This is a genomic window from Nocardia brasiliensis ATCC 700358 (genome assembly GCF_000250675.2).
GTDB lineage: Bacteria > Actinomycetota > Actinomycetes > Mycobacteriales > Mycobacteriaceae > Nocardia > Nocardia brasiliensis_B.
Genome location: NC_018681.1, coordinates 1,552,403 through 1,610,073, shown reverse-complemented (window position 1 = coordinate 1,610,073; position 57,671 = coordinate 1,552,403). Strand labels below are relative to the sequence as shown.

52 protein-coding genes and 1 pseudogene (2 of these 53 running past the window's edge) are annotated in these 57,671 nt (G+C 68.0%); 20 read left to right on the top strand and 33 right to left on the bottom strand.

What is annotated here, in order from left to right:
- Nucleotides 1-3 carry the 3' end of a pyridoxal phosphate-dependent decarboxylase family protein gene (locus O3I_RS07150; protein ID WP_014982230.1) on the top strand. It extends 1,389 nt beyond the left edge of the window, so the window shows 3 of its 1,392 coding nt (coding positions 1,390-1,392); the start codon falls outside the window, past its left edge; its stop codon occupies nt 1-3.
- 3 nt (nt 4-6) lie between these two features.
- Here the strand turns inward: O3I_RS07150 and O3I_RS07145 are convergent, their stop codons facing one another.
- Nucleotides 7-477, bottom strand: coding sequence for a winged helix-turn-helix transcriptional regulator (locus O3I_RS07145; RefSeq protein ID WP_014982229.1), 471 nt, complete (start codon nt 475-477; stop codon nt 7-9).
- Nucleotides 478-607: 130 nt separating this feature from the next.
- On the opposite strand from O3I_RS07145, the gene O3I_RS07140 reads away from it, so the two are divergent.
- On the top strand, nt 608-1,858 hold the full coding sequence (locus O3I_RS07140; protein ID WP_014982228.1) for a cytochrome P450: 1,251 nt from the start codon (nt 608-610) through the stop codon (nt 1,856-1,858).
- Between the two features lie 125 nt (nt 1,859-1,983).
- On the opposite strand, the gene O3I_RS07135 is transcribed toward O3I_RS07140, so the two are convergent.
- Entirely contained in the window at nt 1,984-2,637 is a 654-nt protein-coding gene (locus O3I_RS07135) for an SDR family NAD(P)-dependent oxidoreductase (RefSeq protein WP_041562461.1), read from the bottom strand.
- A gap of 726 nt (nt 2,638-3,363) precedes the next feature.
- Between O3I_RS07135 and O3I_RS07130 the strand changes: the two genes are divergently transcribed.
- Complete coding sequence (locus O3I_RS07130) at nt 3,364-4,890, top strand: LCP family protein (protein WP_041563477.1); 1,527 nt, start codon at nt 3,364-3,366, stop codon at nt 4,888-4,890.
- A gap of 1 nt (nt 4,891) precedes the next feature.
- Here the strand turns inward: O3I_RS07130 and O3I_RS07125 are convergent, their stop codons facing one another.
- Nucleotides 4,892-5,344: an SRPBCC family protein gene (locus O3I_RS07125; protein ID WP_014982225.1), complete on the bottom strand. Its 453-nt coding sequence runs from the start codon at nt 5,342-5,344 to the stop codon at nt 4,892-4,894.
- 31 nt (nt 5,345-5,375) lie between these two features.
- Nucleotides 5,376-7,034 (bottom strand): FUSC family protein, encoded by a 1,659-nt coding sequence (locus O3I_RS07120; protein WP_014982224.1) that lies wholly within the window; start codon nt 7,032-7,034, stop codon nt 5,376-5,378.
- A gap of 109 nt (nt 7,035-7,143) precedes the next feature.
- Here O3I_RS07120 and O3I_RS07115 point away from each other — a divergent pair, with 109 nt between their 5' ends.
- Entirely contained in the window at nt 7,144-8,553 is a 1,410-nt protein-coding gene (locus O3I_RS07115; RefSeq protein WP_014982223.1) for an amidase, read from the top strand.
- A 3-nt stretch (nt 8,554-8,556) separates the two neighbouring features.
- Here the strand turns inward: O3I_RS07115 and O3I_RS07110 are convergent, their stop codons facing one another.
- The 5 genes from O3I_RS07110 to O3I_RS07090 form a co-directional block, all read right to left on the bottom strand.
- Complete coding sequence (locus O3I_RS07110; RefSeq protein WP_424769576.1) at nt 8,557-9,576, bottom strand: cation diffusion facilitator family transporter; 1,020 nt, start codon at nt 9,574-9,576, stop codon at nt 8,557-8,559.
- Nucleotides 9,577-9,698: 122 nt separating this feature from the next.
- The gene (locus O3I_RS07105; RefSeq protein ID WP_424769566.1) at nt 9,699-10,751 is read right to left on the bottom strand and encodes an alpha/beta hydrolase; all 1,053 of its coding nucleotides are present in this window, start codon (nt 10,749-10,751) and stop codon (nt 9,699-9,701) included.
- Nucleotides 10,752-10,968: 217 nt separating this feature from the next.
- Nucleotides 10,969-12,183: a sugar ABC transporter permease gene (locus O3I_RS07100; RefSeq protein ID WP_041562460.1), complete on the bottom strand. Its 1,215-nt coding sequence runs from the start codon at nt 12,181-12,183 to the stop codon at nt 10,969-10,971.
- Nucleotides 12,184-12,255: 72 nt separating this feature from the next.
- On the bottom strand, nt 12,256-12,993 hold the full coding sequence (locus tag O3I_RS07095; protein ID WP_014982219.1) for an ATP-binding cassette domain-containing protein: 738 nt from the start codon (nt 12,991-12,993) through the stop codon (nt 12,256-12,258).
- Nucleotides 12,990-14,072: a sugar ABC transporter substrate-binding protein gene (locus O3I_RS07090; RefSeq protein ID WP_014982218.1), complete on the bottom strand. Its 1,083-nt coding sequence runs from the start codon at nt 14,070-14,072 to the stop codon at nt 12,990-12,992. The genes O3I_RS07095 and O3I_RS07090 overlap by 4 nt, the downstream gene beginning before the upstream one ends.
- 168 nt (nt 14,073-14,240) lie before the next feature.
- On the opposite strand from O3I_RS07090, the gene O3I_RS07085 reads away from it, so the two are divergent.
- On the top strand, nt 14,241-15,416 hold the full coding sequence (locus O3I_RS07085; protein ID WP_041563473.1) for an ROK family transcriptional regulator: 1,176 nt from the start codon (nt 14,241-14,243) through the stop codon (nt 15,414-15,416).
- A 288-nt stretch (nt 15,417-15,704) separates the two neighbouring features.
- Complete coding sequence (locus tag O3I_RS07080) at nt 15,705-16,304, top strand: DUF7691 family protein (RefSeq protein WP_014982216.1); 600 nt, start codon at nt 15,705-15,707, stop codon at nt 16,302-16,304.
- A gap of 260 nt (nt 16,305-16,564) precedes the next feature.
- On the opposite strand, the gene O3I_RS07075 is transcribed toward O3I_RS07080, so the two are convergent.
- Both O3I_RS07075 and O3I_RS07070 read right to left on the bottom strand, forming a co-directional pair.
- A complete protein-coding gene (locus O3I_RS07075) occupies nt 16,565-17,377 on the bottom strand; it encodes an NmrA family NAD(P)-binding protein (RefSeq protein ID WP_014982215.1) in 813 nt (270 codons plus the stop codon).
- Nucleotides 17,374-17,787, bottom strand: coding sequence for a nuclear transport factor 2 family protein (locus O3I_RS07070; protein WP_014982214.1), 414 nt, complete (start codon nt 17,785-17,787; stop codon nt 17,374-17,376). The genes O3I_RS07075 and O3I_RS07070 overlap by 4 nt, the downstream gene beginning before the upstream one ends.
- Before the next feature lie 94 nt (nt 17,788-17,881).
- On the opposite strand from O3I_RS07070, the gene O3I_RS07065 reads away from it, so the two are divergent.
- Nucleotides 17,882-18,421: a TetR/AcrR family transcriptional regulator gene (locus tag O3I_RS07065; protein WP_014982213.1), complete on the top strand. Its 540-nt coding sequence runs from the start codon at nt 17,882-17,884 to the stop codon at nt 18,419-18,421.
- 277 nt (nt 18,422-18,698) lie between these two features.
- Here O3I_RS07065 and O3I_RS07060 read toward each other — a convergent pair whose 3' ends face one another.
- The 6 genes from O3I_RS07060 to O3I_RS07035 all read right to left on the bottom strand — a co-directional run bounded on the left by O3I_RS07060 (nt 18,699) and on the right by O3I_RS07035 (nt 27,137).
- Nucleotides 18,699-19,286, bottom strand: a complete 588-nt coding sequence (locus O3I_RS07060; RefSeq protein WP_014982212.1) for a hypothetical protein — start codon at nt 19,284-19,286, stop codon at nt 18,699-18,701.
- On the bottom strand, nt 19,276-19,560 hold the full coding sequence (locus tag O3I_RS07055) for a hypothetical protein (RefSeq protein ID WP_014982211.1): 285 nt from the start codon (nt 19,558-19,560) through the stop codon (nt 19,276-19,278). The genes O3I_RS07060 and O3I_RS07055 overlap by 11 nt, the downstream gene beginning before the upstream one ends.
- 34 nt (nt 19,561-19,594) lie before the next feature.
- Entirely contained in the window at nt 19,595-20,125 is a 531-nt protein-coding gene (locus O3I_RS07050) for a hypothetical protein (protein WP_014982210.1), read from the bottom strand.
- Nucleotides 20,126-20,171: 46 nt separating this feature from the next.
- Complete coding sequence (locus O3I_RS07045) at nt 20,172-24,998, bottom strand: hypothetical protein (protein ID WP_141691688.1); 4,827 nt, start codon at nt 24,996-24,998, stop codon at nt 20,172-20,174.
- Between the two features lie 229 nt (nt 24,999-25,227).
- Nucleotides 25,228-25,563, bottom strand: coding sequence for a hypothetical protein (locus tag O3I_RS07040; RefSeq protein ID WP_141691687.1), 336 nt, complete (start codon nt 25,561-25,563; stop codon nt 25,228-25,230).
- Nucleotides 25,564-25,802: 239 nt separating this feature from the next.
- Nucleotides 25,803-27,137, bottom strand: coding sequence for a flavin monoamine oxidase family protein (locus tag O3I_RS07035; RefSeq protein ID WP_014982207.1), 1,335 nt, complete (start codon nt 27,135-27,137; stop codon nt 25,803-25,805).
- A 185-nt stretch (nt 27,138-27,322) separates the two neighbouring features.
- On the opposite strand from O3I_RS07035, the gene O3I_RS07030 reads away from it, so the two are divergent.
- Nucleotides 27,323-28,666: a DUF2252 domain-containing protein gene (locus tag O3I_RS07030; RefSeq protein ID WP_014982206.1), complete on the top strand. Its 1,344-nt coding sequence runs from the start codon at nt 27,323-27,325 to the stop codon at nt 28,664-28,666.
- 579 nt (nt 28,667-29,245) lie between these two features.
- On the opposite strand, the gene O3I_RS07025 is transcribed toward O3I_RS07030, so the two are convergent.
- On the bottom strand, nt 29,246-29,746 hold the full coding sequence (locus O3I_RS07025) for a CGNR zinc finger domain-containing protein (protein ID WP_014982205.1): 501 nt from the start codon (nt 29,744-29,746) through the stop codon (nt 29,246-29,248).
- 275 nt (nt 29,747-30,021) lie between these two features.
- Here O3I_RS07025 and O3I_RS07020 point away from each other — a divergent pair, with 275 nt between their 5' ends.
- The 4 genes from O3I_RS07020 to O3I_RS07005 all read left to right on the top strand — a co-directional run bounded on the left by O3I_RS07020 (nt 30,022) and on the right by O3I_RS07005 (nt 35,156).
- On the top strand, nt 30,022-31,272 hold the full coding sequence (locus tag O3I_RS07020) for a phthiocerol/phthiodiolone dimycocerosyl transferase family protein (RefSeq protein WP_014982204.1): 1,251 nt from the start codon (nt 30,022-30,024) through the stop codon (nt 31,270-31,272).
- Nucleotides 31,273-31,346: 74 nt separating this feature from the next.
- Nucleotides 31,347-32,495: a cytochrome P450 gene (locus tag O3I_RS07015; RefSeq protein ID WP_014982203.1), complete on the top strand. Its 1,149-nt coding sequence runs from the start codon at nt 31,347-31,349 to the stop codon at nt 32,493-32,495.
- Nucleotides 32,496-32,635: 140 nt separating this feature from the next.
- On the top strand, nt 32,636-33,889 hold the full coding sequence (locus O3I_RS07010) for a phthiocerol/phthiodiolone dimycocerosyl transferase family protein (RefSeq protein WP_014982202.1): 1,254 nt from the start codon (nt 32,636-32,638) through the stop codon (nt 33,887-33,889).
- A 361-nt stretch (nt 33,890-34,250) separates the two neighbouring features.
- Nucleotides 34,251-35,156 carry an AfsR/SARP family transcriptional regulator gene (locus O3I_RS07005; RefSeq protein WP_141691686.1) on the top strand — a complete coding sequence of 302 codons (906 nt, stop codon included), beginning with the start codon at nt 34,251-34,253 and terminating at the stop codon, nt 35,154-35,156.
- Nucleotides 35,157-35,293: 137 nt separating this feature from the next.
- Here the strand turns inward: O3I_RS07005 and O3I_RS07000 are convergent, their stop codons facing one another.
- The 3 genes from O3I_RS07000 to O3I_RS06990 form a co-directional block, all read right to left on the bottom strand.
- Entirely contained in the window at nt 35,294-36,385 is a 1,092-nt protein-coding gene (locus O3I_RS07000) for a CSLREA domain-containing protein (protein WP_014982200.1), read from the bottom strand.
- A 158-nt stretch (nt 36,386-36,543) separates the two neighbouring features.
- The gene (locus tag O3I_RS06995) at nt 36,544-37,269 is read right to left on the bottom strand and encodes an NIPSNAP family protein (RefSeq protein ID WP_014982199.1); all 726 of its coding nucleotides are present in this window, start codon (nt 37,267-37,269) and stop codon (nt 36,544-36,546) included.
- 31 nt (nt 37,270-37,300) lie between these two features.
- Nucleotides 37,301-37,621 carry a DUF4873 domain-containing protein gene (locus O3I_RS06990; RefSeq protein ID WP_014982198.1) on the bottom strand — a complete coding sequence of 107 codons (321 nt, stop codon included), beginning with the start codon at nt 37,619-37,621 and terminating at the stop codon, nt 37,301-37,303.
- Nucleotides 37,622-37,798: 177 nt separating this feature from the next.
- Between O3I_RS06990 and O3I_RS06985 the strand changes: the two genes are divergently transcribed.
- The 4 genes from O3I_RS06985 to O3I_RS06970 are packed head-to-tail and all read left to right on the top strand — an operon-like array spanning nt 37,799 to nt 41,194.
- The gene (locus tag O3I_RS06985) at nt 37,799-38,791 is read left to right on the top strand and encodes a diiron oxygenase (protein ID WP_014982197.1); all 993 of its coding nucleotides are present in this window, start codon (nt 37,799-37,801) and stop codon (nt 38,789-38,791) included.
- Nucleotides 38,788-39,777, top strand: a complete 990-nt coding sequence (locus O3I_RS06980) for an AurF N-oxygenase family protein (RefSeq protein WP_014982196.1) — start codon at nt 38,788-38,790, stop codon at nt 39,775-39,777. The genes O3I_RS06985 and O3I_RS06980 overlap by 4 nt, the downstream gene beginning before the upstream one ends.
- A gap of 2 nt (nt 39,778-39,779) precedes the next feature.
- A complete protein-coding gene (locus tag O3I_RS06975; protein WP_014982195.1) occupies nt 39,780-40,865 on the top strand; it encodes a ferredoxin--NADP reductase in 1,086 nt (361 codons plus the stop codon).
- 8 nt (nt 40,866-40,873) lie between these two features.
- Nucleotides 40,874-41,194, top strand: a complete 321-nt coding sequence (locus tag O3I_RS06970) for a DUF4873 domain-containing protein (RefSeq protein WP_014982194.1) — start codon at nt 40,874-40,876, stop codon at nt 41,192-41,194.
- A gap of 7 nt (nt 41,195-41,201) precedes the next feature.
- On the opposite strand, the gene O3I_RS06965 is transcribed toward O3I_RS06970, so the two are convergent.
- From O3I_RS06965 to O3I_RS06935, 7 genes are all read right to left on the bottom strand, one after another.
- Nucleotides 41,202-42,473 carry a sensor domain-containing diguanylate cyclase gene (locus O3I_RS06965; RefSeq protein ID WP_014982193.1) on the bottom strand — a complete coding sequence of 424 codons (1,272 nt, stop codon included), beginning with the start codon at nt 42,471-42,473 and terminating at the stop codon, nt 41,202-41,204.
- Nucleotides 42,474-42,526: 53 nt separating this feature from the next.
- Complete coding sequence (locus O3I_RS06960) at nt 42,527-43,393, bottom strand: SAM-dependent methyltransferase (RefSeq protein ID WP_237748263.1); 867 nt, start codon at nt 43,391-43,393, stop codon at nt 42,527-42,529.
- Nucleotides 43,394-43,499: 106 nt separating this feature from the next.
- Complete coding sequence (locus O3I_RS06955; protein WP_041563467.1) at nt 43,500-44,708, bottom strand: ROK family protein; 1,209 nt, start codon at nt 44,706-44,708, stop codon at nt 43,500-43,502.
- 43 nt (nt 44,709-44,751) lie between these two features.
- The gene (locus O3I_RS06950) at nt 44,752-45,987 is read right to left on the bottom strand and encodes a sugar ABC transporter permease (RefSeq protein ID WP_014982190.1); all 1,236 of its coding nucleotides are present in this window, start codon (nt 45,985-45,987) and stop codon (nt 44,752-44,754) included.
- Complete coding sequence (locus O3I_RS06945; RefSeq protein WP_014982189.1) at nt 45,984-46,742, bottom strand: ATP-binding cassette domain-containing protein; 759 nt, start codon at nt 46,740-46,742, stop codon at nt 45,984-45,986. The genes O3I_RS06950 and O3I_RS06945 overlap by 4 nt, the downstream gene beginning before the upstream one ends.
- Nucleotides 46,743-46,876: 134 nt before the next feature.
- Complete coding sequence (locus tag O3I_RS06940) at nt 46,877-47,953, bottom strand: sugar ABC transporter substrate-binding protein (protein ID WP_014982188.1); 1,077 nt, start codon at nt 47,951-47,953, stop codon at nt 46,877-46,879.
- Nucleotides 47,954-48,128: 175 nt separating this feature from the next.
- On the bottom strand, nt 48,129-48,725 hold the full coding sequence (locus O3I_RS06935) for an NAD(P)H-dependent oxidoreductase (protein ID WP_014982187.1): 597 nt from the start codon (nt 48,723-48,725) through the stop codon (nt 48,129-48,131).
- Between the two features lie 204 nt (nt 48,726-48,929).
- On the opposite strand from O3I_RS06935, the gene O3I_RS06930 reads away from it, so the two are divergent.
- Nucleotides 48,930-49,874 (top strand): alpha/beta hydrolase, encoded by a 945-nt coding sequence (locus O3I_RS06930; RefSeq protein ID WP_041562456.1) that lies wholly within the window; start codon nt 48,930-48,932, stop codon nt 49,872-49,874.
- 9 nt (nt 49,875-49,883) lie between these two features.
- Here O3I_RS06930 and O3I_RS47015 read toward each other — a convergent pair whose 3' ends face one another.
- The 4 genes and pseudogenes from O3I_RS47015 to O3I_RS06915 all read right to left on the bottom strand — a co-directional run bounded on the left by O3I_RS47015 (nt 49,884) and on the right by O3I_RS06915 (nt 52,550).
- Entirely contained in the window at nt 49,884-50,087 is a 204-nt protein-coding gene (locus tag O3I_RS47015; protein ID WP_014982185.1) for a hypothetical protein, read from the bottom strand.
- Between the two features lie 76 nt (nt 50,088-50,163).
- Nucleotides 50,164-50,364 (bottom strand): annotated as a pseudogene (locus O3I_RS47010) (LLM class flavin-dependent oxidoreductase); the annotation flags it as partial.
- A 143-nt stretch (nt 50,365-50,507) separates the two neighbouring features.
- Complete coding sequence (locus tag O3I_RS06920) at nt 50,508-50,996, bottom strand: shikimate kinase (RefSeq protein ID WP_141691685.1); 489 nt, start codon at nt 50,994-50,996, stop codon at nt 50,508-50,510.
- Between the two features lie 42 nt (nt 50,997-51,038).
- Nucleotides 51,039-52,550 (bottom strand): flavin-containing monooxygenase, encoded by a 1,512-nt coding sequence (locus tag O3I_RS06915; RefSeq protein ID WP_014982183.1) that lies wholly within the window; start codon nt 52,548-52,550, stop codon nt 51,039-51,041.
- A 69-nt stretch (nt 52,551-52,619) separates the two neighbouring features.
- On the opposite strand from O3I_RS06915, the gene O3I_RS06910 reads away from it, so the two are divergent.
- Nucleotides 52,620-53,636 carry an AraC family transcriptional regulator gene (locus tag O3I_RS06910; RefSeq protein WP_041563466.1) on the top strand — a complete coding sequence of 339 codons (1,017 nt, stop codon included), beginning with the start codon at nt 52,620-52,622 and terminating at the stop codon, nt 53,634-53,636.
- A gap of 20 nt (nt 53,637-53,656) precedes the next feature.
- On the opposite strand, the gene O3I_RS06905 is transcribed toward O3I_RS06910, so the two are convergent.
- A complete protein-coding gene (locus O3I_RS06905) occupies nt 53,657-54,226 on the bottom strand; it encodes a TetR/AcrR family transcriptional regulator (protein ID WP_014982181.1) in 570 nt (189 codons plus the stop codon).
- Between the two features lie 126 nt (nt 54,227-54,352).
- Here O3I_RS06905 and O3I_RS06900 point away from each other — a divergent pair, with 126 nt between their 5' ends.
- Complete coding sequence (locus tag O3I_RS06900) at nt 54,353-55,783, top strand: MFS transporter (protein ID WP_237748262.1); 1,431 nt, start codon at nt 54,353-54,355, stop codon at nt 55,781-55,783.
- A 143-nt stretch (nt 55,784-55,926) separates the two neighbouring features.
- Nucleotides 55,927-57,671: the 5' portion of an AfsR/SARP family transcriptional regulator gene (locus tag O3I_RS06895; protein ID WP_014982179.1), read on the top strand. Its footprint extends 1,207 nt past the window's final position; 1,745 of the gene's 2,952 nt are visible here — the first part of the coding sequence; its start codon is at nt 55,927-55,929; its stop codon lies beyond the right edge, outside the window.

The window sequence follows — 57,671 nt, the reverse complement described above, 5'->3', positions numbered from 1 at the left end:
TGACGCTCAACCGGTCGCCTCCGTGATGGGCGAGGCATGGAAGCCGGGACCCGGCCGCGCGTCGACCTCGCGCGGGTCGAGTTCGGTCCGGCAGTGGTCACACACCATGACCGGAGTGATCGTGTGCCCGCAGGTGCGGTGCTCGAGCACGAGCGGCGGGCCGTCCGGATCGGTGAGGTGCCGATCGCCCCAGGCCATCATCGCGATGATGATCGGATACAGCTCGCGACCGGCGGCGGTGAGGTGGTAATCGACCCGGCCACCGCCCTCGTCGGTGCGGGCGAAGATCTCCGCGTCGATCAACATGCGCAACCGGCTGGTGAGCAGATTGCGATTGGTGATGCCGATATTGCGGGCGAAGTCGCTGAACCGCCGCACACCGAAGAACGCCTCGGCGATGAGCAGGATCGTCCATCGGTCGCCCAGCAACTCGACGACGCGGGTCACCGAATCATCAGGCGGACGTCGGATGGTCATGGGGCACATCCTCGCATGCGGTAATGGTATTGCATTCCTACCGTCGGTATCGCAATAATACTAACAACCGGTCACCGCCGGGCGATCAGATGCCGACCCGCAAAGACGCGGCGCATCAGGTGGGAGCCTCATGACTACAGCCCAAGAACCGACCGCCGACTACGTGCGCCTGCTCGATCCCGCGCTCCGGCCGGATCCCTATCCCCTGTTCGCCCGGATACGGGCGGCCGGGCCGTTCCGGATCGGTACCGCGCCGGTCGTCGTGTTCGCCGGCCATGCCGACTGCACGGCGGTACTGCGCGATCCACGGGTGAGCGTGGACCGTTCGCTCGCCACGTTACAAATGGGCCCGATGCCGCTGTACACCTCGTCGAAAACCCCTGCGGAACAAGTGAAGCCGTCGTTTCTGTTCCTCGATCCGCCCGACCACACCCGGCTGCGACGGCTGGTGTCGAAAGCGTTCACGCCGCGGGTGGTGCAGCAGCTCGAGCCGCGGATCACCGAAATCGTCGATGATCTGCTCGACAAGCGTTCGGCGGCGGGGGTATTCGATGGTGTCGCCGACTTCGCGTATCCACTGCCGGTCACTGTCATCTGCGAATTACTCGGCGTGCCGCTCGAAGACGAAGCGCAACTGAGCCATTGGTCCGGCCTGCTGGCTCGCACACTGGACCCCACCTCGCGGCGTGCCGCCGAATTCCAGGCTGATCCGGCCGAATTGGAGCGTGCAGGAACCGAACTCAGCGACTACTTCGAGGAACTCGCCGAACGCCGCCGCGCCACACCGGGACCCGATCTGCTCTCGCAGCTCATCGCGGCCGAGGACGCGGGCGACATGCTCTCGCACCAAGAGCTGATCTCCACCTGTGCGCTGCTGCTCATCGCCGGGCACGAGACCACGGTCAACCTCATCTCGAACGCGATACTGGCCTTGTTACGCCGCCCGGACGAGCTCGCCGCCTTGCGCGCGAATCCCGAACGGGCCCAAGGAATCGTCGAGGAGACGCTGCGGTTCGACCCGCCCGTGCAGCTGATGCCGCGGATCGCCGCCGACGCGCTCACGGTCGGCGGTATGGACATCGCGCGCGGCGATCTGCTGGTGCTGCTGATCGCCGCCGCACAACGCGACCCCACCGTATATCCCGACCCCGATCGCTTCGACCCCACCCGCGAAAGCCGGCACCTGACCTTCGGCCTCGGCGCTCACTTCTGCCTCGGCGCTCCCCTGGCGCGCCTGGAGGCCCGAATAGCCCTCACCCGCTTCGCCCAACGCCTGTCCACCCCCCGCCTCCTCGTAGACCCCCCGCCCTACCGCGAACACGTAAACCTCCGCGGCCCCGCCCACCTACCGATAGAGGTTCCCGAAATCCTGCCCCGCTAGGGACGCAGAGCCGGCACCGAACAGAATCCACCGGCATGCAAATCATCCTGCCGCGCACGGATTGTCTTGCCGCGCACTGATTTGCCGACGAATTCGTGCGCGGGGTGCTAGAAGGTGCGCGCGGGTCAGCCGTTGTAGGAGGTGTGCGGAGTCCAGTCGGCGAGGGGCCTGGTGGCGGCCGCATGGAGGGCGGCGGCGACACGGTCCCGGGTGAAGGCACCCTCGCCGAGGACACCGTTGATCTGGACTGCGACGGCGCGGAAACCCTTGGCGGCCAAGGTGGTGTCCAGGCTGGTGACCAGGTTGCGGACGGCCGCCTTCTGCACACCGAGTGAAGCGGCCTGGTTCCACGGTTTGTCCGCCGCGGCACTGCCGGTGACCAGCACCCGGGCGCCTTCGGCGAAGAACGGCAGGGCGGCCTGGACGGCGGGCAGCAGCGCGGCGGCGCCGATCGTGAAATCCTCGATCAACTCCGGCACGGTCAACTCGAGTGGATCGGACTGGCGGAACATGCTCGGGTTGAAATGCAGCACGTCGATCCGGCCGTGCCGCTCCCCCACCCCGGCGACCACCCGGGTCACATCGGCGGGGTCGGACAGATCGACACCCACCCCGTCGGCGTCGAACCCTTCCTCGCGCAATTCGGCGACCAGCGGCTCCGCCTCTTCGGCCCACCGACAGGCCAGCACCACCACGTATCCGTCACGGGCAAAGAGTCTGGCGACAGCCAATCCGACGCCGGGGCCGGCGCCGAGCACGAGAAGAACGGGAGCAGACATGGACCCGAGCCTACGGCCGCCCGGTGGTCCCGGCGAAACCCCCGGTTGACGCAGGCTGTGCACCGATTTCGCCGCAACAATACATACAGGGGCGTGTAGAGTTGTGGTCGTCACCTAGTGATGCTGGGTGGCGGGACGCCGAGGTCAATCGACGCCCCGCCTGGTGGGTTACCTAGCCCGCAGCCAGCGGACCAAGACGAGTGCTCCGGCGATTACGGCAGATCCGGTCAAGATGATGCCGTAATCGACCGGAGCCTCTCGCTTCTTCCGGCGATGTTTCGCCATACCCACCACCTCCTTCCTCGGCACGATGCGGCCTGGACCAACTGCCGCGCCGTCCCTCGAGGTGGAGGTCCCATTACCCTAGCCCAGCCCACCGACGAAAAACTTTGACCCCCAACGACTTACGACGCGCCAACACTGGAATGGTCACGTTGGAACGTTCGCGTTGGAACATGCCGGATGCCGACCCGTCAGCGGCTGCGCCGAAAGCGGTGGTCAGACCCCTGTCGATGGTTGCCCGGGCGTAGCCAGCGCAACATCCGTACTCTCGATGGGAAAGCGCGTAGAACTGACGACGAGGATGATCCGGTGGAGCGAGTGCCGAAGAGGAAGCCGGGCACGGAACCCGCCACGATGCTGGACGACGACACCGTCGAGTTCGCCAAGGTCGGCGACGAGACCAGTGGCCGGGCGCGGCATCGCAGGGCGGCGAAACCCCGCCGGGTGGCAACCCGGCGCGCTCCCGCACCGCGCGAGCAGCCACCACGTCGCGCGACCAAGGTGGCGAAGAACGCCGTCCGCGCGGTGGTGGCCCTCACCGCCCTGGCCGTGGTCTCCGGCACCGGTTTCGCCTGGTCGGCGAAGCTCGAATTCGATCACGGGTTCACCCGCACCGACGCGATCGGCGAGGACGCGCCGCACTCGCTCGGCGGTGACCTGAACATCCTGCTGATCGGCTTGGACACCCGGAAAGACCTGAACGGCAAGGACTTACCGAAAGAGATCCTCGACCAACTGCACGCGGGCGACGGCGACGACGGCGGCTACAACGCGAATTCGCTGATCCTGATGCATATTCCGGCGGACATGAAGAAGATCGTCGCGTTCTCCATCCCGCGCGACGACTACGTGCCGGTCACCGGTATCCCCGGCTACGACCGGGCCAAGATCAAGGAAGCGTACGGCCTGAAAAAGGCGGCCGCGCAGGACAAGCTCGTCGCGGCCGGAGAGAAGGACCCGGTCACCTTGGAGCGCAAAGGTCGCGAGGCCGGTCGCGCCTCGATCGTGTCCACGGTGCGCAACCTGGTAGGTGTCCCGATCGACCGGTTCGCCGAGATTTCGCTCGCCGGGTTCTACGACTTGGCCACCGCCCTCGGCGGCGTCGACGTGTGCCTGAACAAGGCCGTCGACGACAGCTACTACTCGGGCGCCAAGTTCCCGGCGGGACCGCAACATCTGAACGGGTCCGAGGCGCTGGCGTTCGTGCGGCAACGGCACGAACTGGAGAACGGCGATCTGGACCGGACGCACCGGCAGCAGGCGTTCCTCACCTCGGTGGCCAAGTCGCTCAAGGAATCCGGCACGCTGACCAATCTGAGCAAGCTCTCCGCGCTGATGGACGTGGCCCACCGCGACGTGGTGCTCTCGGACGGCTGGAATCTGATCGACTTCGCGAGCGACCTGGGCGCCGCCGGATCGATCGCGATCGAATTCCGGACCCTGCCCGTACTGCGCTACGAGACGATCAACGGCCAGGACGTCAACATCATCGATCCGGCGGCGATCAAGAAGGAGGTCCGGACCGCGTTCGGGGTGCAGCCGCCGAGCACCGCGGCGCAACCGCCGACGAGCACGGTCGATATCCAGAACGCGGGCACGGTGTCCGGCGCGGCCGCCACCCTGTCCGCCGCGCTGACCACGCGCGGCTACCGGGAGGGCACCCTCGGCAATCGGAGTACGGCGAGCGGCACCGTCTCGACGTCGATCACCTACGGCGCGGGCGCCGAAGCGGACGCGACCCAGTTGGGCGAAACCCTGGGCGGTCTCACCCCTACCGCGTCGACGAGCGTCGCGCCGGGACACGTCCTGGTAGTTCTCGGCGGCGACTTCACCATGCCCACCGAGCTGACCGCGAGCACGTCGACCTCGACCGCGCCGACCACCACAACGACCACACCGGCCGAGCCCGCGCCGGACGCGGGCAAACCGGTCACCACGACGATCGGCAACACGATCCCCTGCGTGAACTGACCTACTCGACGACAGCTTTGATGCGCTCCAGCGTCTCGCGCATCCCCTCGACGTTCGTCTTGCGCCTGGCCCGCCCGGCCAGCAGCCAGTACAGCCGGATCGGCGGGCTGGCGTGCAACTGGAACGACTCTGTGACGTCGGTTCCACCCGCGACCGGTTCGAAGCGGTAGGTCCAGGTGTTGATCGCCATACCGCCGGGCCCGAGCACGGTGAACGCGAACTCGCGGCCGGGCTCGCTGGCGATGATCCGGCACACGGTCCAGTACTTCAGACCCCAGCCGTTGCGGTTGACGTGTCCGCGGAATTTCACCCCGACCGCCGGGCCGGTGGCGCCGCCGAGCCACTCGGCGGCGAAGGTCTCCGGACTGAACCGTCCGGTGTTGGTGATATCGCTGACCAGTTCCCAGATGGTTTCGGCGGGTGCGGCCATCCGCACCGTCACACTGTCCTGCATGCCCGAACGCTAGCAGGCCTAAGGTTTTTCGCTACCCCTGCGCGCGTGGCGAATGCGGCAGCACCGCGTCGAACGCGGTGTCCCAGGAGTCCGGATCGTCCAGCAGCGCGCCGGGCGGCAACGCCCAGCAGGCGGCGAGCAGGTCGTAACCGAGATGAGCGATGGCGGCGTGCACGGGCCAGTGCGCGGCGGTCCATTTCGGTTCCTCGGTGGCCGAATCCAAGCCGGTCCGTGCCACGCCGACCAGCTCGAACTGCAACTGCTGGACCAGAACCACGGCCTCGGCGCCGGCCGGTTCGGCACGGAGCAATTCCACCAACGCATGCGCCGCGGCACGAACCCGCAGCTCGATCCAGCGGAAGGTGCGCCGGTGCGCGCGCGGCGTGACGACATGCGGTGCGAGCATCGCGACCGCCACGCCGAGCACGGTCTCCACGAACCGATCCCGGATCAGCGGCCCGACCGCCATCTGCGGTGCTGCCCCGACTGCGAGCAGCGCGATCGGAGTGATGAAGACGGCCGCGATCGCGTAGTTGCGCGGGACGTACAACTCCATGCAGAAAATGAGCACAGCCACCAGCACAGCGAGCGCGTAACCGGTCGGCGCGAGTTGATGGATGCCCGCGAAAAGCGCCAGCCCGACGACAGTTCCGGCGAAACGGTGAATGCCGCGGACCTTGCCGCGGACCCGATCGGGACCGATCTGCAGCACCATCACGGCCGTGAACACCGCCCAGTGCGGCCGGTCCTGGCCGAGCAACGCGCTCAGACCACCGGCGACCAGGCAGGCGAGGCCCACCCGGTACGCGCTGATCATCGCGTGTGAGTCGAACGACAACGATCGCCGCAGCCGGAACCCGACACCGGGCCGGACGAACGAGATGAGCGGATCGACGACCACGTCGTCGGTGTCGTCGTAGGCCGGTCCGGCCAGCCGGTTCCGGGCCGCGACCAGGGTGCTCAGCAGCTCGGAATCCGGCATCCTGGTCGGCAGCCGCGCGTCGTAGACCGCGGCCCACGCCTCCGCGATCGCGCCACCCGCCTGATGGCGCAGGTCGATGGCGGGCCGGCCGGTCGCGCGCGCCGCCAAGTAGGCGTCGACGGCCTGGTCGGCGGCTTCGACGGCGACCCGCTCGGGTTTGCGCCGATCGCGCAGCACCCCCGCCATCGAGACGAGAACCGACACCGCCACACCGAGCCCCGTGCAAGCCAGCAACACCCCGGCCGAGATCCCTGCCTCGGTGGCCATCATCGAGCCACCGCACACGATCACGAACAGCAGTGCGCCCGGCGGGCCGAGCCGCATCGCGTCGATCACGTAGACGGCGACCGTCGCCACCGCCGTCAACAACGCCACCGTGAGCAGCGCGGCACCGAGCCCGCCGGAGAGCACCTCGCCGAGCAGCGCGCCGACGGCACACGACATCAGCAACGCCAGGCCCGCGGTGAGCACCACACCGGCCCGGAGGAGATAGGCCCGGCGCTCCCCGTACATGACGGCGAGCGCGCCGAACAACACGAACAGCGCGTACCCCGGATGCCCCAGCGCGACCACCACCGCGGCGGGCAGCAGGAACGCCAGCGCCGAGCGCAGCGCCGGACTCCATCGCCGTCCCGCCGGAGGAAGCGCGAACAGCAGCGAACCGATCCGCACCTGCGGCGGCAACGGGTCGGAGACCGGCGAAACCATCTACTTCCTTCCGAGAGAGCGAGAGTGACCTGCTGTTCCACCGTAAGCGCCGGTCGTTGTGCCCCGAACAACCGCCTCCGGCGGCCCGATCGGCCGCTAAGTTCGAAATGTGACCGCTGACGCTCCGCCCACCCGTTTGCATTCCTTCACCGACGACGCGCTCGGTACGCATGACGCGGTCGCACTGGCCGAGCTGGTGCGGCGCGGCGAACGCAGCCCCGGCGAACTGGCCGAGGCAGCGGTGCGACGGGCCGAGCGGGTCGAAGAACTCGCGGCGGTCGCCTATGCGACGTATGCGCGACCGCTGGCCCCGCCTGAACAGGGCGGCCGCCTGTACGGCGTCCCCACGTTCATCAAGGACAACATCGATGTCGCGGGAATGCCGACCAACCACGGCAGCGCGGCTTTCCGCGCGCGGACCGCTCGCAAAGACGGCGACTACACCAGCCAATTCCGCAGCGCCGGAATGACGGTGCTCGGCAAGAGCGCACTGCCGGAGTTCGGCTTCAACGCGACCACCGAGCCGCCGTTCGCGCCGCCGACCCGAAACCCTTGGCACACCGGCTATTCGGTGGGCGGATCGTCCGGCGGCACGGCCGCCCTGGTCGCCGCCGGGGTGGTGCCGATCGCGCACGGCAACGACGGCGGCGGATCGATCCGCATTCCGGCGGCGTGCGCCGGGCTGGTCGGGCTGAAACCGAGTCGGGGACGGCATATCGACGCCCCGATGTCGCGGAAGCTGCCGGTCCGGATCGTCAGCGAGGGCGTGCTGACCCGAACCGTGCGCGACACCGCGGCGTATACCGCTGCGGCCGAAGAGTTTTGGCACAATCCCGCACTGCCGCCGATCGGCCGGGTCGAGGGGCCGGGGCCGAAGCCGCTGCGCATCGCGCTCATCCTCGAAGGCATCGGCGGACCGGTGCCGCCGGGCCCGATTCGCGACGCCGTCGAAAACGTCGCTACCACACTGGAATCGCACGGGCATCGGGTGGAGCCGGTCGCGCTGCCGTTCGATGCCGCGTTGGAGAACGCGTTCGTGCACTATTGGGGCCTGCTCGCCGCGGTGATCGCCTCGACCGGCAAACTCGCCGACCGCCGCTTCGATACGGGCAAGCTCGACGATCTGACGATCGGCCTGCGCCGCCTCTACCTTCGCGACGCATGGCGCACACCACTGACGCTGTATCGACTACGCGCGGCGGCCGCGACCTATCGGCGCGCCTTCGCCTCCTACGACGCGGCGCTGCTCCCCACCCTCGGACACGAAACTCCTGAACTCGGTTTCCTCAGTCCGACAGTGCCTTTCGATGTGCTGATCGAGCGCCTGCGCACCTATGTGGCCTTCACCCCGATCAACAACATCACCGGCACGCCCGCGATCACCGTGCCCGGCGGCTACACCGCCGCCGGGCTGCCCGTCGGTGTGCAGTTCGCGGGCACCATGGGCACCGAACGTACCCTGCTCGAACTCGCCTACCTCATCGAAGCCGAGCGACCGTTCCGGCGCTTGGACGCCTAGGCCCTAGTGGCGCGGGTGGGTTTCGCGGTGCACCGGGCCGTGCGCGTCGTCGCAGTGCTCCGCCAGCACCGGAAGCAGTCGTCCGGTGTCGGATGTCGCTGCCGCGGAGACCAACTGGGAGTGGTCGACCTGCAGGGTGGTGTGGGTGATCTCGTAGTCGTGGTCGAGTAGCCGCTCGATCTGCTGGCGCAGGCCGTGGCAGTCCGCGCCGGGCTGAACCAGGACATGCGCGGACAACGCCACATTGCCCGAGGTGATCTGCCAGACGTGCAGATCGTGCACCTCGTCGATGCCCGGCATCTCGACGAGCCTGCGGCCGAGTGCGTCGGGGTCCAGACCGGCGGGCGCGGCTTCGAGGAAGATGCGGCCGGACTCCTGGACCAGGCCCAGGCCCGCCTTGACCATGAGGGCGACGACGACCAGGGTGGCGATCGCGTCGGCGCGGGCGAAGCCGGTGAGCAGCACGACGACACCGGCCACCGCGGTCGCGATGAACCCGTACAGGTCGTTGAGCACATGCTGGAAGGCGCCCTCGACATTCAGGCTGGACCGGTTCGCCTTGCTGATCGCCCAGGCCGCGGCGATATTGACGGCGATGCCGAACAGCGCGGTGATCACGACCAGCCCACCGGTCACCTCCGGCGGCTCGAGCAGGCGCCGGATCGCCTCGTAGGTCAGCCAGCCCGCCAGCACCAGCAGCGTGATGCCGTTGGCCTGCGCGGACAGGATCTCGGCACGTTTGAAGCCGTAGGTGTATTTGCCGCGGGCCGGCCTGGCGGCCAGCCGAATCGCGGTCAGCGCCAGTACGATCGAGGCCGCGTCGGTGAGCATGTGCGCCGCGTCGGAGAGCAGGGCCAGCGAGTTCGCCAGCAAGCCGACGACGACCTCGATCATCATGAAGCCGCCGATCAACGCCAGCGCGAGCGTCAGCCAGCGGCGATCGGCATCACCGGACACCCCGTGGGAATGCGTGTGGCCGCCACTCCCATGGCCGTGTCCGTGCTCGTGTTCGTGTCCCATCAGCCGCCCGCCTCACCGCGATGTATGCGCATATCTGCATCGGTCGTACCCACCTTAGCCGACCCTATGCCGGCCGCGGCGTGCTACCTCGGATGACCTGGGTCACACGCCGCGGTCGGACTTCATCAGCTGTAGAGACCGCGGGCGAGCACCGGCCAGGACGCGATGAAGGCGTCCTGCCAGTAGCCCCACGAATGGGTACCGGTCAGGGTGAAGTCGAAGGTCGCGGGGATGCCCAGCTCGTTCAGCCGGTTCTGCAGATTCTGCGAGCACATCCGGATACCGGCCTCGATCGCGCCGCCGACCACCAGCTGATCGGCCCACTGCGGGACGCCGGGCTTGATCTGGAACGGTCCGTCGAGGGTGTCGTGCGGACCGGGCAGCCCGCTACCGCTGGAGACGAACAGGTTGACGCCGCGCAGCCGGTCCGCGTGCACCAGCGGATCGTTGGCCGCCCACAGCGGGTCGCCGGGCGGGCCCCACATGTTGTCGATCGTGCCGTGCCCGCGTTCCACCGTCATCTGCACGAAGGCCTGACCGATCGGGTCGCTGGTCTGCGCGCACCCGCTGTAGGAGGCGACGCTGCGATACAGCTCCGGGTTCGCCTCGGCCAGCGCGAGCACCGAGGTGCCCGCCATGGACAGACCCGCGATCGCGTTCACCTTGTTGGTGCCCAAGGCCGCGTCGATCAGCGGGGGCAGTTCCTCGGTGAGGTAGGTCTTCCATTTGTTCGGCCCGAGCACCGGGTCGTCCTTGATCCAGTCGGTGTAGTAGCTGAACTGCCCGCCGACCGGCTGGACCACGTTGACGTTCTTGTCCGCCAGGAAGTCGAGCACGTTGGTGCGCAGCTGCCAGCTGGCGTCGTCGACGCCGCCGCCCGCGCCGTTCAGCAGATACAGCGTCGGCCGCGGCTGGGAATCGTCGGCGGGGCGCTGGATGTCGACCGGGAAGGTCGCGCCCTGCATCGCGGTGGAACGCACCCAGATCCGGATGTTGCGTCTGTCGGGTTCCTCGACCCGCGCGATCACCGATCCGTCGGGCGCGGCGGGCGTGGACACCCAGTCGCGCGGCACGCTCGCCTGGGCGGGGGCACCGGCCGCGATACCGAGTCCGAGACACAGTGACGCCGCCAGTACTACTGCCCGAGCTCGAACCACCCAGGTCGATCTGCGATCCACGAACACACTCCCAAAACCCCGACCCACACGGCTCCGAACTCATGCACAACTCCCCCAGCGTGTCGGCCAGGTGTTCAGCGGTGTTACCCGATCGGGTTGTTCGATCGGACACAGTTGTTCGATCAACACAGAGGCCGGGCGAGGAACCGCCTGAACGCGTGACAACCCCTCCGCGTTCAGGCGCCCCTCCGGCGGGCGACCCAGTTTCGCCCGTGCTTCAGCGCGCTCCCTCGGCGCCGCGGCGGGCCACCGAGTCGATGGCGACGGAGACCGCGAGGACGGCGCCGGTGACCATGAAGCGCACCGAGGAGTCGACATTGAGCAGCAGCATGCCGTTGGTGATGGACTGGATGACGAGAATGCCGAGCAGCGCGGCATAGGCGCGCCCGCGACCACCGAACAGGCTGGTTCCGCCGATCACCGCGGCCGCGATGGCGTTGAGCAGGATGTCGCTGCCGCCGGAACTCTGGTTGACCGCGACCAGCCGGGACGCGGCCAGGATGCCGCCGAGGGTGGCCAGCACGGAACATCCGATGAACGCGGAGATCCGGATCCAGGTGACGTTGATGCCGGCGCGGCGCGCCGCCTCGGCATTGCCGCCGACGGCGTACATGCGCCTGCCGAAAACCGTTCTGCGCAAGATCAAGTCGAGGCCGAGGACCAGCCCGCCGAAGATCACCAGGGTCAGCGGTACGCCGCGATCGGAATTCAGCACCAGCACGGTGGCGCCCAGCAGGGCCGCGAGCGCGGCGGAGCGCAGCACGATCCACACCGGCGCCGAGGCGTCGAGTTCGGCGTGCACCCGCTGGTGCCGGGTGATCAGACTCGCCACGAGATGACCGCCCGCGAGCAGCACCACGAGAATCCAGCCGAGCAGCGGCGAGAGCCAGGTATCGCTGATCGTGGCGATGCCGCGATCGAACGGCAGGTTCACCGTGCCGTCCTTACCGAGCAGATACAGCATCAGCCCCTGCCAGCCGATCAACCCGGCCAGTGTGACCACGAACGACGGCATGCTCAACATCGTGCGCATCAGGCCGTGCAGCAGTCCGATGGCCGCGCCGACCGCCACCGCGGCAAGCACCGAGAAGATCGGATTCCAGCCGTGCTGCACGTACAGCAGCGTCATCACCACGGCGGTCAGGCCGCTGACCGAGCCCGCGGACAGGTCGATCTCGCCGAGCAGCAGCACCAGCACGATGCCGAGCGCGATGGTCCCGGTCGCCGCCATCTGCAACGCGAGGTTGGTGAGATTCTCCGCGGACAGGAAGTGCGCGTTGAGCCGGTAGAACACCGTGGCGATGATGACCAGCCCGATCGCCACCGGAACCGATCCGACTTCGCCGCGGCGCAGCCGATCCACTGCGGCGTCGATCAGCCCACGCCCCCGCTCTTCCTGTAACACAGGTCTTTTCATCACAGCTTCACTCATGACCTACCTCGCCGTCGCTCGGCTCGGTCATGTGCGATACCCGCTGTGACGTGATTCGCTCACTGCGTTCTTTCATGCGGCCGCTCCCGTGATCGCTGCCACGATATCCGCTTGAGTCGCCTTAGCGGTCTCGAACTCACCAGCATTGCGGCCCAGCCGCAGCACCACGACGCGGTCGCTGACCGAGCGCACGTCCACCAGATTGTGCGAAATCAGCAGCACCGCGAGCCCGCGCTCGCGCAGCCGGCCGATCAACGCGAGCACCTGCGCGGTCTGTTCGACGCCGAGCGCGGCGGTCGGCTCGTCCAGAATCACCATGCGCGGCCGCCCGAGCAGGGCCCGCGCGATGGCGACCGACTGACGCTGACCGCCGGACAGCGCGGAGACCGGCGCCCGCACGTCCTTGATCCGCACGTCCAGCGACGCGAGCAGATCACGTGCGCTGCGCTCCATTTCGATCTCGTCGAGCACCGAGCAGATCCGGGTCTCCGCGCCCAGATGCAGGTTGGCGACGACATCGAGGTTGTCGCACAGCGCGAGATCCTGGAACACCGTGGTGATGCCCAGCGCCTGCGCGTCCTGCGGGCGCGCGATCCGCACCGGCGCACCGGCGAAGACGATTTCGCCCGCATCGGCGACGGTCACCCCCGAAATCGCCTTCACCAGTGTCGATTTGCCCGCCCCGTTGTCGCCGACCAGCGCCACCACCTCACCGGCGCGCACCTCGAGATCCGCGCCCGCCAGCGCCTGCACCGCGCCATAGCGTTTGGTCAGGCCACGGGCCGAGAGAACCGCTGTGGGAGCTGTCATTTGATACCTGCGGCCTGGCATGCCGCCGCGACGTCGGGCGTGCAGATATCGGCGACGGAGTAGAGACCGTCCTTGACGATGGTGTCCTTGATGTTGTCCTTGCCCACCGCGATCGCATCGAGCAGGAAGGACGGGATATCGGTGGCGCCGTTGTTCGTCTTCGCGGGCGCCGTGGGCTTTTCGCCCTTGGTGAGCGCGACGGCGAGTTCGGCCGCCTTCTCCGCCTGGGCCCGATAGTCCAGGTAGATGGTCATCGTCTGCTCGCCCGTCAGAATCCGTTGCACGCCTGCCAATTCCGCGTCCTGACCGGTCAACGGGGGCAGGGTGGCGTAGCCGGCCCGCTTCAGCGCCGCGATCGCGCCACCCGCCATGCCGTCGTTGGCCGAGTACACGCCGACGATCGCGTCCTTGCCGAGGGCAGTGATCGCCTGTTCCATCTGCTGCTGCGCCTTGTCCGGCGACCAGTCCGGGGTGTCGAACTCCCGGCCCACCTTCACTTTTCCGTCCAGGGCCTCGTGCGCGCCCTTCTTGTAGTCGCCCGCGCTGGGGTCGGTCGGCGAGCCGTTGATCACCACGACCTGCCCCTTGTCGGTGGTGCCGCGCTTGCTCAGTTCGGCCAGCAGCGCGTCACCCTGCACCTTGCCGACCTTCACGTTGTCGAAGGACACGTAATAGTCGTAGGCGATGCCGGAGATCAACCGGTCGTAGGCGATCACCGGGATCTTCTTCTGCTGGGCGGTATTCACCTGCGGGGCAACGGCATCGGCGTTGACCGCGTCGAACACGATGACGTCGGCGCCCTGGGTGAGCGCGGACTCGAACTGACCCTGCTGCTTGGCCGCATCCTGGTCAGCGTTGAAGTAGAGCACCTTGCATTTGTCGCAGAGCTGCCTGACCTTCGCCTCGAACAGCGGGCGGTCGAAGGCCTCGTAGCGGGTGGTCTTGGATTCGGGCAGCAGCAGCGCGATCGTCGGGGTGTCGCCGCCCGATTTCGCGTCTTTGGCGCTGTCGCCGGAGCTACAGCCTGCCGCCAGGACGAGTGCGGCCGCCGCCGCGGTGAAGAGCTGAATTCGACGCATGAGGTCACCGTGCCGAGTGGAGTGAGAGCGCCCGGTTGAGCGTTGGTAAGAAAGGTAGTTTACTAACAACGAGGTGTCCAGTGGTGCGAGCAGGAGGATTCATGAGCGAGCGAATCGTGTCGCGGCGTGCCCGCGCGTGACGACGCCGAGCGCCGCCGAGGCGAAGTCATGAGCAGGGTGGGCAATCCCCAACTGCTCCGGACGATGAACGAACGGCTGCTGCTCGACTACCTGCGGGTCAGCGGGCCCGCCTCGCGCGGCGAGCTCGCCAAAGCCAGCGGACTGTCCAAACCTACCGTGTCGGCGGCACTTTCGGGCCTGGAACAGTCCGGGCTGGTACAGCTGGTCGGCTCGCTGAGCGGCCGGCCGGGACCGACCACCGCGCTGTACGACGTGAACGTGCGCGCCGGGGTGGTGGCCGGGGTCGATATCGGCCGGAACTGGATCCGGCTCGCCATCGCCGACCTGCGCGGGGATTTCATCGGACGTCGCGACGTGCGCAATTCCGCCCGCTCGGCCGCGGATCTGGTGCGCCGGGTGCGCAGCCTGGCCGACGAGGTCGCGGCCGACGCGGGGATCGACTGGGCCGCAGTGCATTACGCGGTGATCGGCAGCCCCGGTGTGCTGAATCCCAGCACCGGGCGACTCGACTACGCGCAGAATCTGCCCGGATGGGGCCGGGCCGGGTTGGTGGGGCAGCTGCGTGCCGCGCTCGAGGTCGAGTCGAGCATCGAGAACGACATCAACCTCGCGGCCGTCGGCGAATTGACCTTCGGCGCCGGGGCGGGCGTGCGCAATTTCGTGCTGATCTCGATCGGCACCGGTGTCGGCATGGGCATCGTGATCAACGGCGAACTCTACGTCGGCAACACCGGTGCGGCCGGTGAGGTCTCGTTCCTGCCCGCGACCGAGGTCGACGCTCCCCCGCTCGACGCCCGCGAACGCGGCATGACCGAAACCGTCGCCGCGGCAGGCGGTGTCGCGCGCGCGGCCGAACAAGCCGGTCTGCCTGGCACTTCCGCGAAAGAGATCTTCACCGCCGCCGCGGGCGGCGATGCCCGCGCGATCGCGGTGGTCGAATCCGAGGGCCGCCGCATCGGCGCGCTCATCACCGCGGTCGCCGCCATCCTCGATCCCGAACTCGTCGTGCTCAGCGGCGGTATCGGCAACAATCTCGAGCTGCTCGGCAGCGCGATCAGCCGCCGGATGAGCGAACTCGGTCCATTACGCCCCCGCATCGTCGCCAGCACCCTCGGCGACGACGGTGTCCTCACCGGCGCCGTGTCGCGGGCGCTCGCCGTCGCCCGCGACCGGCTCTTCGAAAGACGTTCCGCGGGCGCGTGATTCGTAATCGGCAAGGCGGAGCGTACATCCTGGGCCAGAATGCTATGCGGATTGGCCGCGCGATCGATCGCACGCCATCGGCGTCCACCTCCACCAGCGAATTCGGGCACCTCGTGGTGGCGTCCGCGCAGGAAATGACCTGGTTGCGCACGCCGGCGTCGGTGAGCGTGTCCGTGGCAAATTCGGGATGCGCCGATCTACCGGGGACTATAGGGTGCTGACGGCTAGGGGGCGGTCAGCACCGGTTGATGTGATGCGGGTCCCGGAACGCCGAGTGGAGGAGAATCGATGGGTACGCAGCTCACCATCTACAGTGTGAGCCTCGAGAACGTGCAGTTGTGGATTCGGCGGCCAGGACACGGAGTGCTGGAGGAGAGCCGCCGGCGAGCGATCGCCATGGACGCGCAGAACAGGGAGAACGGGTCGCCGTCCGTGGTGGAGGCCGTCGACGACATCTTCGGTGACCGCCCCAAGAACCCGGCTGCCGGGGACGCCTACGCCTGCGCGTGGCAGGACCTGATCGAGTACGGCGAGTCGACCCGCTTCGACCTCGGGCCACTGCGGCGGGGCGGACAGTTTCTGGAAGAAGCGAGTGCGGAGCTCGAGGCCGCCGGAGTGCCCCGGGAACTCACGCCATGGAGCTTCGTCTTCGACAACCCTTTCACCAGTACGCCCCAGGCCGACAATGGGCCGGTCGTCGGACATGTGGTGGCCCAACGAGTGCCGGAGTTGCGCGAGGTCTACGGCGCGGTCACCGTAGGGACGCAGACGGCCGCTCTGGTCAGCATCCTGCTCGAGGCTGCGGACGAGACTCTCCACTTCAACGCGTTCGCCCTGAGCTTCGATAACCCATGGCCGCTGCAGGATCTGGTCACCTTCTTTGGCTGAGTGGTAGAGCGCCCATGGCAGCACGTCACCTTGCCGCTGACGAATCAGGACCCCGCCACCGATGGGGTGTGGGCGTCGGCATCATATCCGCTTCTGCCGCTGGTCGCTCGGCTGACGGTTGAGATCCGCGGCGGCTCAGGGCATCCGCACATGCCGAGTTGAGTGCGTTGGGCTGGCTCGTTGTCCGGGGTAGATCGTTCCAGATGTGGCGTCGGCGTCTACGGCTCCGCGACAAGCTCGCCTCGGGGTCCAGCGCACTGTCAGTGATCGGCGAAGACGTCTTCGAGTGAGCGCGGTGGGCGGCCCGTGATGTCGGCAACGACCGTCGTCGTCCTGTCCTCGGCACCGGCCGCGATCGCCTCATCGAGTTGCGCGAGAAACCGGGCATACCGCCTCGGTATCCCGGCAGCGGCCAGACGCTCGGTTTGTTCCACGGCGGTCACAGCGCGGTGCCGTACCGTGCGGCCGGTGAGCCTGGAGGTGATCGCGGCAACATCGGCGTAGGTCAACGCCTGCGGACCGGTGATCAGGTGTGCCGTGTTGTGCGGTACGGGATCGGTCAGTGCGGCAACGGCCACGGCGGCGATGTCATCGACCGACACGAACCCGACCCGCCCGTCGCCGGTAGCCGTCACGATCTCGCCGTGGTCGCGAATCGAGTGCGCGTGGGCATGCTCACCGACGAAGTTCTCCATGAACCACGCGGGGCGTAGCACGGTCCATTCATCGAACAGCTCGGACAGCCGCGCGTGCACGACCCCGAGTCCGCTTTCGCCGGGCTCGACCGCCGATGTACTCAGCAGCACTGCTCGCCGCACACCCGAGCGGGCGGCGAGTTCGAGTGGTGGCACCATCACGTGTTCTGGTTCGGCGTCGCCGATCGGCGCGACCGCATACATCGCGTCGATGCCGGCGAGCGCGCCGTCGTGGGTGTGCGGGTCGTACCAGTCGAAGCGCACACGCTCGCCGTCACCGCGCCTGCTGGCTACGCGGGCGGGCACGCCACGCTGCGCGAGTCCGCGTGCGACCCGACTTCCTGTGGTGCCGGTGCCGCCGATCACCAAGACCGTCATGCCGTCCGGCCTCCGTACGTTGTGTCCTGGAACGCCAGTGCGTTCCAGTAGTCCCGATAGCGCGTGATCCGTCCGTCGAGGACGGTCATCACGACTATGTAGTGCGCCTGGTACGGGTTGCCGGTCGCGCGGAGGAAGCCCTCGGCGCTGAACTCCGCGACCACCACCTCGGGGCTCTGTGTCCGGTACACGGCGGTCGTCGTGAGCTTGCGGATGTCGAAGGTGTCCGGGTAGGCGGCCATGTATTCACCGAGAGCGGTACGCCCGTCGAGCCGCGTCGGACGCCCGGCAGGCGCGAACGGGAATTCGATGACCACGTCGTCGGCGAAGAGCTCGACGAACCCCGCGATGTCGCTGTCCCGCAACAGTTCGATGACCTCGTCGAAGACCTCGGCAGCATCACTGCGCATGGTTTCATCCTTCTGTTGTTCCGATCCGCTACCATACGGACCGTCAGTCCGATTACCGTAACGGACTGCTGGTCCGATTCGCAAGGAGGGTGCTGTGCGGGCTGATGCGGCGCGAAACCAGGAGGCGGTGCTGCACGCCGCGGGGCGGCTCTTCGACGCGGCGGCCGATCCCGCCACGGTGTCGATGGATCAGATCGCCGCTGCGGCAGGCGTCGGCAAGGGCACGCTGTTCCGCCGCTTCGGCGATCGCGCCGGACTGCTCAAGGCGCTCTACGAGCTACGCGCCGAGAGCATGCACGCGTCGCTACCACTCGACCGACGCGCGGACGAGCAGCCAGTCGAGGCAGTGCTCCGGCTGCTAAGCGTGATCCTGCGGTTCAAGCTCGACAATCGTGCGCTCGCCCGCGCGCTCGAAAGCCTCGGCGGCGGGAGCCCGTACGCGAACTCGGGCTACGACCGGTGGCATGCACTGCTGACTGAGCTCGTCGCCGAGGAGCGCGGCGACGACACGGCGGAATACCTCGCCCACGCGCTACTCGCCGCCGTGCGCAGCGACCTCGTCGAGCACCTCGGTGAGTGGCCGCCGGAGAAGCTGCAGGCGGGACTCACTGCGCTGGTTCGCGCGGTGCTGTGAGCAGTACGAGAAATGACACGGGCTCGATCGCGGCCCGTGTTGAAAGGTGCCGCTCCGGCGTCGACTCGACTTGGCTGACGGTGGGTTTCGGGTGCGGCGCACGGTCGTCACAGCGCTCGAAAACGGCCTGAACCTGCCCACCCCAGAGCACACGATCACCCGACATCCGAGGACGTGGATGGCTCGGTGAGGAGGGTGTCCGCACCAGCGGTCTCCCGGGAGCTCGCCGTCGCCCGTGACAGGTTCTTCGAAAGACGTTCTGCGGGCGCGTGATCCGCTATCGGTGATGAACGGCGGGACCGTAGGTCGGGCTCGGCTGGTCCGGGAAGACGGTGGGGCAGGCGCGGCGCATGCGGTCCATGGCAGTGTTGAGCGAGGTCAGGGCGGCGCTCACGGCATCGGCGGCCGGTTGAGCCTGCCGATCGGTGTCCAGCGCCGCGGCGAACTCGGCCAGCGCGGAACGCAGTCCGCCGCCTGCGGTGGCGACATCGCGATAGGTGCTGCTGATGAGGGGGGAACCCATGCGATCGACCGCTGGATGGATCGTCGCGGTGACTTGGTCGGACAATCGGATGCCCTGGGAGACACGGGCTTTCATGTCAGCGAGGTCGCCACGTTGCGCGGCGGGGCCGAGGCCGTTGAGCTGATCGGACAGCGCGCGGAAGGTGTCGCGCAAGCCCGCGACGGCCTGGCCGCCCGCCGCGCAATCCGCGGTGCCGGGATCGGCGACTTTGCGCTCCGTGGCGGCCGACCCGTGGTCGGAGCACGCAGCGAGCAGTCCCGCGACGAGCAGGAAGAGGACGGCGACGGCCGCCGCGCCGAGGAAGGTCGTCCCTCGACGCGACGGCCGCCGGCTACCCGGCATGAGTCAGCACCGTGAGGATCGCGTTCTGCACGGCAGGCACGAAGGCGAGCGTCGTGATCAACGCCAGCCCGAAACCGGTCTGCGCGTGCCGGTGCCGATTCCACCACCCGATCGGGGCGGTCCGGGGCCGGGTGTTCCACTCGACACCGGCGGCCGCGGTGGCCTCGTTCTGCTCGTAGTAGCCGAACGTGACCGGTGCGGATCGCACGTCGAGCAGACCACCGAGGGCGTCGGTGGTGAGCCCGCCGGAGCCGATGTTTCGCGAATCGAACATGGTGCCGACCTCTTTCCGCTACTCGTCGCTGTGCTCACGCGTCGATGCTGGTGCTCCACGGGCGCATCAGCTCGTCATAGACGTCCTGGGTGAATTCCCCTTGCCCGACAAGGTCGCTCAGCACCGCCGCGGTCACCGCCTGACCGACCACGGTCACCACGCCGATCGAGCCGAACGACTCGAGCAGGCCGGTCAGATCGCCCGGGCCCGCCGCCGCATTCGGCGCGACCGCTTGACCCGCGATCATTCCGGCGACCTGGACGTTGCGCGAGCGGCCGAACGCCTTCGCCGTGGCGGTGGCGATATTGATCGGCATACCCGGCGCGGCGGCGTTCGTGCCCTGGCCGAGTCCGGCCAGCAGACCGGCCAAGCCGCCTTCCAGGCCGAGACCGGTGCCATTGGACAGCGACGAAACCTTGTCCTGCACCATCTGTTTCGCGGCCGCGTTGAGTTTCTCGCGTTCGGCCACGGTCAACTGGCCGGACCGTTCGATGATGCGGACGGCGTCCTGCCAGCGCGGGCCATAAAGGTACTCCAGGTGCAGGGTCTCCGTTGTGTGCGTCATGTCTGACTCTCCTTGTGCTGAATGCGTTGGGACAATGCAGGATTCGTCACAGCGAAACACTGACGAGGTGCGGCGCGCGGTCCCGCGCCACCGCTTCGGCAGCCCCCTTTCCGGAGTAGGGCAGATCGGCGTAGGCGACCGGTGCGGCCGCGGGCTTCGGAGCTGCCTGCGGTTGGCTGGGCAGCGGGGCGAGCAGTTTTTGCAGCGAAGCGGCCAGCTGCTCCAGGGACGGGTCGTCGGGAATGTCGTCGAGGAATTGACTGCCTGCCGCAGCCGCGCCGCCACCCGAAGCCCCTAGCGGCCCATTGCGATCCAGCGCGGCCCGGATACCGGAGATGATGCCGACCCGCGCGCCCGGCGTGAGCAGCACGGCCAGCGCGAGCACCAACGCCGCGACGGTCACGGCTCCGAGCGCGGCCAGCGGTGTGCCGACCAGCGCGGCGAGCGCGAGCAGCGGCGTCGCGAGGAAGGCGGCCACACCGAATGCGGCAGCCGGAACCAGCGCCGCCGCCACGGTGGCCGCGATCGCGCCACCGAGCAGCAGCTTCGGAATCTCGATCAGCGCGAACAACCCGAACGCGGCCAACGGAACCCCCACCAGCGCCGCCACTGCACCCCCGGCCAACAACACCGGAAGCGCCAGCAACGCAAGCGCACCCACCGCGGCGAGCGGCACACCCACCAGCGCAACCAAGCCCGCGAGCGCACCTCCCGCCAACAGCACCGGAATGGCAAGCAGCGCAAGCGCACCGACGATTGCCAGGGGAACACCTATCAACGCCGCCAAACCAACGAGTGCACCACCGGCCAGCAATACCGGAAGCGCCAGCAGTGCGAGCGCGCCCACCGCGGCAAGCGGAATCCCGACCAGCGCCGCCAGGCCCGCGAGGGCACCACCGGCCAACAACACCGGAAGCGCAAGCAGCGCAAGCGCACCCACTGCGGCGAGGGGAATCCCGACCAGCGCCGCCAAACCCACGAGCGCACCTCCCGCCAGCAGCAGCGGAAGCGCGAGCAGGGCAAGCGCACCCACTGCGGCAAGGGGGGCACCGACCAGTGTGGCAAGGGCGATCAGGCCGCCGCCGATGACCAGCACCGGGAGGCCGAGTACCGCGACGGCGGTGAGCGCCAACGGGATACCGACCGCTGCCGCGAGTGCACCACCCGCGAGCGCGAGCGCACCCACGACTGCGAGGGGCACGCCGATCAATGCGGCCAGCGCGAGTGCGCCTACAGCCGCTAACGGCACGCCGATCAATGCCGCCAAGGCGGCCCCGATCAACAGTGGCACCCCGAGCAGTGCGGCCGCGCCCAGTGCCAGCGGAATGCCCACCGCTGCGGCCACACCGAGCAGCGCGCCGCCGATCAGCAGCACCGGAAGGACGACTGCGCCCAATGCCACCAACGGGATGCCGATCAGTGCGGCCAGTCCGGCCAGCGCGCCGCCGATCAGGACCGCGGGCAGTGCCAGTAGGGCGAGGGCGCCCACTACTGCCAGCGGGATGCCGATCGCGGCGGTGAGCGCGCCGCCGATCAGCAGCACCGGCAGGGCGAGCAGCGCGAGCGCGCCGACGGCCGCGAGAGCCAGCACCGCGACGATGGCCAGCGCCGCCACCGGAGCACCGAGCGCGAGTGCGCCGAGCACCGCGACGGCGAGGGCGGTCGCACCCGCCACCGCGCCGGCCACGAAGGTCGCGCCGAGCGCCGCCAGTCCGGCCAGGGCGAGTAGTGGCAACGCGACGAGCGCGAGCAGTGCGAGCACCGGAAGCGCGAGTACGGCGATCACTGGAACCGCCACGGCGGCAAGCACTCCGAGCGCCACCACCGCCAGGACCGGCAGGGCCACCAGCGCAAGCGCACCCAGCGCGGCCAGGCCGAGCACCGGAAGCGCCAGCAACGCCAATACCGGAAGCGCAAGCAACGCAAGCGCACCCAGGCCCGCCAGGGCGACCAAAGGCGCGAGCACTGCGGCGGCGACACCCAGGGTGGCGAAGTCGAGCACGAAGCTGATGGCGACCAGGGTGACCGCGAGCGCGGTCGTTATGGCCACCAACGCCGCCCCGATCACCAGAGCCAGCACCGGCAACCCGACGAGGCCGAACAGTCCGACGCCGACACCGAGCGCCGCGATCGCCAGCCCCGCCACCAGGATCGGCGACCACACGGCCAGCAGCGCCAGCGCGAGGATCGGCGACAACGCCGTGGAAACCACTACGGCGAACGGTCCGAAGATCAGGAACGGCAGCGTGAGCACCGCGGCCAGGACGAACCCGGCCACTCCCACCGCACCGGTGGCCAGCACCGCGGCGACCGCCAGCACCGCGGCGATCAGGTTGCCCGCCAACAGGATCGCGCCCAGCCCGGCACCGCCGACCAGCAGGGTCGCGAACGCGAGCACCGCCATCACCACGAAGGCCGCGGCCGCGAGCGGAACCGAGATCAGCAGCAGTGGCGGGAACAGCGCCGAGACGGCGACGAAGGTGCCCAGCGCCAGCACGCCGAAGAACATCCAGGCGGCGACCAACCCGAGCCCGAGCGCCGCGACGAACCCGCCGAGCAGCGTGCTCACCACGGCCACGGTGCCGAGGGTCGCGAGCGTGCCGAGCAGCACGCCGCCGAGGAGCAGCGGCAGCGCGATCAGCGCCAGCGGCGGATTGATCACGATCAGCGCCAGCGCCCCGAGCGCGAGCAGCACGAAGGACAGCGCCGAGACCACGAGCCCACCCGCGAACACGGTCGCCACCACCGCCAGGGCGACGGCGAGCAGCCCGAGCACGATCGCACCGCCACCGATCCAGGTGGCCACCACGAACGCCGCGGCGACCACGCCGATACCCGCGCCCGTGATGATCGAAAAAGCCAGTGCGCCGAGCAGAATGAACGGGATGGCATACGGCATGGTGACCATGAACACCACGGTCGCGAGCAAGGTGAACGCCGCCAGGCCGGCGATCGCGAGCAGTGCCACCGCGGTGACGGCGAACGTCGCGAACGCGAGCAGGCCGAAGCCGCCGAACAGCATCGTCAAACCGATCGCCGCCGGAATCGCGACCAGACCGAGGAACAGCAGCGGAGCCAGCAGCGGACCGAGGATCGGCACGGCGATCACGAGTGCGATGGTGGCGAGCAATCCGCCGACCACCGCGAGCGTCACACCGACGGCACCGAGTGCGGCGAAAGCGATTGCCGCGGCGGCGAGTCCGGCCCAGACCAGGGCGGCCGCGACGAGCTGCAAAGCGGTCGCCACTACAGCGAGTGCGAGCAGCACGATCACCGCGGCCCCACCCGCCACCGAAAGCACCAGCAGCCCGGCCAGCGCGACCACCGCCAGGATCGCGCCGCCGGCCAGGCCGACCGCGCCGAACAGCACCACGGCGACGACCGCGAGCACGGCCAGGATCGGCAGCGCGATGAGCCCGAACGGTGTGAGCAGGGAGAGCAGCCCCACGCCGACAAACAGTGCGGCAGTGACCAATCCGGCGATCCCGAGCATCCCGAAGAAGGCCGCCGCCGTCCCGATCAGGCCGGCGACGAGGAACGCGAGCGCGACCGTGAACAGCACCGGCGCCACGATCAGGCCGAGGAACGGCACGAAGATCGAGGCGAGCAGCGCCGCGGCGGTCAGCACCACGAAGCCGACGAGGGTGAGCACCAGGCCCGCGGCCAAAGCCAGTACGGCGAGCGCGATTCCGACGACGGCGGCGACCGCGATCGCGGCGATGCCACCCACCAGAATGACCGGCGCAAGCACGGTGAACGCGACGATGGCGACCGGAATCGCGATGAGCAGCACCGGTATCGCGATCACCGCGAGCACGATCAGCACCGGTATCGCCAGGACCGCGAGCACGATCGCACCTACGATCAGCGCACCGATCACCAACGGCGCGAACAGGATCGCGCCGAGCACCACCGCGCCCAGGGTGAGCACGGCGGCCAAGCCGAGTCCGCCGACGATGGCCAGCGGCACGACGGCGAGCAACGCGATCGCGGGCAGCGCGAGCAGCCCGAGCGCAGCCGGATGCCTGGCGTCGGAGACCATTCCGCGCACGGCGTCGCGCAGCTGGGTGAAGACCACACCGATCGCGGCGGCCGGATTCGACGCCATGGCCAGCAGCGGCACGATGAGCGCGAGGGCCGGTGTCATGCCGCCGAGTTGCGGCGCGAACAGGCCGAGCAGGGGTGCGGCGACAGCGAGCAGTCCGGGCGGCAGCTGCTGGGCGACCGGATCCTGTTGTCCGGCAGTAGTTCCGGTCAGCAGGTCCCGGAGTCCCTGGACCGGGTCGGGTCCGTCTTTGGGGAAGCCGAACAGTGTTTTGACCTGGCTGATCAGATCATCGATGGCCGGTGTCGCGGTATTGCGGCGCGTGCCCGCCATCTGTGTGGCCTGTTCGACGAAGACGAGCAGGTCGTTGACCGGTCCGCGCAGGGGGCCACTGGGGAAGGTCTGGTCTGCCCAGGAGGCGAGTTGTTCGAGTGGCATTCCGCCACCGGTGATCTGGGCGACGGTGGCGGCGAGATCGGCGATCGGTGCCGCTACTGCGCCCGGGCCGCTTTCGGCTCCGGCCGGCGCCGCCGCGGGCACGACGCCGGGGCCGAAGTAGAGGGGTTGCGGCGCACCGCCACCGCGGAACGCGTCGATGGCGGCATTGATGTCATCCGCCGCGGGCGTGTAACCGCCGACCGTGCCCGCGACACCGATGGCGTCGTTCAGCGCGGCCTGCTGCCCGGGATCGAGCATCTGGCTTGCCATTTCACCGCCCACGGCGGGCAGCGTGCCTTGCAGGTCGCCGGGATCGATGCCCGGCGGCAGTCCCGGAATGCCGAAATCGTCGGCGGCGGCCTGGCCGGTGCCGAGCATGACGGTCGCCATGGAGGCGAAGGTGGCGGCGGCATACATGCCGCGTCTGGAGCGTTGGACGACCTTACGGTGCCGTCCGGATGCTTTGGTCTCTCGTGAACGTTCCTTCGTGACTACACGCATCAGCTTGAAGCCTCTCGTGAACGCGCCCTGGGGGCGTGCCTGGTCAGACGCGTCCTGGCCCTGGTCGAGCGGTGCACGGGCAATCGACGCGAAAGGTGTTGCGGGAACTCCCGCTTGGTCAGATCGGACCGTTTTCGTACGGGGCGCATACCGCCGTGGACCAGCCGCCTTCGGTGCCGATGGCCGGACCGATATGGGTGTGCGGCATGCCGAGCAAGTCGCGGCAGCGGATGTAGGCGTGTTCGCCTGCGCCCGCCCCGGGTTCGCACTGGAGTGTCAGCTCATTGGTCACCGAGGTGTCGGTGGTGCACCCGGTCGGCTCCGCGGCCGCTGTTCCCGGCCCGCCGGCCCAACCGGCCGCCAGGACGGAGAACAGCATCAGCAGCACGGCCCCGAGCGCGGGTGAGTTCTTGCGGGCAACTCCCCTTTGCTGAAGATTTGCTAGCTGCGTCATGCGGTCCATGGTTCGCCTTTGGCAGAATCTCAGTCAACATAACGCAGATCACGTTCCGCCATTCCTCCCGCTCGGCACGCACTTATTTGCCACAAAGGCCCGCGATACATAAACGTTGTGCAAATAAGTCTGTACCGGAGCCGGTCAGCGGTCTACGATTCGAATCTCAAATACCGATGTTTTAACCCTTGGTGCAGCGGCCTTCGGGCATTTCGGTGCTATTGCCCGAATTATTACTATCAGTGCGCGGATATCTCTGCGGCGGCGCGCTCACCAGAGCGAATGGCCCCTTCGATATAGCCCGACCACTCGGTGGCCGTCTCACTACCCGCCCAGTGGATCGCACCGACCGGATGCCGCACGCCCGATCCCACGGTGGTCAGCACACCGGGCGGGAAGAATGCGCCGTAGCCGCCGCGGACAAACGGATCGTCGGCCCAGACTTTCTCGTGCCAGCCGATCGGATCGCGGGCCCGATGCCCGAAAGCTCGCACCAGGGAGCCGACGATCATGCCGCGCCGCTCCGGCGCCGGCAGTGCGGCGAGGCGATGCGCGGCCCGGCCAGGCACGAGCGCACCGAGACAGCCGGGTCCGCCGGGGCGGGTGGCGTCGAACGTGACCGGAACCGGGTCGTGCAGATTCAAGGCCTGACCGGTGAGGAACTCGTCGCGCCAGAACGGGCGGTCGTAGACGGCGAACGCCTTCAACACCGAACCCATCGGCATGCGCTGCGTCAGATGGTCGCGCGCGGCGGGCAACGGCGGGTCGTAGGCGATGCGCCCGGCCAGCACCGGCGGCACGGCGACGATCACGTGCGCGGCCGCCACCTCGCCGAACTCGCCACGCACCGAAACCCCCTGCGCCCCTTGCCGAATGGACGTCACCGCGGAAAGGAATCGGAGTGCGTCGCCCAGTTCCGCCGCGATCGACAGGGCGGGACCGTCCGCGCCCTCGACGAACAGCCGGGTGACCGTTTCCGCCGTCACGCCCGCCTCGACACCGCCGGCCGCGCGGATGGTGGTCAGCAGCGCGAGCATCGAGACGCTGCCGACATCGACGCACAGTTCCTCGCCGATCATCACCTCGGCGAGTTGCCTGGCCCGCCGCTCGGGCAGGTTGCGGCGCAACCAGGTCGCCGCGGTCATCGCGTCGAGCCGGTCGGCGCCCGGGGTGGTCCACGGGTGGGCGAGGTCGATCCGGGCGGCGAGCCGCTCGATCCGCCACATTGCCTGGCCCAGCACGAGCAGCACGAGCGGTGACAGCGGTGGGCGCGTACCCCGGAACGGGCGGCGCACCGCGCCTTCCACCAGCAGATTCGCCCCGGCGGACGGGGAGGGATAGGTCTCGGCCCCGTAGTCCTGCGCGAGCGCCGCCAATCTGGTGTGCCCGCCGGAGATCCACTGCGCTCCGAGATCCACCGCCCAACCGCCGTCGGTGCGGGCACTCAGCGCCCGACCGCCCGCGCGGTCACTCGCCTCCAGCACGACGACGGCCCGACCGGCCGTCCGCAGCGCCCGCGCCGCGCTGAGCCCCGCGTATCCGGCACCGACCACCACCACGTCCACGCGGTCCATGCCGGCCTCCCGTCGCCAGATCCACTCGGACACCCCCACTGTTGATCACCCACGCCGGATGCGCAACCGAAAACGGTGCGGCGCTGGTGGATACCGCCGTTACCCGCCGGGGACGGACGGCGAAGGGAAATCGGCAGCGGCGTGGGTTGCCTGGAAGTTTGCGGTTGGGGTGAGAGACTTCGGGAATGGCGGAGTCGTTGGCGGGTGTGGCGGGGCGGCAGGCACGCAAGCGGGTGGGACGGCGGGCGCTGGGCGTGTGGGAGGCACCCGCGAATCGGGCGGATCCGGTGGCAATTCTGGAACAACAGGCCGCTACCCGGGTGCCGGAGTTGGTGCCTATCCGGTATGCGCGAATGGCGGCCGGACGGTTCCCGTTTCTGCGTGGCGCGCCCGCGATCATGGCGGCGGACCTGGCGGCCGTGCCCGATACCGGGCTGACCGTGCAATTGTGCGGCGACGCGCATCTGTCGAATTTCGGGTTGTTCGCGTCACCGGAACGCGCACTGGTCTTCGACCTGAACGACTTCGACGAAACGCTCCCCGGCCCGTTCGAATGGGACGTGAAACGGTTGTCCGCGAGTATCGCGGTGGCGGCTCGCGCCAACGGTTTTGCCGATACCGATGCCGAAACCTCGGTCGGGGCAGCGGCTTCGGCTTACCGCGCGACGATGGGCCGCTTGGCCGGCCTCGGTGAACTGGCGGTCTGGTACGAGATGATCGATGCCGACAAGCTGGCCGCACTCGCCCAGAAACCGAAGCGGCGCAAAGGAGTTGAGCAGGCTCTCGCCGACGCGAGGTCCCGTACCAACCTCCAGGCGCTGGAAAAGCTGACTGAACCGGACGCCGACGGCGTGCCGCGCATCCGGCATCGGCCACCGCTGCTGACCCCGATCGAGCAGGTCGACGCCGACACGGTGCGGCGGGTGTTCGCGGACTTCCGGCGCACCCTGGCGGAGGAACGGCGGGTACTGCTCGACCGGCACGAAATGCTGGATGTGGCAGTCAAAGTCGTCGGCGTGGGCAGTGTCGGCACCCGATGCTTCGTCGCGCTGCTGGCCGGGCGAGAAAGCCGCAGTCCGTTGTTCCTGCAGGTGAAGGAGGCGCAGGAGTCGGTGCTCGCGCGGCACACCGGGCCGAGCAAGTTCCGTAACCAAGGGCACCGAGTGGTGCACGGGCAGCGGCTCACCCAGGCCGCGAGCGATATCTTCCTCGGCTGGGCGGCCGGATCGGACGGCAGGCACTACTACTGCCGCCAGCTCCGCGATATGAAGGGTTCGGCGACGATCGAGGAGATGTCACGCCGATATCTGCGCGACTACTCCGCGCTCTGCGGCCATACGCTCGCCCGGGCGCACGCTCGATCCGGTGATCGCGTCGCGATCGCCGCATACCTCGGCACCAGCGATGCCTTCGACCGCGCCATGATCGACTTCGCCCTGGCGTACGCCGACCGAACGGCTGACGATCACCAAATCCTGCTTGCCGCAATAGAATCCGGCCGAGTAGTGGCAGCGGACAAGGCCTACTGAGCCGCGGGGCCGCGGCGAGCTACCGCTGACGAGAACGACGTTTGCAAGTACAGAATGTGGCGACACGGCGTCGGCATGATCGCCGGGTACTGCCACGAACGGACATCAGGCCTCGGCTCTACTGCCATTCTAGTCGCCCGGCGGGGCCGAAGCCGCCGCCGATTTCGGCCATCGAGAGTGACGCGCGACGCGCCGGAACGGTGGTTCCACCGAAGAAAAATGGCGGCCCGAACGGTCACATCGGTAAAGGGCTGTTGACAATTCACGAACTATTACGAGATCTCTTTTCCGCCACAAGCACCCGGTTTCGCGCAGATCGGGAAATGAAAGCGACATCTGCAATTGCAAAGTGCTGCGACGAATGTCGTCACAAATGCGATGCCAGCTTGCCTGCTCGTGTTCCGGACCGGCCTTTCGGCCCCACTGCGGGCGCGACGAAAGCCACACGCCCGCACCCGCGCTCAGACCGTTCGGTTCGCGTCGGCACAACCATCTGCAATTGCAGAAGATGGCGACGAGACGTCGTCATGCGCTCGGCCTGCCCGCCGCACAGCGGTAAACGCCGAGGCCAGCGCGATCTCAGCCCGCTCGGCGGGAGCGATGCTCGGCCACGTGCACCCGAGTAGAGCAGCGAGTAGAGCAGAAGCGCCGCCTGCCGTTGCGGGAGGTATCGACGAAGACCTGGTCGCAGCCCACGCGGGCGCAGCGGCCGATCCGCGTGGGATCGTCGCAGAACAGCGCGGCGAGACCGACCGCGGTGTAGGCCTTGACCCGCTCGTCGACCGGGGCGGTCTCCTGCGCGAAATGCAGGTGCGGCGGGCGGTCGTCGTGCGTCGAAATATAGGGCTGACTTGTGGTTTTGGCTAGCAGAGCGTTGAGCCGGCGCACGGTGGGGTGATCGAACATCGCATCGAGTTCACGGATCCACCGGCGCAGTTCCGCGACCTGCGCGGCGGTCACCGAGCCGAGCGGTTTGTAATCCGCGTCGGCCAGCAGCTGCCGCAGATCTTGGTCCGGGCCGGCGTTCACCAGCCGCGCCGCCAGCTCGGCCGCCGCGCCGCCGTAAGGGTTGAAATGCACTAGACCATTACACCAGGCTGGACTCATGGACGTCACCTGCCCCGCATGTTCCTGGCCGGCACCCGCACTGGTGTCGTCGCACGGCACCGTCCGCTACCTGCGCTGTGTGTGCGGGCAGTGGTTGATCATCGATGCAGGTCTCGTTGTGGCCACAACCGGAAACAGCATGTTCGGTACGGGCGATACATCACAGAGGCGATGATTCCGAAAGACCGTGGTGTGCCCGGCCTTAGAGCTAGCCTCGATGGGGCAGTCTCCGGTGGAGGGATTTCGACATGACCACGGCTACCGTCATCCGGCCGTTGGCACCGAGTGAGGAGATCTTCGCGAGCAGTGAAGTCGTCGTCGGCTATTCGATGCGGCTTTCCGGTCGGTTGAATCTAACCGCACTGTCGGTAGCCTTCGACACCGTGCTCCGCGCGTACCCCGCGCTCGGGGCACGCCTGGAGCCGGACGGCAAACACCATATTCTGGTCGAATCATTAGGTAGCACAACGCAATTAACTGTTTCCCAGGGGAATCCTGAACTGCTGCTCACCGGCGCGCAACTGGATCAGCGCAGTGCACTGGCCGCCCTGTGCGTCGTCCTGGACGGGGACCGGGCGGGCGTGACACTGGTGACGCACCACAGCATCGCGGACGCCTGCCATTCGCTCGCGGTGCTCGCGGATCTCTGGTCCTGCTACACCGAGGCGTGCCACGGACGCGAACCCGCGCTGCCGATGCACGGCTATCCGGAAGCAGTCGAGAATCTGCTGCTGTGCCGGGGCATCGAGAAATTCTCGGACCCGTCCGCACCGGTACGGCCGTTCGTGCACGACACCGCGCACAGCGTCGCACTCCCGGTGGACGAGGCACCCTATCTGATCCCCCTGACGGCCCGTTGCCGCCTGTCGAAACAAGAAACCGCCGCACTCGCCGACCTCGCGCACCGCGCAGGCACCACGATCAACGGCCTGGCCTCCGCCGCGATTCTGCTCACCGAGGCCGAGATACGCGGGCTCCCGCTACGCGATCTCACCTACACCTACTCCGTCGACCTGCGCAGCCGGGTCACCCCCGCCATCGGCAGCACCGAAGGTTCCAATGTGCTCGGCTTCGCCGATTTCGTTCCCCCGGCAGGCTCGACCACCATGGTCGGCCTGGCGCGCGCGATCAGCGACGCCCTGCACGCCGGACTGGACACCGGGCTCGTGCAGCAGACCCCCTTGCACATCCCCGATATCGCATCCGGCCCGGCGCCACGATCCCCCGGCATCGTGCTGGCCACCAACTGGGGCCGCATCGAGCGCCCCGCTCTGCCGAACGGCTTGTGCGTCAACGACTTCCGCACCCTCATGGTGGCGAAGCCGGACAAGACCGGGCATCGGCTACAGCAGCCGAGCGGCACGATCATCATCAGCACCTTCGACGACCGGCTGAGCATCGAGATCCACCACCCCGAGGAAACCACTGTGGAACAACGACTACGCGTCCACCTGCTCGGCAGACATCTGAGCATGCAGTCACAGATCGACGTCGCGTAACGCACCGATGCCGAATCGGCTTCCGCGGCGGCGTCCCATATCCTGCAAGCACAAGCGGCAGTGAGGTGTGGGTGATGGTGGAAACCGCGGTGATCGGCGCGTCGGCCAGGGCACGGTGGGCGGAGCACGCGAGCTGGCGGGGTCCTGTGCGGCGCATGGAAATCCCTGGCGGGCACAAAGTTTGGGTCATAGCCGGATACGACGAGGTGTCGACGTTGCTGGCCGATCCACGGCTCAGCGTGGACAAGCAGCACGCACTGGACGGCTACACCGGCTTCGCCCTGCCGCCCGCACTGGACCGCAATCTGCTGAATATGGACGGCAATCAGCATTCCCGCATCAGAAAGCTTGCGGCACCGGCGTTTTCCCGACGCTCCGCGGACACCCTCCGCAGCGCGGTGGACCGCATCGCGGCGGACGTCTTCGCGGCGCTACCCGAAAATGACGGTACAGCAGTCGATCTGCTCGACCGTCTGTGCGCACCGGTGCCTGCGATTGTCATCGGCAACCTCCTCGGCGTACCCGCCGACCTCTACCCGGACCTTCGTGATGCGGCGACAGCGATGTTCACCGCCGATACCGCGTCGCCGGAGTCCCTGCTGCGGCTGAAGAAGGCGATCGGCTGGCTGACCGCCACTTTCGCCGGGCTGATCGACACGAAACGCGCAGCGCCCGGCAACGACCTGATCAGCGGTTGGATCCGCGCCGGCGACGACGAAGGATCGCTCACGCCGGACGAACTGGTATCGCTGGCATTCCTCATGATGATGGCGGGCATGGAGAACGCGGTGCACTCGTGCGCGAACATCATCACCGCACTGCTGATCTCGGGGTCCGGAACCGCAGTGACCGCAGATTGGCAGGCACAACGCGGCAAACTCATCGAGCAAGCCAATCCGATGCCGTTCGCCTTCCGCCGGTTCGCGGTCACCGATCTCGTCGTGCGCGAGACCACGATCCCGAAGGGCGACACCATCCTGCTGTCGTTGTTCGGCGCGGATGCCGATCCCGCCCGCGGCGACCGCCCGAGTCTGCTGTTCGGCCGTGGTCCGCACTACTGTCTCGGTGCGCAAGCCGCGGACCTGATCATCGACGCCGTCGTCCCGGGATTCTTCGCGCGTTACCCTCGGGCCCGGCTCGCTGTTGCGGAGAGCGAACTCGTCTACCGGCAATCCTGGCGCTCGCACGGCCTGCTCAACCTCCCGGTACAGCTGGTTTCCTGACTGCGAAACACCACTGAGACGCTGCTGAAACGCAGGTCGTGGAGGGTAGGCGACGGCCGGAAAACCGGTTGCTCCGGCGTGCGTGTGGGGGCTTTGATCGTCCGTTGGGCACGCTGGTCGTCTAGGTGAAGGGGAGCTCTATGACCACGTCTACGGTTGTTCGTCCGCTGGCGCCGAGCGAGCAGATGTTCGCATGGATCGGTGTTTACGTGGGGTACGCGGTTCAGGTGACGGGCCGGCTGGATCTCGCGGCATTGTCTGCCGCTTACGAGGCGGTGGTGCGGACCTATCCGGTGCTCGGGGCACGACTGGAGCCGACCGGCGACGGCGGTTACACGCTGGTCGCCGGGACCGGAGCCGCTCCGGCGATCTCGGTCGTCGACGACGATCCGGACCGCCTGCTGATCGATCAGAAACTCGACCAGGGCGAGACGTTGAGCGCGGTGTGCGTGACCCGCGCCGACGACACCGCGAGCGTGACCTTGCTGACTCATCACAGCATCGCGGACGCCTATCACTCGCTGGCCGTGCTGGCCGAATTATGGTCGTGCTACACGGAATTGGTGTCCGGGCAGACACCGGTACGGCCCGTCCACGCCTATCCGGTATCCATCGAAGAAGTGCTCGCCGCGCGCGGCATCGAGAAGCGGGAGCTGCCGGCCGCCGAAACCGGCACGCCCACCGAATCGCGCCCGGCGCCGCCCGCCACCGAACCGGAGACGGAAGAGATCCGCCAGACCGTGCCGGATTCGTCGCGGTGCCTGCTGTCCGAGGCGGAGACCACGGCCCTGGTCGAGCTGGGACACCGAACCGGAGTGACGATCAACGGATTGGTATCGGCGGCAATCCTGTTGACCGAGGCGGAAATTCGCGATCTGCCACTGAGCGAGATCAACTACGTCTACCCGGTCGATCTGCGCACCAGGCTCACGCCGACGGTGGGCCGCACCGACGGCACCAACCTGCTCGGGTTCGCCGACTACCACCCCACCGGGGACACCACCGACCTCGTCGAACTCGCCAAGGACATCTGCGCGGCCCTGCACACCGCCCTCGCCGACGGGATCGTGCAGCAGACACCGCTGCACATCCCCGACCAGATCGCTGCGGGACCACCGCAGCTGCCCGGCATGATGATCGTCTCCAACTGGGGTCGAGTGCCCGCGCTGGCCGCCCCGGATGGGTTGCGTATCACCGACTTTCGCTCGACCGTCACGGCGGCTCCCCCTGCGGGCACGCCACCGCCGCCGGAGCAGCCGGAGGGTGGCGCGGCCATCGTGAGCACGTTCGCGGGTCGCCTGAGCATCGAGACCCATCACTCGAAGGAACGCATCGCGCAGGAGCAGCGCCGCGTCGATACCTACGCGGCGAAACTGCGCAGCGTCATCGCCTAGCCACAAATCCCTACCACGCCAACAGGTCCGGCGCGATCGCGAGCTGAGCTAGCCTCCGCGCCGGACCAACCGTGCGACACTCGGAGCGATAACCAACGTTTGCCGCGCCACTGTCGCGCGCGGAGGCAACTGGTGCCACTCCCCGGGGTGCTGATCGGTTTCACGCTGCGGCGTGCCGCAAGGCTGGGTCGCCGACGACTTCGCGGCACCTGATGCTGCCGACCCGGCCACCACCTTTTGTCCTTCTCTATTTTAACCGAGGGGGCGGAGAAAAACATCGGCACGCGGGGTGATGTTTCCGCAGGTAGTCCGTACTTAACTGGAGAACTGTCACCTGGATGGCGCATTGTGCGGAGGAACCTTGGACAGCCTCGAGAGCGTTGATCGCGGGATGGCCGGCACGCTCGGTCACGGGGGCCCGGTCGTGTGCCGGGTCCTCGGACCGGTCGAGATCGACGTCGACGGCGTGCCGGTCGACCTGCCCGGCCCACGGCCGCGTCAGCTGTTGGCCGCGCTCTCCTTCGCGAGCGGCGCCTCGGTGCCGAACGACGTGCTGGCCGGGTACCTGTGGGGTCGCGTCCCGCACGGTCGACCCAGCCCGAACGTGCGCGTCGTGGTCCATCGTTTGCGTGCCGCCCTCGGACCGCGGGCCGGCCAGGTCCTCGTGCTCGATCGGTGCGGCTACCGGCTCGCGCTGCCACCGGAGTGCACCGATCAGGACAAGTTCGGCGCGCTGGTCGGCACGGGTGTGCACGCACTGCTGAACGGTCACGCCGAAAAGGCGGTGACCACCCTGACCGACGGTCTCGCGCTGTGGCGCGGACAACCGTGGACCGAACTCGGCGACTCGCCCGAATTGCTCGGTGCCCGAACGAAGTTGAGCGAACTCCGGGAGCTCGCGGTCGAAGAGCTGCAGGCTGCGCGGCTGGCGTGCGGCGACACCGCAGGTGCCGTCGCGGCGTTGAGCGAAGCGGTCATCCAGACGCCGTACCGCGAACGGCGATGGGAATTGCTGGCGCTCGGCCTGTTCCGCAGCGGCAGGCAGGCGGACGCGCTTGCGCAGCTGCGCAAGGTGCGGCAGCTGCTGCGCGAAGAGATCGGCGTCGAACCCGGACCTGCGCTGCGCGATCTGGAACGCCGCCTCCTGGACCATGACCAGGGATTGCTCTTACCCCGGCATCCGGTCCGCACCGCCACCGGCAGCCCGGCCACCGGCCCCCTGGTGCGTGGCTTCCGCGCGTACCCGGCCGAGCAGCGGGCCGGCTGATCAGGACGACCCGGCGGTCGCGCCGGATACCAGCATCGACATCACCCAGGCGAAGCCCTGGCCGAGTGCCGTCATCCAGTCGCCTACGTTGAACGAACCCATCGCGAATTTCCTTCTGCTTGTGCGTATTCCGGACTTCAGCGCAGACCCGCGTCCGGTCGTACGGCATCGCCCGCGGCCGTCAGGTCGCAGGAGTGGTCGTTGCTGAGGTTGCCGCCGGTGGACAGGATGGTGGCGAACACCTTCTTACAGTTCTGTTCGCCGAGGCCCGCGGTGTTCTGCGCGATGGTCGAGCCGCGCAGGATCAGGTGGCCCATGCCGGGGTTGAACACATCGGTGAACTGGTAGGGCAACGTATCGAGATACGCGGGGGCGATATTGATCCCGCCGCCGCCTTCGTCCGCGCTGTTACCCGTCACGACGGAGTCGATGAGCACCACCTCGCCGACGCCCCGGATATCGAGTCCGCCACCGCGCCCGGCGAATCCGCCGAACCGATACCACTTGACGCGCGGGTTGACGACGCGATTGCCGGTGATCGCCGTACGGGTGAAGGTGCAGGTGTTGTCGCAGCGCACCCCGCCTGCCTCACCCGCCGCGTTGGCGGTGACGATGCTGTCGGTCATCCGCATATCCGCGACGGGGATGTTGAAGATGCCGCCGCCGTAGTCGGCCGCGTTCCCGACCACGGTCACGCGGTCGAGAATCAGCTTGCCGGAGTTGGCGATTCCGCCGCCGCCGGTCTCGAACAGCGGAATCTCGTGCTCGGTGGCGTTACCGCCGGTGATGGTCAGTCCGGACAGCGAGACGTGCGCGGTCGTGAGCATGACCCGGTCCCGATGCCCCGCGTCGATGATCGTGCGGTCCTGGCCGGCACCCTCGATGGTGGTGTCCGCGGTGACATCGAGGTCGCCGGTGGCCGGATCGATGAAGGGGCCGTTGGTGTTCCAGAAATTCGGCGGGATGGTGAGCTCGTAGCGACCCTCGGGCACCCGAATCGTGCTGCCCGGCCGCACATTCGCGGCCTGGATCGCCGCTCGCAGGGTGCACTCCCCCGCGTCCGTACGACACACACCGTCGAACGGGTTCGCGGCCGCCCCGTCCGCCGTGGTCGTGACGGTGTAGCTGCCGGGTCCGGCCGAGCCGGTCTCGGCCACGGCGCGGATCGGCGCGCTGTACAGCGCGCCGAGTACCACCACACCGATCATCGACAATGACGAGATCTTCATCCGACCAACCACTCTCGGCGCGACTACTGCGGGTTGAGACAGCTTTCGCCGCGCTGTCTCGGTGCTCTGGTTCTAACAGACCCGAATGTCACGCCGTGGCGTGTCGGACACTTCCTTCGCGAATGCACAATTTCGCTGGGCAGATCGACAGGGAGCCCTCAGCGCAGCAGCGAGCGGGCGGTCGGCGCCAGCCGCAGTCGCTCGATCGGGCGCGACACCCACTTGCCCAATTCCGGCAGCACCCGCTCGGTCCAGGTGGGCTCGGCCAGCGCGCGCAGGTGCGCCTCCCGCCAGGCGGCGCTCTCGAACAACGAGAACACCACGACGGCCCGCTCGTCGCGAACCGGTAGCGCCGCAAAGGTATTCGGCGTGGGATCGGTGACGTACAGCCCGGTCAGCGTGCCCCCGGTCAGTAGCAACGCGCGGCGTACCCGCTCATTGAAGAACGGCGCGAATTCCGCGAGTGGAGTGTCGAGGTAGAAAATTGTGGCGAGCAAACGCGAGTCCGGCAGATCCGGGACGGTCACACCGGGACGCTTACCCGTGAGCCGCAGCGCGTGCTGCGCTGAAACGGGCTGCAGCAGCAGTGCGTTGGAGGTGTCGACCATGGTCGCTCGCGCGGCGGGGGCGTGGGTCCGCCAGGCTTCGCTCTCGACGTAGAAGGCGTTGAGCGCGGCGTCCCGGGACGCCATATCGGGGAAAGCGCGTATCCAGACGAACCGATCCGGATCGTCTTCGTCGCGGAACTGGCCGACGATGCGCATGCCGACGGCTTCCTGCGTTTCGACGAGCTCCCGGTCGAACAGGTCGATCATGGTGTCCCGGGTGCCGGGATGCAGCGTGTACTGCCTGAGTTCGACCACGGGCCAAACAGTTTCGGTCATCGGACAACTGTGCCATCGCGCAGCGACAGTTTCACGCCAACGGATAGGGCGGAGTGCTCTTACCCATGATCCGATACCGATTCCACAGATCCCGGTCGCCGACCACCGCGGGCCGCGCCGCAGCGTCGGTTCGCACCACGCACGGCGTGCGCTGTTCGTCGCCGAGCACCTCGGTGAGCGCGTCGCTGGCGTCGACCCGGCCGACCCAGCGGTACACACCGTCGGTGGGCTCGGGATATCCCCGTAGTTCCACGCGCACCGGCACTTCCACGCCGCGCACCACGAGGGTCGCCGCACCGAAGTAGTCGGCGCGGTCGTGCGGACTGCCGTCGGCTGCACCACGTTCGGCCATGGCATCCTCCTGAAAACTGACAAAACCGTGTCTCAGACAATCTTGACAATACGCACCCCGAGTTCCAGACTCAAGGGAGATCGGTACCAGCGGTACCGGATAAACATGTCACGATCGTGCGCCGTTGCGGGTCGACGCCGAGGGCACCCGTGCGCGACCCGAAGGGAGCCGATCCCGATGGCAACCCCGATTCCCGACCCGAGCGAATTCCCTCGGCCGGACACCAGCTCCGGCGGTCCGGTGCGGCGCCGCCGCACGGTCGCCGACCGCGACCTCAGCGCGCGCCGTTTGCTGCTCGACGCGGCCGAGGAGACCTACGACGGCGATCTGGACATCGACTGGTCGGCTCCGATCGACCCCGGAAAGCATTGGCTACCCGATCATCTCGGCACCATTCACGACACCTGGGTGTGGCGCCGGATGAGCACCGAGCAACGGGCGACGCTGGCCAGGTACGAGCTGGCCAACCTGCTGACGCTCGCCATCTACGCCGACGCGGCCCGGTCCATGCTGCTGTTCCGCGACATCATCGAGGCGTCCGGGCCCGCGGACGACCACACCCGTGCCGCGCTCGCCGCCATCCACGCCGACAGCCGCACGATGGCCATGTTCGGCCGGATGGTGCACAAGAGCGGGCTCGCCCCGTACCGGCGACCCCTACTCGCCCAGACAGTCTCACGGCTCATTCTGCTCACACCGAAGAACACCGCGGCCGCGGCGGTGACGCTGCTGATCCAGCAGGCGATGCACGACGTGGCCGACACGATCGCCAACGACCCGGAAGTCCAACCGCACCTGCGTCAGCTGATGAAGATCCATCAGGCTGCCGCCCGCCGCAACCTGGCCTACGCCAAAGACCAGCTGCTCGCCGAAATCGAGGAGCACGGCACGGTTTCCAACGCGGTCGCCGCCCTGTGGGCCGCCGCCGCGACAGCCACGCTCTACCCGGCGCTGATCGCACCGCGGCCCTACCGCGCGGCGGGGGTACGACGCAGGCACGCGCTGCTCGCTGCCTATCTGAGTCGGCACTACGCGGAATCCGCCCGGCTGTTGACTGAATCCTTTGTGCAACAAGGTATTCAGGCCGGAATGTTCGACGGTCCGGTCACCACCACCATTCTCCGGCTGGGTCGCGTGTGGCCCGGTTCCACATCGAGGAGGCACCGATGAGCACCCCCACCAAACATGCCGTCAGCACGGCGGGCATGTCGACCACTCGCGCCAAGAACGTCGGCGATCGGCAGAAGACCGCGCAGCGGCTGCTCCGTTCGGCCGCCGACCGCGCCTATGACGGTGAGGTGGACATCAATTGGGACGCGCCGCTCGAGCCGGGCAAGCGATGGATGCTCGACCACCGGCAGACCCTGTACGGCACCTACCTGTGGGACCGGCTCACCGACGAACAGCGCAGCACCCTCGGCATGCACGAGGCGGTCAGCGCGCTGAGCTTCGGCATCCTCGCCGAGACCGCGCTGTCCACGTTTCTGCTGCGGCAGGTGATCGAATACCAGAATCCCGGCGACGAGCACAGCCGCTACGCGCTGGCCGAAGTCGGCGAGGAGACCCGGCATTCCACCATGTTCAGCCGGATGATCAACAAATCGGGCCTGCGCGCGTACCAGCCGTTCATTCCCAAGCCGCTGCTCAAGGCGGTGCGGTTGGTCGGGCTGGTTCCGATGGGTCCGGCAACCCTGTCCGGACTGCTGCTGGTCGAGGAGACCCTCGATCGGCTGCAGCGGGAGAACATGGACGATCCGCAGATCCAGCCACATATGCGGCAGCTCAACAAGATTCACGTACTCGAGGAGGCCAGGCACATTACCTACGCCCGGGAGGAACTGGTCCGCCAGATCGCCGCGCGCGGCAAGCTGGTGAACGCGGCGCACCGGCTCGCCTTCGCCATCATGGTGTTCGGCATCCAGCCCGCCATCGTGACGCCGCGGGTCTATCGCTCAGTGGGTATCCATCCGCTGCACGGGCTCGTCGTGGCACTGCTCAATCCGAACTACCAGGAGAACGCGAAGTTCGCGGGAGAAATGTTGCTGCGCTACGGATACGAGGTCGGCATGGTGCGCGGCGCGGTCACCACCCGCATCCTGCGCCTGGCCCGTGCCCTGCCGGACGACGTGCTCGCCGAGCTGTCGCGGACGGCGTGACGATGACCGAACCGGATGTCGCGCCGCCTCGGAACGGACAGGCGCCCACCGCTACCGCGAATACCCATGTGCACGAATTGACGATCGTGGAGGTGATCCGCGAAACGCTCGACACCGTCTCGCTCGTCTTCGAGGTGCCCGATCTGCTCGTTCCTCGATTCCGGTACCGCCCAGGGCAATTCCTCACGCTGCGGATTCCGAGTGCCCAGACCGGTTCGGTGGCGCGCTGCTACTCGTTGTCGAGTTCGCCGCACCTCGACGACGATCTGATCATCACCGTCAAACGGACCGAGGGCGGCTACGCCTCGAACTGGCTGTGTGACAACGCTGTTCCCGGACTGCGCGTGACGATGCTGTCCCCGTCCGGTGTCTTCACACCGAAATCGCTGGACGCCGACCTGCTGATGATCGCCGCGGGCAGCGGGATCACCCCGGTCATGTCGATCATCAAGTCGGCGTTGCTCGCGGGCACCGGAACGACCTACCTGTTCTACGCCAACCGCGACGCAGGCTCGGTCATCTTCGGCACGGAACTGACCGAGATGATGACGGAGTATCCGGACCGCCTGATCGTCGACCACTGGCTGGCGTCGAGCATGGGCCTGCCCACCGCCGCGGCGCTCACCGAACGGCTGTGGCCATATACCGGATTCGATGCCTTCCTCTGTGGGCCTTCGGCTTTCATGCGGACAGCGCGAGCGGCCATGCTCGCGGCGGGCATGACCGAACGGCACGTGCACACCGAGATCTATCAATCGCTGACCGGCGATCCCTTCGCCGATATCGTGCTCGCCGCGGACGACGCCGGGACACCGGCCACCGCGACGGTGCACCTCGACGGCAGGCGGCTCGAAGTGGCCTGGCCTCGGCACACACCGTTGCTCGATGTGCTGCTGGCCGGCGGTCACGACGCGCCCTACTCCTGCCGGGAGGGCGCGTGCAGCGCCTGTGCCTGCACGGTGCGCTCGGGCGAGGTCCGCATGCTCCGCAACGACACATTGGTCGATGCCGATCTCGCACTCGGTCTCACCCTGGCCTGCCAGTCGGTCCCGCTGACCGAACACGTCGACATCGCCTTCGACCAATAGGGCCCCTGATGACCGACTACGACTACGTGGGCCCCGCGACCGTCACGGTCGGCGGCCGGGACATCGCGGTAGAGCTGGTGCTGCGCGGGCACTTTCAGGGCATCGACGGAATCTATCGCTGGTACGGGCGAATTCGGCCGAATCCGGAGCTCGCCACCGCGGTGGGCGACCGGGCGGAGGGGACGGTCGAGACCTCGTTCGGCACTGCGGCGGCGGTGTTCGGCGACCTCGATTTCTGGGACCGCTACCGAGTTTCGGGCCGCAGCACCCCGCCGTTCTTCGTGCCGAAATGCCTGGCCGACCTGGACGATCCGGCGACGACCGGGTGAGTTCGGCTCAGTGTTCCCGGAACCGCAGCGGCCGAGCCCCCTGGGCGGCCTTGTTGCGGTACATGGCCGTATCGGCCGCATGCATGAGTTCGTCGGGGGCGGCGGGTACTTCATCGAGAAAGACGGTGCCGATGCTGGCGCCGACGGTCACCAGATGATTCTGCACGGCTATCGGCTGCACCAGCGACTGCGCCAGCGCGGCCGCGACCTTGGCCAATTGCTCTGCACACGAACATTTTTCGATCAACACGATGAACTCGTCGCCGCCGAGCCGCGCGACCAACCCGCCGAACGGCACCACGGCACCCTGTAGTCGCTCACCGACGACGCGTAACACCTTGTCGCCTACGGTGTGTCCCCAGACGTCGTTGATCTCCTTGAAGCCGTCCAGATCCAGATAGCACACGCCGATCGGCGGATCGGCGTGCGCCAGCCGGTCGAAGAACAACGTGCGGTTCGGCAACCCGGTGAGGCTGTCGTGGTTGGCGTCGTGCCACAGCCGGTCGGCCAGCTGCTTGCGTTCGGTGACGTCGACCGCGACGCCGATCAGGAACCGCACCTGGCCGGTGTTGTCGCGCACGGCCGACATCGACAGGTCGATGGTGGTGACGGTGCCATCGGGACGCAGATGATCGGTTTCCAACCGGAAGCGGTCCGACTCACCGCTGAGCAGCCGTTGCAGTTCGTCGAAGGCGTAGCCGATGTTCGCGGGGCCGAGCAGTTCGGCGACCGAACGCCCCGGCATGACATCCACCGAGAGACCGAGCATGTCGGCCATCGCCGCGTTCGAATCGAGCACGTTGCCCATGACGTCGATAGTGCCGATGCCGACCGACGCGCCCGCGAAGACCGCGGCGAACCTGGCCTCCGAGAGCTGCCGCTTCGCCTCGGCCTCCTGGGCCGCGGCCAAGGTCGCGACCAGGGTCGCCTCCTGCTCGGCCAGCGCCGCCGAGCGCAAGGCCGCGGTGCAGCCCGCCGCGAACTCCGCGGCGGCGAGCACCGCCCGATCGCGGATCCGCTCGTAATCGGGCCCGCTGTGCACCGGGCACAGGTCGTCCACCAGATCCCGGCAGATCACCACCACCGAACGGCTGACCGCGACCGCGTCGCGATAGTTCGCCGCGATCAGCACCGCCGCCGCGTCCCTGGCCACGGCGAGCTCAGCGGTGCCGAGCACCACCGCCGCCAAGGCATCGGCCAGTCCGGCCAGCATGGCTTCGATCTGGGATCGCGTGAGTGTGGGAGCCACCGCGCCGTCGAGCGCGTCGGCCCACCGCACCGCTAGCTCCTGCGACCCCACTCAGGGACCCCCTGCCGGCTCGTGGTCGGGCTTCAGGCCTTTCGGCCGACACCGGCCAGACCGAGCGAACGGCCCGGCGTCTCGTGCAGATCGCGGTCCGACTCCGGGCGCCAGACCGGCAACTCCACCACGCCGGGCTCGACCAGCTCCCATCCTTCGAACATAGCGACGATCCCGTGACGATCGCGAAAATGGATACCGATTCGTTCCTTGTTCGTCGCGTTGTCGCCGAGTTTGCTCGCGTCCTCGGGCCGCAGCTCGGACGTCAGATGCGAGATCGCCACGTAGCTACCCGGCTGGACCGCGGCGCGCAGCTGCGCCACCTTCGCGATCGGCTCGTCACTGTCGGCGAGCAGATGCAGCACCGCGACCAGCAAAAGACCGACCGGTTGGTCGAAGTCGATCAACCCGGTGTCACCCGCCTTGGCGAGCAGTTCGGCCGGCTTGCGCAGATCCGCCTCGATCGCGCCCGCTCGGTCGTTGCCGCGCAGAATCGCCCGGGAATGCGCCACCGCCACGGGATCGATATCCGCATAGAGGACACGGATATCGGGATCAATAGCCTGCACCACCTCGTGCACATTTCCGGCTGTCGGAATCCCCGACCCGATATCGAGGAATTGGCGAATCCCGGAATCGGCCAGGAAACGCACCGCACGCCGCAGGAAGGCCCGGTTGCTCAGCGCCAACCTGGGCAAATCGGGCACCAGCGTCTTGCCCATCTCCGCGGCTTTACGGTCGATCTCGAAATTGTGCGAGCCCCCGAGCAACGCGTCATACATACGCGCCGGGCTCGCTTGCTGCATATCCACGCCCTCGGGTGCCCACGCCGGCCTATCCATCGAAACCCCTTTAATTTGCTCACGATCGAACTCGCCGCACCAGACCGGCCTACCCACCCGGGCGTCGTGTGCCTGATCACCCGGACAGTGCTGTGCGAATGATAGTCGGGTTCGGTGGCCTGCGGGTAGATCGGAAGCGACGGGGGTTGGCGCACACCCGATTTCATTCGCCCGCGGCGGAGATCCGGGTCAGCGTCTGCACCGGGTCGGTGAGCACGTCGGCGAAGGCCAGCTCGGCCGCGCCGATCAGGGTCGCGTCGCCGCCCAGGGACGAGGTGCGCAGCCGCACCCGTTCCCGGACCGCGAGCAGGCTCTCGACCGCCACCCGGCTACGCACCTGCGCCGCCGAGGCGAGATAGATCTCCCGCAAAACCCCGCCGAAGACGACCATCGACGGGTTGAAGATGTTCACCAGGTTCGCGACGCCGTATCCGAGCCAGTCCCCCACCTGATGCAGCGCGTCCCGGGCCGTCGAGTCGCCGCGGGCCGCGGCCTCCACGATCGCCTCCACCGCCGCGCGGCCCGGCGGATCGGAGCGGCCCGCGGCCGCGATCAGGCCGAGCTCGCCCGCCTCGGCCTCCAGGCAGCCGCGTGATCCACAGGCGCAGGGCCGTCCGTCCCGGTTGACCACCATATGGCCGACCTCGCCCGCGTAGCCGCCCTCACCCCCGAGCAGCTGGCCACCCATGATGATGCCGCCGCCGATACCGACATCGCCGTGCAGATAGATGAGATCGGACAGGCCGGCCCCGACGCCGCGCTCGCATTCGGCGAGCGCGCCGAGGTTGGCGTTGTTGCCGACCACCACCCGCAGGCCGAGATCGAGTTGCCGAGTCAGGTGCTCTCCGAAGGGAACATCGACCCAGCCGATGTTCGGGCCGTAGCGGACGACGCCGTCCTCCTCGCGCACCATGCCGCAGAACGCCACGCCGACACCGACGCATCGAGCGTCGCCCGCGGCTCCGCCGATCAAGCCGCGCGCCATCGACGCCAACGTGTCGATCACGTCACCCGGGTCGAAAGTCCCTGTCGGGCGCACGGTTTCGACCTGATCGAGCACCGAGCCGCCCAACCCCACGCGAGCCGCGGCCAGTCGATCGGCGCCGACATCGAGCGCGACGACGTAGACCCGGTCCGACTCCGGGCGCACCACCAGCGACGGACGTCCCGCCTTGCCGGTCTGACCGGGCAGTTCCTCTCTGATCAGACCGGCGGCGGCGAGATCGGCCGTCAAGGCCAGGATGGTGCTGCGGTTCAACCCCATTCGCTCGGCCAGGGTGGCGCGCGAGACCTGGCCGTCCCGGTGCACGTGCCGCAGCAGCACGGCCAGATTCCGCCTGCGGATCTCCTCCGGCGAAGAAGCCGGTCGCATGGTCACCGCCTCTCCGCGTCTCGTGTCCTCGGTACCCGGGCAGCTAACCGCCGAGGCGGGTGCGTTTGCGCGACAACGCGTCCACGCCGGCCGCCAAGAGCAGCACAAATCCTGTCACAACGAATTTCGTGCCCGCGCTGTAGCCCATCAACCCCATGCCGTTGTCGATCACGGCTACCACCGCGGCACCGAGTACCGCGTCCAGCATCCGGCCGCGACCGCCGAACAGGCTGGTACCGCCGATGACCGCGGCGCCGACCGCGAGCAGCAGCACGCTGCTGCCGCCGGTGTTGGGGTCGACCGAGTTGGCGCGCGACGCCGCGACCAGACCGCCGACCGCGGCCATCGTCGAACACAGCACGAACGCGGTGATCTTCACCCGATCCACCGTGATACCGGCGCGCCGGGCCGCCTCGGCGTTCCCGCCGACCGCGTAGATATGCCGGCCGAACGACGTGCGGTTGAGCACGAAGGTCCACAGCAGCAACAGGACCGCGATCAACGGAACAACGATCGGCATGCCCTTGAGCGAGTGCAACTCCGGGTTGCGGCTGCGCTCCCCGTTGAGCACCAGCACCGCGATGCCGAGCACCACCGCCACCGCGACGATCCGCGCCACGATCACCGGCATGGTCTCGCCGGTAAGCCCGAGTTTGTTGCGGGCCCGCAATTTTCGATACTGGAGCAGCGCGAACCCGGCGACCAGGAGCACGTACATCAGCCAGCCGAGCAGCGGCGGGACGTTCTTGTTCGCGATGGCCAGGATGGTGTCGTCGCGGATGGAGATATTGCGGCCGTTGTCCATGATCTTCAGCGCGACGCCTTGCAGCGCAAGGAAGGCCGCGAGCGTCACCACGAACGACGGGATGCCGATCTTGACCACGATGGTGCCGATCGTCAGGCCGATCACCACGCCGGTGAGCAGCGAGACCAGCACCGCCACATACCAGGGCCAGCCGCGATCGGTGAGCAGCACCGCGAGCACCGCGGCGCAGACGCCGCTGGTGAACCCGGCCGAGAGATCGATCTCGCCGAGCAGCAGTACAAAGATCAGACCCATCGCGATCACCGCGATCGCCGCGCCCTGGGTGAACAGGTTCGCGAAGTTGGCCTCGGACATGAAGACCGGGCGCGCGACCCAGAAGACACAGGACAGGATGACCAGCGCGAGCACCGACGGCAGCGCGCCCATGTCGCCGCTGCGCACCCGCCCGACGTACTCGTTCACCAGCTCGGAAACCGGTGCGGTGGCGGGCTTTTCCTTCTCCAACAGGCTCATCGGTTGGCTCCGTTCGCGTCCAGGCCGAGATCGCCGCTGCGCCCTGCCGTAATGAGTTCCACGACCTGGCCGTGCGTCACGTCGGAGGTCCGTACCTGCGCCGCCATCCGGCCCAGGTACAGCGCCGCGATCCGATCCGATACCGCGAAAACGTCGTTCATGTTGTGTGAGATGAGCACCACCGCGAGACCGCGGTCGGCCAGCCGGCGCACCAGTTCGAGCACCTGCTGGGTCTGCGCGACGCCCAGCGCGGCGGTCGGCTCGTCCAGGATCACCACCTTGCTGTTCCACAGCACGGCCTTGGCGATCGCCACCGTCTGCCGCTGCCCGCCGGACAGGCTCGACACCTGCTGCCGCACACTCTTTACCGTGCGAACGGACAAGCTGGCCAACGTCTTTCCGGCCAGTTCCTCCATCGCGTACTCGTCGAGCACGATGCCGGTCTTCTTCTCCCGGCCGAGGAACATGTTCTGCACGATGTCGAGGTTGTCGCAGAGCGCCAGGTCCTGGTACACGATCTCGATGCCGAGCGCTGCGGCGTCACGCGGGCTGTGCACCTGAACGGGGTTGCCCTCGAACAGGAATTCCCCCGCGTCGATCGGGTGCGTACCGCCGATGCATTTGACGAGGGTGGACTTGCCGGCTCCGTTGTCGCCGACGAGCGCCGTCACTTCACCGGCGTAGGCGGCGAAAGCGACGTCGTGCAGGACATGCACCGGTCCGAAACTCTTTTGCAGGCCGCGTAATTCGACCACCGGCGTACCGGGTCCGCCGCTCACCGGGCCACCACCCGGATCGAATCGCCGCGCGATGCTTCACTCATTCACTGCTCCTAGGGGTGCCCCGTCCGCCGTCCCCTCATCGAAACGGCGGAAGGGGCGTGGCGGGATCAGATGCCGTTGTCCGCGCAGAGTTTCGCGAACTCACCGGTGCACAGCTCGTCCTTTGTGACGTAGCCGTCGGCGACGACATCCTTGACGTTGGCCGCGTAGATCGGCTTGGGCTCCAACAGCACCGAGGGCACGTCGGACTTGGACTCCGGATCCTTCACCGAGCCGTTCGCCTGTCCCTGCTGGCCCTTGGTCAGCGCGATGGCCAACTCGGCCGCGGCCTCGGCTTCCTTCTTGATCGCCTTGTAGACGGTCAGGCACTGGTCGCCCTTGAGCACGTTCTGCAGACCCTGCACCGTGGCGTCCTGGCCACTGACCGGGACCTGCCCGTTCAGCTTCTGCTTCTTCAGCACCGCGATCGCGGCGTTGGCCAGTCCGTCGTTGGCCGCGACCACACCGCCGATATTCGGTGTGCCGGTAAGCATCTGCTCGAAGATGGTGCCCGCCTGGGTGTTGTCCCATTCCGGCACAGCCTGATCCGGGCCCTTCACCAACTGTCCCGCATCGAACTTGGGCTTGAGCACCGAGTCGTAACCCTGCTTCAGCAGCGTGGCGTTGTTGTCGGTCGGGCCGCCGTTCAGGTACGCGACCACAGGATTGACCGCCTTCTTGTCGGTCAGGCACTTCTCCACGCCCGAGCCGAGCAGGCTGCCGACCTTCACATTGTCGAAGGACACGTAGAACTGGGCCCCGCCGCCCAGCGTCAGCCGGTCGTAGTCGATCACCGTGACGCCCTGCGCCTTCGCCTTCTGGATCACCGCTTTGCCGGTGCCGCTGTCCAGGTTCGTCATCAGCAGCACCGACGCGCCGTTGGTCATCATCTGATCGGCGATCGTCTGGAAGGCGTTCTTGTCGCCCTGCGCGTTCTGGATGTCGGCCTTGACGCCGGCCGAGTCGAACGCCTGCTGCAGGTACTTGCGGTCCGCCGTCTCCCACCGCGCGGAGGTCTTGCTGTCCGGCAGGATCACCCCGATCTTGGCCCCACCCCCTGAATCCTTCGAGTCGTCGCCGCAAGCAGTCAGCGAAGTGAGCAAGGCGACCGAGACGGCCGCGACGCCGAGAATGCCCTTACGCATGAGGGGGCCTTTCGTGGAACCACCGCCCCGGAAAGGCCTGGGCGGTCGAGGTCGAGCGAATGTTGTTCGCTGCAACATATTCGACTGTGACCCAGCGCACAACCCACTCGAGCGACCATTTTGTTGTTTGAGATAACAATCAGGACACGAGAGCATCCGCTCACCCGGTCCCGCCTCAGCCGTCGCTCACCAACGCCGCAGCCAGCTCGCGCGCCTCGCGCAGCCAGGCAGACCGGAGTTCCGCGGTCGAGTCGGTCACCGTCCGGAAGACCCGGCGGCGAATATCGTCGACACCGATGTAGGGCAGCACGCAGGCCGCCCAGATCTGCCGCAGCGGATCGCCGAACACGTCCCGCTCGCGCTCCACCGTGGTGTCGGAGGTGTTGAGGACCAGCGCCCGGCGCGCCCGGAGCAGGCCGACCGGCGCACCCGCCGCGGTGTCGAGCTTGTAGGCCACAGCGGGCGTGAGCACACGCTGCACCCACCCGGTCAGGATGGCGGGCGGCATCCCCCACCAATTCGGGTGCACGAAGACCAGCGCATCGAGTTCGGCCAGTTCCTCCTGATGCCTGCGCACCAGGTCATCGGTTGGGGCCGCACCCACGAGCGTCCCGGTCTCCGCCGCGGTCAGCAGCGGGTCGAAACCCTCGGCATACAGATCGTGCGCGAGGACCGCTACGCCACGCTGCCGCAACTCGTCGACCACCGCGTCGAAGAGCGCCCCATTGAAACCGTCGGCCCGGGGATGTGCCAGGTACACCGCAATACGCATGAGGGCAACTCTGCCGCAGGGCGCGCACCGATCGACCACGGGCCGACACCTTCGAGAAGCCCAGGCGAGCAGTGCGATTCAGCCCACCCGGCGGATAGCAAGAAACTGGCATTTACGAACAACACTATTCGTGAAGTTGCGCGGCTGCTCTAGATTCAGCCTCGGGTTCGCACCGTTCGACGACCCCGCGGGAAGGAACATCCGATGCCTCGACTCAGCAGGCTCCTCGTGGCTGTCGCCACCGTCATCGCAAGCCTCACAGTGCCTTTCGTGGCCGCCGCGCCGGCCCAGGCCGCGGCGGGCACGGTCCGCTGGGAAACCCGGGTCAGCGACCGCATCCTCGATCTGGGCATCTCGTCGCCGAATCTCGAAGGCCCGGACTGGTCGGTCAAAGTTGTTCGCCTGCTGCTGCCGCCCGGCTGGACCAAGGAGACCACCAAGAAGTGGCCGACGGTCTGGGTCCTGCACGGCGGCTTCGACGACCACAAATCCTGGACCGACAAGGGCAACCTGGAAGCATTGACGGCGGGGCGGAACGCGATCTTCGTCCTGCCCGAAACCAGCTGGTGCAGTGCCTATTCCGACTGGTACAACGACGGGCGCGGTGGACCGCCCGCGTGGGAGAAGTACCTGCTCGACGATGTGCGCACCATTCTGGAGCAGACCTACCACGCCAATACCACCCGTGCCGTAGCGGGCAACTCGATGGGCGGGCTCGGCTCGATGAAATTCGCTGCCGCCCATCAGGGTTGGTTCAAGTCCGCCGCCTCGTTCAGCGGTAACGTCGACCCGTTGCACGCCTCGGGCGCGCCCGGTGAGCCGGACAAGCCGGGCCAAGGGTGTGCCGCCGAGTGGGAGCGGGTCTGGGGCGACTACCGCGACGCCGAGGAGCGCGAGATCTGGGTCGCCAACAACCCGTACAGCCAGGCCGCGAAACTCACCGGCATCCCCCTGTTCGTCTCGTACGGCAAGGCCGATCCCGTCGAAGCGCGCGCCTACGAACAGAATTACCGTTTCGTCGACGAACTGCAGCGAGTCGGCGCCCAGGTAGACGAGCGCTATGTAGCGTCCCAGGGCCACAATTGGGACGCGTGGAAGGTGCAGATGCAGAACGCCCTGCCGATGCTGCTCTCCTCGATCGGCGCCTGACCGAACACGTCAGGCGACGTGCGGCAGCACCTCGGCGGCCAGGCGCTCCATCTGGTACGCCGCGTCGAAAAGCGGGTTGATCAGGATCATCTCGGCACCCGCCACCGCGACCGCGCGCAGCTCTTCGATACAGGTGTCGGTCGGGCCGCAGACGGCGACCGGGAGCAACGATTTGCCGTAGTCGCCGTACTGGGCGATGAGGGCTTCGGTCATCCGGTCCCGGGCGCGGTCGACGTTGTCGTCGACGGCGATGTAGACGCGTTTGGCGATCGGGAAAAGCCGCTGCGTCCCGTCCGGTTTCGGCCAGCGCGACGCGCACGATCGGCACCTGTTCGGCGAACTGGGCGGTGGTCGAGGAACCCGCGCCGAAGAAGCCGTCGCCGTGCCGGACCGCGCGCCGCAGCGCCGTGGGCTTGCCGCCGCCGAACCACAGTGGCGGGTAAGGCTTCTGGAACGGTTTGGGCTCCATGGTCGCGTCGCGCTCGGTCATCCACCCGCTGCCGAAACCGAGCTCGACCGCCCGCGCCAGATACTCCCGCAGCTCTGCGGGGTCGAACGTCCCGTCGGCGAAGTGCTGCGGAATCGAGATCGCGTATCGCATCCCCCGACCCTAAACCCGCCCCGCGGCCGGAGTCAGCTGGCAGGACCGGCCAGGGCGGCGAGTTGATCGACCACCTCGTCCAGGGGCCTGTCCGTGTCGATCACGAGGGTTGCGGACGGGCGCAGGAGGGGCTCGATCTCAGCGGTGTCGGCTTCGATGCGGGCCCGCTCCTCGGGAGTCTTGCCGAAGGGGTTGGTGGCGCGGGTGGCGATTCGGTCCAGGAGCACCGGGAGCGCGGCGGTCAGCAGAACCACCTCGGCGCAACGCGGGTAGAAGGTGTCCTGGTTGTGGACGGTGCCCGCGAGGAACAGCGGGGTGCCGGTGCGCTCGTGGTCGGTGATCAGGGCATCGATCAGGTCTTCGCGCCACTGCCGTTCGGTGCCGGTGCCGTCGGGCAGCGGCAGATCTTCGATCCACGGGCCGTAATCGGTGTCGACCACCTGGTAGCCGCGCCCCGCCAGCTCGTGCAACACCGTCGACTTTCCGGTGCCCGACATCCCCGTCACCAATATCACCGCCACCGGTTCAGCCTAGAGCGCGGCGGTGGCACGGTGTTTCGTCGCTCAGGGCGCGGTGACCAGATCAGCGGACCGCACCGCCGATTTCGGGGTGGCCGCGAGGGTCTTGTCCAGATCGGTGCGCAGCGTGAAGACGGAGTCGAGCAGATAGTTCTGCCGGACCTTCCATGGGCGACGATCCCCTTGCCGGGGGAAGGCCCCGATCGCGCGCTGGATGTAGCCGGAGGTCAGTTCCAGCAGCGGCTGTTCGACCAGGTCACCCTCCAGCTTCGGGACGACGGCGGCCTGCCCGCGGCGATCCATGTGGTTGATGATCTTGCACACCAGCCGCGAACTGAGATCGGCCCGCAGCGTCCACGAGGCGTTGGTGTAACCGATGCACACGGCGAAGTTGGGCACACCGCTCACCATGGTGCCCTGCCAGACGAATTGATCTGCCAGCGCGACGGTTTCGCCATCGACGCGGGGCGCGATGCCGCCGAAGGCGAGCAGCTGCAAGCCGGTCGCGGTGACCACGATATCGGCCGGCAGCACACGACCGGACCGCAGCCGGATCCCCTCCGGCACAAATGTGTCGATGTGATCGGTGACGACCTCGGCCTTGCCCTTCTTGAGCGCCCGGAAGAAGTCCGCGCTCGGGGCGGCGCACAAGCGCTGGTCCCACGGGTTATAGCTGGGGGTGAAGTGCTCGGCCACCATCTGCTTGTCCCCGAGAATGCGTAAATTCAAGCGGGTCAGCAGGTTTCGGGCCGACTCTGGACGTCGGCGGCAATACTGGTAGAAGCCGATGCTGAACAGGATGTTCTTGGCCCGGATCACCCGGTGCGCCAGCTTCGGCGGCAGCAGTTCGCGGATCTTGTCCGCGCGCTTGTCCCGCCGCGGCACCGCACTGATCCAGGTCGGGCTGCGCTGCAACATCGTCACTTGCTCGGCGGCATCGGCCATCGACGGCACGAGGGTGACCGCCGTGGCGCCGCTGCCGATCACGACGACACGCTTACCGCTGTAATCGAGTTCCTCGGGCCAGAACTGCGGGTGCACCACCTGGCCGGAAAACGAAGAGAGACCAGGGAATTCAGGCGTGTAGCCATGGTCGTAGTTGTAGTAACCCGCACAGGCGTAGAGGAAGCCACAGGTCAGCTCGCGCCGCACGGTGTCGCCTGCGGCGTCGCGCTGTTCGAGAGTCAGTGTCCAGCGGGCGGTTTCGCTCGACCAGTCGGCGGCGATCACTTTGGTCCCGTAGCGAATGTGCCGGTCGATGCCGTTCTCGGCCGCGGTCTCGTCGATGTAGCGCAGGATCGACGGTCCGTCGGCGATCGATTTGGCGTCGCGCCAGGGCTTGAACGGATATCCGAGGGTGAACATGTCGGAGTCCGAGCGGATGCCGGGGTAGCGGAACAGGTCCCAGGTGCCGCCCAGCGCCGCCCGGGCCTCCATGATGGCGTAGGTCTTGCCGGGGCACTCGGTCTGCAACCGGTACGCCGCGCCGATACCGGACAGTCCCGCCCCGACGATCACGACATCGAGGTGTTCCGGGGCCTTGCCGCGCTCACTCATGGTTCCAGTGTGCTGCGGCGCGCCCTCGCTTTCTTGACTTTGCGCGACAACTATTTGATTCTGTACGACATGTCGGTCATCCGTTCCGCCGGACTGCGCGGATTCCGCGCGACCGTCGCGGAGCTCGGCGGCGACGCCGAACAACTGGCCATCGCCTGCGGGTTGCCGGTCGCCGCGCTCGACGCCGACGACCTGCTCATCCCCGATCACGCGCTCGCCTCGGTGCTGGAACTGGCGGCGCGCCGGCTGGACTGCCCCGACCTCGGCCTGCGCATCTCGCTGCGCCAAGACCTCGACATGCTCGGCCCGCTCGCGTTGGCCATCCGGAATTCCCCTTCACTGACCGGCGTGCTGGAATGCTCGGCACGCTATCTGTTCCTGCATGCGCGCGCACTCACCCTCACCGGCGAGTCGGACCCGTACGGCGACCGCGGCGTGATCGCGCTGCGCTACGGCGTCCAACCAGGTCTGGCGATTCCCACCCAGGCCACAGATCTGGGACTCGCGTTCGTACACCGCACTATTCAGCGCCTGGTGGACGGCAGTTATGGACTGCGCTCGGTCGAATTGCCGTATCAGCCCGCGGCGCCGCTCGCCCGCTACGAGGAGTTCTTCGGTGCGCCGGTGCGGATCAAACGGCCGTACGCGGCGCTTCGCGTCCCCCGCGACCTGCCGACACGGCCATTGAGCGGCGGGGACGAGAAACTGCACCGGCTGGCGATGGCATTTCTGGCCGAGCAGGCAGGCGGGGTCGGCGCCTCCGCGGTGCCGCAGGTCCATGCCGCGGTACAGCAGTTGCTCGGCACCCTTCCACCCGAAATCGGCTCCGTGGCAAAACTTCTCAATATGCACCCGCGCACTCTGCAACGCAGGCTGGCCGCCGAGAACACCTCGTTCGCCGCAATTCTGGACGACGTGCGCCGCGCCGAGGCCCGACGCTACCTCACCACCACCGACATGCCGATGAGCCAGGTCGCCTCGCTGATCGGCCTCTCGGAGCAGGCGACCTTCACCCGCTGCTGCCGGCGCTGGTGGGGCACGACGCCAACCGCGGTCCGGCGCGACCACTCGGTAGCTCGCGCGTGAAAGCGACTGCCCGACAACAACTATTGCGTTGCGCGCAGGCCGTCCAAGGTGACCGCGAGCATGCGCGGAGCGGCCTCGGGTGTTTTCTCGCACGCGGCGCCGATACCGTGCCCGAAGCGCAGTAGATCGCGCGGTTCGACGTCGGCGCGGATCGCGCCCGCGGCCTGCGCGGGCTGCAGCAGGGCGGCGGCCGCGTCGGTGATCGTTGCGCGACACAGGGTGAAGACCTCCGACTCGTGGTCCATCACCGCCTTCAAGGTCGTGACGAGGTTGTGCCGGTCCATCACGTACTCCACCAAGGCTTGCATCCACTGCGCCAAAGCATCGGCGGGAGAGTTCGTTTCGAGCAGCTCGTAGGCGCGTCGGCTCAGCTGCTCGAGGCTGGAGCGGTAGACGGCCTCGATCAGCGCGTCCCGATTCGGGAAGTGCCGGTACAGCGTCCCCGGACCGACGTGCGCCTGGCGCGCGATGTCGTCCAGGGGCGCCTGCGGACCGTGCTCCGCAAACGCCTCGCGCGCGCACTCGATGATCCGTTCATAGTTGCGCCGCGCATCGGCCCGCATCGGCCGTGCCGCCGTCGGTGCGTCCATGAACCCTCCAGCAGAAACGGATGGACTCTCCGCTTAGTCTTGCGTAAACGGAGAAACTCTCCATATGATAGCTCCGTCGGAAGCGGAGACTATCTCCGTTTAGCTCACGACTCGACGGAGCATTCTTTGTCCACGAACACCCTTACCGCGGGTACACCCGCGTCCACCGCCGGAACCAGGCCGTTTCGGTCGGGTTCGGTGCTGGTCACCCTGCTGACCTGCCAGCTGATGATCGTCCTCGACATCACCGTCATGAACGTCGCGCTGCCGCGCATCCGCACCGATCTGGAGTTCAGCGCGACCGGGCTGTCCTGGGTCATCAACGCCTACGCCCTCGCCTTCGGCGGGCTGCTGCTGCTCGGCGGTCGCGCCGGCGACCTGTTCGGCAGGCGCAGGCTGTTCATCCTCGGGACGGCCCTGTTCACGGTGGCCTCCCTCGCCGGTGGGCTGGCGCCCTCGGCCGCGTGGCTGATCGGCGCACGTGTCGCGCAAGGCATCGGAGCCGCGATGGCGGGGCCGAACACCCTCGCGCTGCTCACCACTACCTTCAGCGAACCGAAGGCCAGAATGCGTGTGCTCGCGCTGTTCTCGGGGATGTCGAGCGCGGGCTTCGCGATCGGCCTCATCGTCGGCGGGCTGCTCACCGAATGGCTGAGCTGGCGCTCGGCCCTGTTCATCAACGTGCCGTTCGGGCTGGCCGTCGTCGTGTTCGCGCTGCGGTATCTGCCCGACGCACCGCGCAGACCCGCGCGCCTCGATCTGCCGGGCGCGGTGACGGCGACCGCCGGTGTCACGGTGCTGGTCTACGGATTCATCAGCGCCGCGGCCAACGGCTGGGGCAGCGAAACCACCGACATCGCCCTGGCCGCGGGCTTGCTGCTGCTCGCCGCGTTCCTGGTCATCGAACTGCGCACCGCGCAACCCCTGCTGCCGCTGCGGTTGTTCCTGGACCGCGATCGGGCAGCCGGTTACGCCAACATCTTCTTCGGCCCGATGGCAGGCATGTCGATGTTCTTCTTCCTCACCCAGTACCTCCAGGAGGTACGCGGGTTGAGCGCGCTGGCAACAGGTTTCGCGTTCATGCCGACCGCGGTGCTGATGTTCACGATGATCAGGCTGATCCCCCGGCTGCTGCCGCGGTTCGGCCCGAAACCGGTGACCATGATCGGTTCGGCGCTGATGCTGTCCGCGCTGGTCCTGCTCACCCAACTGACCGCCGAATCCGGATACTTCCCGCTACTGTTCGCCGCGATGGTACTGATGGGACTCGGTATCGGCCTGGCCTTCTCGCCGCTGGGCGTGATCATCATGGCGAACGTGCCCGGCGAGGACGCGGGCGCGGCGGGCGGCGCGATGCAGACCCTGCAGCAGACCGGGTCGGCGCTCGGCCTGGCGATCCTGGTGACCGTCTTCGGCACCGCGGTCCGCGATGCGTCCGGCTCGGCGCACGAGGTACTGGTCAGTGGGATCACCACGGCGTTCGCCGCGGCGTGCGGTATAGCCGCCCTGACCTTCGTCGTGGCGCTGATCTTCCGCAGCACCCGATCCGCCACCTGACCTCGCCGGATACCGCGCCGCGGCGCGCACAACGACAGCCGCCGCGGCACCCCCGTGCGGACGGGACACGCGGCGACTGATCGCATGAGCCGGACAATGCGCCACGGCGCCACGTAAACTCCCAGCGTTCGGGAGGTCGGTTGGTGCATTTCGAGGTGTTGGGCGAGGTCAAGGGGTGGCGCGGGGAGGCGCCGCTGCACCTGGGACCTCCGCAGCGCAGGGCCGTGCTCGCGGCCCTGCTGTTGCGTGCCGGAAACGCGGTGACCGCGGCCGAGTTGGTCGAGGGGATCTGGGGCGAGCGGCCGGTGCCGCGCGCGATCGCGGCGCTGCGGACCCACGTCGCGCAGCTGCGCCGCGCCCTCGAGCCCGGCCGCGCGGCCCGGGCTCCCTCGACCGTGCTGGTCTCGGTCGGCGACGGCTACGCGCTGCGCATCGCACCCCAGGCCACCGATGTGGCGGAGGTGGAGCGGCTCGTCGCGGCGGCAGGCCAGGTCCGCGACCGCGATCCCGCCGCGGCACGCGCGAAACTGGTTGCCGCCTTGGCCAAATGGCAGGGCAATGCGCTGAGTGGACTGCCGGGACCGTTCGCGGAACGGCAACGGATCCGGCTCGAGCAGTGGCGGCTGGCCATCCTGGAGGATCGGCTCGCCCTCGATATCGAGACCGGTCACAGCTCGGCCGCCGTCGCCGAACTCGGCCCGCTGATCGAGGAACACCCACTGCGCGAACGCTTTCGGGCACTGTTGATGACCGCGCTGTATCACTGCGGGCGGCAGTCCGACGCATTGCACGCGTACGCCCAGGCCCGACGGGCCCTGGTCGACGGGGTCGGGGTAGAGCCGGGGCCGGAGTTGTCGGTGGTGCACGAGCGGATCCTGCGCGGGGCGATGCCGGCGATCGCCGGGAGCGGCTCCGATCCCGCGCCCTCGAGCGAGACCGGTGGGTTCGAGCCGACGACCCGATCGGCTGCGGGCATCGAACGCGGGCTCGACCCCGTGCCCGCGCAATTACCGCCCGACATCGCCGATTTCACCGGACGCGAGCAACTCGTCGCCGAACTGGCCGACCAGTTGACCGGTGCGGGCAGCGCCGTGGCGATCTCGGCGGTCGGCGGCATGGGCGGCGTCGGCAAGACGACACTCGCACTGCACGTGGCACATCGGGTGCGGGATCGGTTCCCGGACGGGCAGCTGTACGCCAACCTGCACGGCGTCGACCCGATGCCCACTCCCCCCGGCGCCGCGCTCGGCGGCTTCCTCCGGGCTCTCGGCGTCGCCGAGGGCGATATCCCCTCGACGGTCGACGAGCGTGCCGCCGAACTGCGAACCAGGCTGTCCGGCAAGCGAATCCTGATGGTGCTCGACAACGCCAGGGACTACAACCAGGTGGCGCCGCTGCTCGCCGGGTCCGCGGTGCTGATCACCAGCCGGTCCGCGCTCACCGAACTACCCGCGGTGACCCGTACCCGGCTCGACGTGCTCGACGAGGCGGAGGCGACGACCCTGCTCGTGCACATTCTCGGCGCGGATCGGGTCGCCGCCGAGGCGGAGTCGGCGCGGGAGGTGGTGGCCCAGTGCGGGTTCCTGCCGCTGGCGGTGCGCATCGTCGGGGCTCGGCTCGCGGTCCGGCCGCAGTGGACGGTCGCGTCGTTCGCGGCGCGGCTGGCCGACGAGAAGAACCGGCTGGACGTGCTGAAGACCGGCGAACTCGCGGTGGAGGCCGCGTTCCACCTCGGCTACGGTCAGCTCACCGAGCGCCAGGCCAAGGCGTTTCGCACGCTGGCGCTCGCGCAGGTGCCCGACCTGTCGGTCGACGGTATCGCGGCGATCCTCGGCCTCACCGAACCCGAGGCCGAGCAGGTATGCGAATCCCTGGTCGATCTCAGTCT

Coding starts and splice junctions, on each gene's coding strand:
- O3I_RS07145 (WP_014982229.1), bottom strand. CDS start 477: ATGACCATCCGACGTCCGCCTGATGATTCGGTGACCCGCGTCGTCGAG.
- O3I_RS07140 (WP_014982228.1), top strand. CDS start 608: ATGACTACAGCCCAAGAACCGACCGCCGACTACGTGCGCCTGCTCGAT.
- O3I_RS07135 (WP_041562461.1), bottom strand. CDS start 2,637: ATGTCTGCTCCCGTTCTTCTCGTGCTCGGCGCCGGCCCCGGCGTCGGA.
- O3I_RS07125 (WP_014982225.1), bottom strand. CDS start 5,344: ATGCAGGACAGTGTGACGGTGCGGATGGCCGCACCCGCCGAAACCATC.
- O3I_RS07120 (WP_014982224.1), bottom strand. CDS start 7,034: ATGGTTTCGCCGGTCTCCGACCCGTTGCCGCCGCAGGTGCGGATCGGT.
- O3I_RS07100 (WP_041562460.1), bottom strand. CDS start 12,183: ATGAGTGAAGCTGTGATGAAAAGACCTGTGTTACAGGAAGAGCGGGGG.
- O3I_RS07095 (WP_014982219.1), bottom strand. CDS start 12,993: ATGACAGCTCCCACAGCGGTTCTCTCGGCCCGTGGCCTGACCAAACGC.
- O3I_RS07090 (WP_014982218.1), bottom strand. CDS start 14,072: ATGCGTCGAATTCAGCTCTTCACCGCGGCGGCGGCCGCACTCGTCCTG.
- O3I_RS07085 (WP_041563473.1), top strand. CDS start 14,241: ATGAGCAGGGTGGGCAATCCCCAACTGCTCCGGACGATGAACGAACGG.
- O3I_RS07080 (WP_014982216.1), top strand. CDS start 15,705: ATGGGTACGCAGCTCACCATCTACAGTGTGAGCCTCGAGAACGTGCAG.
- O3I_RS07075 (WP_014982215.1), bottom strand. CDS start 17,377: ATGACGGTCTTGGTGATCGGCGGCACCGGCACCACAGGAAGTCGGGTC.
- O3I_RS07070 (WP_014982214.1), bottom strand. CDS start 17,787: ATGCGCAGTGATGCTGCCGAGGTCTTCGACGAGGTCATCGAACTGTTG.
- O3I_RS07060 (WP_014982212.1), bottom strand. CDS start 19,286: ATGCCGGGTAGCCGGCGGCCGTCGCGTCGAGGGACGACCTTCCTCGGC.
- O3I_RS07055 (WP_014982211.1), bottom strand. CDS start 19,560: ATGTTCGATTCGCGAAACATCGGCTCCGGCGGGCTCACCACCGACGCC.
- O3I_RS07050 (WP_014982210.1), bottom strand. CDS start 20,125: ATGACGCACACAACGGAGACCCTGCACCTGGAGTACCTTTATGGCCCG.
- O3I_RS07045 (WP_141691688.1), bottom strand. CDS start 24,998: ATGGCGACCGTCATGCTCGGCACCGGCCAGGCCGCCGCCGACGATTTC.
- O3I_RS07040 (WP_141691687.1), bottom strand. CDS start 25,563: ATGACGCAGCTAGCAAATCTTCAGCAAAGGGGAGTTGCCCGCAAGAAC.
- O3I_RS07035 (WP_014982207.1), bottom strand. CDS start 27,137: ATGGACCGCGTGGACGTGGTGGTGGTCGGTGCCGGATACGCGGGGCTC.
- O3I_RS07030 (WP_014982206.1), top strand. CDS start 27,323: ATGGCGGAGTCGTTGGCGGGTGTGGCGGGGCGGCAGGCACGCAAGCGG.
- O3I_RS07020 (WP_014982204.1), top strand. CDS start 30,022: ATGACCACGGCTACCGTCATCCGGCCGTTGGCACCGAGTGAGGAGATC.
- O3I_RS07015 (WP_014982203.1), top strand. CDS start 31,347: ATGGTGGAAACCGCGGTGATCGGCGCGTCGGCCAGGGCACGGTGGGCG.
- O3I_RS07010 (WP_014982202.1), top strand. CDS start 32,636: ATGACCACGTCTACGGTTGTTCGTCCGCTGGCGCCGAGCGAGCAGATG.
- O3I_RS07000 (WP_014982200.1), bottom strand. CDS start 36,385: ATGAAGATCTCGTCATTGTCGATGATCGGTGTGGTGGTACTCGGCGCG.
- O3I_RS06995 (WP_014982199.1), bottom strand. CDS start 37,269: ATGACCGAAACTGTTTGGCCCGTGGTCGAACTCAGGCAGTACACGCTG.
- O3I_RS06990 (WP_014982198.1), bottom strand. CDS start 37,621: ATGGCCGAACGTGGTGCAGCCGACGGCAGTCCGCACGACCGCGCCGAC.
- O3I_RS06985 (WP_014982197.1), top strand. CDS start 37,799: ATGGCAACCCCGATTCCCGACCCGAGCGAATTCCCTCGGCCGGACACC.
- O3I_RS06980 (WP_014982196.1), top strand. CDS start 38,788: ATGAGCACCCCCACCAAACATGCCGTCAGCACGGCGGGCATGTCGACC.
- O3I_RS06975 (WP_014982195.1), top strand. CDS start 39,780: ATGACCGAACCGGATGTCGCGCCGCCTCGGAACGGACAGGCGCCCACC.
- O3I_RS06970 (WP_014982194.1), top strand. CDS start 40,874: ATGACCGACTACGACTACGTGGGCCCCGCGACCGTCACGGTCGGCGGC.
- O3I_RS06955 (WP_041563467.1), bottom strand. CDS start 44,708: ATGCGACCGGCTTCTTCGCCGGAGGAGATCCGCAGGCGGAATCTGGCC.
- O3I_RS06950 (WP_014982190.1), bottom strand. CDS start 45,987: ATGAGCCTGTTGGAGAAGGAAAAGCCCGCCACCGCACCGGTTTCCGAG.
- O3I_RS06940 (WP_014982188.1), bottom strand. CDS start 47,953: ATGCGTAAGGGCATTCTCGGCGTCGCGGCCGTCTCGGTCGCCTTGCTC.
- O3I_RS06935 (WP_014982187.1), bottom strand. CDS start 48,725: ATGCGTATTGCGGTGTACCTGGCACATCCCCGGGCCGACGGTTTCAAT.
- O3I_RS06930 (WP_041562456.1), top strand. CDS start 48,930: ATGCCTCGACTCAGCAGGCTCCTCGTGGCTGTCGCCACCGTCATCGCA.
- O3I_RS47015 (WP_014982185.1), bottom strand. CDS start 50,087: ATGACCGAAGCCCTCATCGCCCAGTACGGCGACTACGGCAAATCGTTG.
- O3I_RS06915 (WP_014982183.1), bottom strand. CDS start 52,550: ATGAGTGAGCGCGGCAAGGCCCCGGAACACCTCGATGTCGTGATCGTC.
- O3I_RS06910 (WP_041563466.1), top strand. CDS start 52,620: ATGTCGGTCATCCGTTCCGCCGGACTGCGCGGATTCCGCGCGACCGTC.
- O3I_RS06905 (WP_014982181.1), bottom strand. CDS start 54,226: ATGGACGCACCGACGGCGGCACGGCCGATGCGGGCCGATGCGCGGCGC.